General features: G+C 72.2%; 46 protein-coding genes (1 of these 46 running past the window's edge). 26 read left to right on the top strand and 20 right to left on the bottom strand.

Features of this window, described 5'->3' with window-relative positions; genetic code table 11:
- Window positions 1–16: 16 nt before the first annotated feature.
- Window positions 17–703, bottom strand: a complete 687-nt coding sequence (locus FL583_RS29300) for an HAD family hydrolase (RefSeq protein WP_142708084.1) — start codon at window positions 701–703, stop codon at window positions 17–19.
- Window positions 704–753: 50 nt separating this feature from the next.
- Complete coding sequence (locus FL583_RS29295; protein WP_142708083.1) at window positions 754–1,938, bottom strand: MFS transporter; 1,185 nt, start codon at window positions 1,936–1,938, stop codon at window positions 754–756.
- 179 nt (window positions 1,939–2,117) lie between these two features.
- Between FL583_RS29295 and FL583_RS29290 the strand changes: the two genes are divergently transcribed.
- Entirely contained in the window at window positions 2,118–2,801 is a 684-nt protein-coding gene (locus FL583_RS29290; protein ID WP_205752551.1) for a hypothetical protein, read from the top strand.
- A 73-nt stretch (window positions 2,802–2,874) separates the two neighbouring features.
- Here the strand turns inward: FL583_RS29290 and FL583_RS29285 are convergent, their stop codons facing one another.
- Complete coding sequence (locus tag FL583_RS29285) at window positions 2,875–3,573, bottom strand: VIT1/CCC1 transporter family protein (RefSeq protein ID WP_142708081.1); 699 nt, start codon at window positions 3,571–3,573, stop codon at window positions 2,875–2,877.
- 38 nt (window positions 3,574–3,611) lie between these two features.
- Between FL583_RS29285 and FL583_RS29280 the strand changes: the two genes are divergently transcribed.
- On the top strand, window positions 3,612–4,430 hold the full coding sequence (locus FL583_RS29280) for a YaaA family protein (protein ID WP_142708080.1): 819 nt from the start codon (window positions 3,612–3,614) through the stop codon (window positions 4,428–4,430).
- Window positions 4,431–4,805: 375 nt separating this feature from the next.
- Here FL583_RS29280 and map read toward each other — a convergent pair whose 3' ends face one another.
- From map to FL583_RS42730, 6 genes are all read right to left on the bottom strand, one after another.
- Complete coding sequence (gene map, locus FL583_RS29275; RefSeq protein ID WP_142708079.1) at window positions 4,806–5,657, bottom strand: type I methionyl aminopeptidase; 852 nt, start codon at window positions 5,655–5,657, stop codon at window positions 4,806–4,808.
- A 68-nt stretch (window positions 5,658–5,725) separates the two neighbouring features.
- A complete protein-coding gene (locus tag FL583_RS29270) occupies window positions 5,726–6,568 on the bottom strand; it encodes a sirohydrochlorin chelatase (RefSeq protein ID WP_142708078.1) in 843 nt (280 codons plus the stop codon).
- Window positions 6,565–7,821 (bottom strand): sulfate adenylyltransferase subunit 1, encoded by a 1,257-nt coding sequence (locus FL583_RS29265; protein WP_142708077.1) that lies wholly within the window; start codon window positions 7,819–7,821, stop codon window positions 6,565–6,567. The genes FL583_RS29270 and FL583_RS29265 overlap by 4 nt, the downstream gene beginning before the upstream one ends.
- Window position 7,822: 1 nt before the next feature.
- Window positions 7,823–8,761: a sulfate adenylyltransferase subunit CysD gene (gene cysD, locus FL583_RS29260; protein ID WP_240746847.1), complete on the bottom strand. Its 939-nt coding sequence runs from the start codon at window positions 8,759–8,761 to the stop codon at window positions 7,823–7,825.
- Window positions 8,758–9,378 carry an adenylyl-sulfate kinase gene (cysC, locus tag FL583_RS29255; RefSeq protein WP_142708076.1) on the bottom strand — a complete coding sequence of 207 codons (621 nt, stop codon included), beginning with the start codon at window positions 9,376–9,378 and terminating at the stop codon, window positions 8,758–8,760. The genes cysD and cysC overlap by 4 nt, the downstream gene beginning before the upstream one ends.
- Before the next feature lie 181 nt (window positions 9,379–9,559).
- Window positions 9,560–9,655, bottom strand: coding sequence for a putative leader peptide (locus FL583_RS42730; RefSeq protein WP_338081136.1), 96 nt, complete (start codon window positions 9,653–9,655; stop codon window positions 9,560–9,562).
- Between the two features lie 113 nt (window positions 9,656–9,768).
- Between FL583_RS42730 and FL583_RS43130 the strand changes: the two genes are divergently transcribed.
- The 5 genes from FL583_RS43130 to FL583_RS29240 all read left to right on the top strand — a co-directional run bounded on the left by FL583_RS43130 (window position 9,769) and on the right by FL583_RS29240 (window position 14,118).
- Window positions 9,769–9,861, top strand: a complete 93-nt coding sequence (locus FL583_RS43130; protein WP_420843214.1) for a putative leader peptide — start codon at window positions 9,769–9,771, stop codon at window positions 9,859–9,861.
- Window positions 9,862–9,955: 94 nt separating this feature from the next.
- Window positions 9,956–11,608, top strand: coding sequence for a nitrite/sulfite reductase (locus tag FL583_RS29250; protein ID WP_142708075.1), 1,653 nt, complete (start codon window positions 9,956–9,958; stop codon window positions 11,606–11,608).
- On the top strand, window positions 11,605–11,775 hold the full coding sequence (locus FL583_RS40420; protein WP_170323925.1) for a hypothetical protein: 171 nt from the start codon (window positions 11,605–11,607) through the stop codon (window positions 11,773–11,775). The genes FL583_RS29250 and FL583_RS40420 overlap by 4 nt, the downstream gene beginning before the upstream one ends.
- Window positions 11,772–12,476 carry a phosphoadenylyl-sulfate reductase gene (locus FL583_RS29245; RefSeq protein ID WP_142708074.1) on the top strand — a complete coding sequence of 235 codons (705 nt, stop codon included), beginning with the start codon at window positions 11,772–11,774 and terminating at the stop codon, window positions 12,474–12,476. The genes FL583_RS40420 and FL583_RS29245 overlap by 4 nt, the downstream gene beginning before the upstream one ends.
- A 52-nt stretch (window positions 12,477–12,528) precedes the next feature.
- The gene (locus FL583_RS29240; RefSeq protein ID WP_142708073.1) at window positions 12,529–14,118 is read left to right on the top strand and encodes a S1C family serine protease; all 1,590 of its coding nucleotides are present in this window, start codon (window positions 12,529–12,531) and stop codon (window positions 14,116–14,118) included.
- A 160-nt stretch (window positions 14,119–14,278) separates the two neighbouring features.
- Here FL583_RS29240 and FL583_RS29235 read toward each other — a convergent pair whose 3' ends face one another.
- Window positions 14,279–15,697: an acyltransferase family protein gene (locus FL583_RS29235; RefSeq protein WP_142708072.1), complete on the bottom strand. Its 1,419-nt coding sequence runs from the start codon at window positions 15,695–15,697 to the stop codon at window positions 14,279–14,281.
- A 70-nt stretch (window positions 15,698–15,767) separates the two neighbouring features.
- Between FL583_RS29235 and FL583_RS29230 the strand changes: the two genes are divergently transcribed.
- From FL583_RS29230 to FL583_RS29205, 6 genes are read left to right on the top strand one after another with little or no spacing between them, the layout of a single operon-like run.
- Window positions 15,768–16,244 (top strand): YbaK/EbsC family protein, encoded by a 477-nt coding sequence (locus FL583_RS29230; protein ID WP_142708071.1) that lies wholly within the window; start codon window positions 15,768–15,770, stop codon window positions 16,242–16,244.
- A gap of 43 nt (window positions 16,245–16,287) precedes the next feature.
- Entirely contained in the window at window positions 16,288–17,028 is a 741-nt protein-coding gene (locus tag FL583_RS29225; protein WP_142708070.1) for a DUF3291 domain-containing protein, read from the top strand.
- A gap of 5 nt (window positions 17,029–17,033) precedes the next feature.
- Window positions 17,034–17,579, top strand: coding sequence for a GNAT family N-acetyltransferase (locus FL583_RS29220; RefSeq protein ID WP_142708069.1), 546 nt, complete (start codon window positions 17,034–17,036; stop codon window positions 17,577–17,579).
- Window positions 17,576–18,361, top strand: coding sequence for a carotenoid biosynthesis protein (locus tag FL583_RS29215; protein ID WP_142708068.1), 786 nt, complete (start codon window positions 17,576–17,578; stop codon window positions 18,359–18,361). The genes FL583_RS29220 and FL583_RS29215 overlap by 4 nt, the downstream gene beginning before the upstream one ends.
- Window positions 18,358–19,524, top strand: coding sequence for a glycosyltransferase family 2 protein (locus FL583_RS29210; RefSeq protein WP_142708067.1), 1,167 nt, complete (start codon window positions 18,358–18,360; stop codon window positions 19,522–19,524). Before FL583_RS29215 ends, FL583_RS29210 begins: the two co-directional genes overlap by 4 nt.
- Window positions 19,517–20,995 carry a phytoene desaturase family protein gene (locus tag FL583_RS29205; protein ID WP_142708066.1) on the top strand — a complete coding sequence of 493 codons (1,479 nt, stop codon included), beginning with the start codon at window positions 19,517–19,519 and terminating at the stop codon, window positions 20,993–20,995. The genes FL583_RS29210 and FL583_RS29205 overlap by 8 nt, the downstream gene beginning before the upstream one ends.
- A 55-nt stretch (window positions 20,996–21,050) precedes the next feature.
- Here the strand turns inward: FL583_RS29205 and metF are convergent, their stop codons facing one another.
- Window positions 21,051–21,962, bottom strand: a complete 912-nt coding sequence (gene metF, locus FL583_RS29200; protein ID WP_142708065.1) for a methylenetetrahydrofolate reductase [NAD(P)H] — start codon at window positions 21,960–21,962, stop codon at window positions 21,051–21,053.
- A 61-nt stretch (window positions 21,963–22,023) separates the two neighbouring features.
- Here metF and FL583_RS29195 point away from each other — a divergent pair, with 61 nt between their 5' ends.
- The 5 genes from FL583_RS29195 (at window position 22,024) to FL583_RS29175 (ending at window position 28,622) form a co-directional block, all read left to right on the top strand.
- On the top strand, window positions 22,024–23,091 hold the full coding sequence (locus FL583_RS29195) for a polyprenyl synthetase family protein (RefSeq protein ID WP_142708064.1): 1,068 nt from the start codon (window positions 22,024–22,026) through the stop codon (window positions 23,089–23,091).
- An 88-nt stretch (window positions 23,092–23,179) separates the two neighbouring features.
- Window positions 23,180–24,655 carry a hypothetical protein gene (locus FL583_RS29190; protein ID WP_205752548.1) on the top strand — a complete coding sequence of 492 codons (1,476 nt, stop codon included), beginning with the start codon at window positions 23,180–23,182 and terminating at the stop codon, window positions 24,653–24,655.
- A gap of 44 nt (window positions 24,656–24,699) precedes the next feature.
- Window positions 24,700–26,178, top strand: a complete 1,479-nt coding sequence (gene crtI, locus FL583_RS29185) for a phytoene desaturase family protein (protein ID WP_142708063.1) — start codon at window positions 24,700–24,702, stop codon at window positions 26,176–26,178.
- A gap of 22 nt (window positions 26,179–26,200) precedes the next feature.
- Window positions 26,201–27,718, top strand: a complete 1,518-nt coding sequence (mptB, locus tag FL583_RS29180; RefSeq protein WP_142708062.1) for a polyprenol phosphomannose-dependent alpha 1,6 mannosyltransferase MptB — start codon at window positions 26,201–26,203, stop codon at window positions 27,716–27,718.
- The gene (locus FL583_RS29175) at window positions 27,705–28,622 is read left to right on the top strand and encodes a phytoene/squalene synthase family protein (RefSeq protein ID WP_142708061.1); all 918 of its coding nucleotides are present in this window, start codon (window positions 27,705–27,707) and stop codon (window positions 28,620–28,622) included. Before mptB ends, FL583_RS29175 begins: the two co-directional genes overlap by 14 nt.
- Here FL583_RS29175 and FL583_RS29170 read toward each other — a convergent pair.
- From FL583_RS29170 to FL583_RS29160, 3 genes are read right to left on the bottom strand one after another with little or no spacing between them, the layout of a single operon-like run.
- Window positions 28,555–28,893 carry a lycopene cyclase domain-containing protein gene (locus FL583_RS29170; RefSeq protein WP_142708060.1) on the bottom strand — a complete coding sequence of 113 codons (339 nt, stop codon included), beginning with the start codon at window positions 28,891–28,893 and terminating at the stop codon, window positions 28,555–28,557. The two genes, FL583_RS29175 and FL583_RS29170, sit on opposite strands and share 68 nt — an antisense overlap.
- Window positions 28,890–29,207, bottom strand: coding sequence for a lycopene cyclase domain-containing protein (locus FL583_RS29165; protein WP_142708059.1), 318 nt, complete (start codon window positions 29,205–29,207; stop codon window positions 28,890–28,892). Before FL583_RS29165 ends, FL583_RS29170 begins: the two co-directional genes overlap by 4 nt.
- Window positions 29,208–29,585: an Rv2175c family DNA-binding protein gene (locus FL583_RS29160; protein ID WP_240746846.1), complete on the bottom strand. Its 378-nt coding sequence runs from the start codon at window positions 29,583–29,585 to the stop codon at window positions 29,208–29,210.
- A 141-nt stretch (window positions 29,586–29,726) separates the two neighbouring features.
- Here FL583_RS29160 and pknB point away from each other — a divergent pair, with 141 nt between their 5' ends.
- From pknB to FL583_RS29130, 6 genes are all read left to right on the top strand, one after another.
- Window positions 29,727–31,721 (top strand): Stk1 family PASTA domain-containing Ser/Thr kinase, encoded by a 1,995-nt coding sequence (gene pknB / locus FL583_RS29155; RefSeq protein WP_170323923.1) that lies wholly within the window; start codon window positions 29,727–29,729, stop codon window positions 31,719–31,721.
- A 26-nt stretch (window positions 31,722–31,747) separates the two neighbouring features.
- Entirely contained in the window at window positions 31,748–32,560 is an 813-nt protein-coding gene (locus tag FL583_RS29150) for a deoxyribonuclease IV (protein ID WP_142708057.1), read from the top strand.
- Window positions 32,561–32,777: 217 nt separating this feature from the next.
- Complete coding sequence (aroF, locus tag FL583_RS29145) at window positions 32,778–33,806, top strand: 3-deoxy-7-phosphoheptulonate synthase (RefSeq protein WP_142708056.1); 1,029 nt, start codon at window positions 32,778–32,780, stop codon at window positions 33,804–33,806.
- Between the two features lie 148 nt (window positions 33,807–33,954).
- Entirely contained in the window at window positions 33,955–34,137 is a 183-nt protein-coding gene (locus FL583_RS29140) for a (2Fe-2S)-binding protein (protein ID WP_142708055.1), read from the top strand.
- A 128-nt stretch (window positions 34,138–34,265) separates the two neighbouring features.
- Window positions 34,266–34,754, top strand: a complete 489-nt coding sequence (gene bfr, locus FL583_RS29135; RefSeq protein ID WP_142708054.1) for a bacterioferritin — start codon at window positions 34,266–34,268, stop codon at window positions 34,752–34,754.
- Between the two features lie 90 nt (window positions 34,755–34,844).
- Window positions 34,845–35,882, top strand: a complete 1,038-nt coding sequence (locus tag FL583_RS29130) for a GDSL-type esterase/lipase family protein (protein ID WP_142708053.1) — start codon at window positions 34,845–34,847, stop codon at window positions 35,880–35,882.
- Here the strand turns inward: FL583_RS29130 and FL583_RS29125 are convergent.
- From FL583_RS29125 to FL583_RS29115, 3 genes are all read right to left on the bottom strand, one after another.
- On the bottom strand, window positions 35,864–37,156 hold the full coding sequence (locus FL583_RS29125; protein ID WP_142708052.1) for a hypothetical protein: 1,293 nt from the start codon (window positions 37,154–37,156) through the stop codon (window positions 35,864–35,866). The two genes, FL583_RS29130 and FL583_RS29125, sit on opposite strands and share 19 nt — an antisense overlap.
- A 54-nt stretch (window positions 37,157–37,210) precedes the next feature.
- The gene (locus FL583_RS29120) at window positions 37,211–38,191 is read right to left on the bottom strand and encodes a threonine aldolase family protein (RefSeq protein WP_420843216.1); all 981 of its coding nucleotides are present in this window, start codon (window positions 38,189–38,191) and stop codon (window positions 37,211–37,213) included.
- Window positions 38,192–38,295: 104 nt separating this feature from the next.
- Window positions 38,296–39,756, bottom strand: a complete 1,461-nt coding sequence (locus FL583_RS29115; protein ID WP_142708051.1) for a class II 3-deoxy-7-phosphoheptulonate synthase — start codon at window positions 39,754–39,756, stop codon at window positions 38,296–38,298.
- On the opposite strand from FL583_RS29115, the gene FL583_RS29110 reads away from it, so the two are divergent.
- Complete coding sequence (locus FL583_RS29110) at window positions 39,746–40,135, top strand: phage holin family protein (RefSeq protein ID WP_142708050.1); 390 nt, start codon at window positions 39,746–39,748, stop codon at window positions 40,133–40,135. The two genes, FL583_RS29115 and FL583_RS29110, sit on opposite strands and share 11 nt — an antisense overlap.
- Window positions 40,136–40,137: 2 nt before the next feature.
- Here FL583_RS29110 and FL583_RS29105 read toward each other — a convergent pair whose 3' ends face one another.
- Window positions 40,138–41,163: a 6-phosphofructokinase gene (locus FL583_RS29105; RefSeq protein WP_142708049.1), complete on the bottom strand. Its 1,026-nt coding sequence runs from the start codon at window positions 41,161–41,163 to the stop codon at window positions 40,138–40,140.
- A 63-nt stretch (window positions 41,164–41,226) separates the two neighbouring features.
- Window positions 41,227–41,763, bottom strand: a complete 537-nt coding sequence (locus FL583_RS29100) for a polyadenylate-specific 3'-exoribonuclease AS (protein ID WP_142708048.1) — start codon at window positions 41,761–41,763, stop codon at window positions 41,227–41,229.
- Between the two features lie 335 nt (window positions 41,764–42,098).
- Between FL583_RS29100 and FL583_RS29095 the strand changes: the two genes are divergently transcribed.
- Complete coding sequence (locus tag FL583_RS29095; protein WP_142708047.1) at window positions 42,099–43,049, top strand: glucosyl-3-phosphoglycerate synthase; 951 nt, start codon at window positions 42,099–42,101, stop codon at window positions 43,047–43,049.
- A gap of 953 nt (window positions 43,050–44,002) precedes the next feature.
- On the opposite strand, the gene uvrA is transcribed toward FL583_RS29095, so the two are convergent.
- On the bottom strand, window positions 44,003–45,085 hold the end of the coding sequence (uvrA, locus tag FL583_RS29090; protein ID WP_142708046.1) for an excinuclease ABC subunit UvrA. It continues 1,863 nt past the right edge of the window; only the last 1,083 of its 2,946 coding nucleotides appear in the window; its start codon lies off the right edge, out of view; the stop codon is at window positions 44,003–44,005.

The following is a 45,085-nucleotide window of genomic DNA, read 5'->3' as shown; positions in this document are numbered from 1 at the left end:
CGGCTGACGCCGGCAACTACCTCCACCCATCGACCACCCCCACCAACTCCGACAACCGCTGAATCACCGCATCCGGCTCCCCGACCGTGTGCCCCACCTGATGCGCCGGTACCGCGCTGTGCGGCACATGCACCGCCCGCATCCCCACCGCCTGCGCCCCGTAAATGTCGTCGAACAACCGATCCCCCACATACACGCACTCCGACGCGTCCTCCACGCCCACCGCCCCCATCGCGGCCCGGAACGCCTCCGGGTGCGGCTTGGTCCACGGAATCTCGCTCGTGTACACCGCCCCGTCGAACAGCTCCAGCACGCCGTCCCGGGCCAGGATCCGCTCGTGGTGCTCCCGGCTCCAGAGCGTGTTCGACAGCAGCCCGACCCGGATCCCCCGCTCGCGCAGCGCCCCGAGCATCTCCGGCGCCTCGGGGTCGGTGTACGTGTGCGGCTCCCAGTGCCGCTCGTGCGCGGCCAGGAGCTCGGCCGTGAGCGCGATGCCCGCGGTCGCACAGATCTCGGCCATCGTGGCCGACAGATGCTCGTCACGCGACCGCACCCAGGCCGCGTTCTCGGCCGCCAGCAACGCGTCGACGAGCTCCTCCGACACCCCGCACTCGTTACCGACCAGCAGCCACAGCTCCCGCGCGTCGATCGTGTGCCACGGCGTGAGCGTGCCGCCCCAGTCGAACAGAACCGCCTTCACCATGCGCCCAGCCTCGCACGCCCCACCGACACAATTTCCTCGAGCGCCGGGCCCTACCGGCCGCTCACCCGCAACCGCCGCTCAGCCCCGAAAGCCGCCCCCAACACCAACACCCCACCCACCAAATACCCCGCCCCGTCCGACCCGGCCGCCACCGCGATCCCGCTCAGCACCAACACCCCCACACCCTCCAGGAACACGTTCGAAGCGATCATCGTCGCCTCGATCTGCCCCATCCGCCCCACCGGCGCCAGCCGCGCAAACGTCGCCTGGGCCCCCACCGTCCACCCGGTAGCCGCCCCGATCACCACGTTCGCCCCGGCCAACAACAACGGATGCCCCCCGCAGAACAACACCACCGCCCCACCCACGAGCCCGAACCCCAGCACCGCCGCCGTCCGGGTCTGGTTCAACGGCCGCTCCAGGAACCGCAGCCGCCCCACCACCGCCGCGAACACGGCTCCCCCGAGAGCGGACGACGCCATCACCACCGGGATCCACCCCGGCGGCGCGTTCGTCGCCACGGTCTCCGGCAACACGCTGCAGATCAACGTCGCCCAGGTCAGTAACGCGAGCACGCGCAGCGTCGGCTGCTGCCAGATCAGCACGAAGCCGGCGCCGGGAGGCAGGCGGTCGCGCCGCGATCGGGCCGACAGGCCCGGCAGGGTGCCCAGCATCGCCGCCGCGACCAGGAACGACACCAGGTCGGCCAGCAACGCGACCCGCGGCCCCAGCGCCACGGTCAGCCCGGACCCGACCGCGATACCCCCGACCTGCGCGAGCAGGTTGATCAGCGCCGCCACCCCGAAGTACGGCAACTGGATCGCCGGTTCCACCGCCTCCGCCACCACCGCGGTCGTGAGCGCGGCGTACGCCGCCCGGATCGCGCCCAGGATCGCCGACGCGGCCAGCGCCGTCGCCGCGGCCGGGTACAGCGCGGGCAGCGCCAGCGCGCACGCCCCCGCCAACGCCAGCGCGACGAGCGTCGGCCGGCGCGGTAGTACGTCGAGCCATCCACCGAGGAGCGTCGCGACCAGGATCGCGGGCAGGGCCCGCGCCGTGTAAACGGCGGCCGCGCCCAGCAGCGAGCCGGTCTGCTGATACCCGAGCAGCAGCAGCGCGGCCAGCCCGACGAAGTCTCCGACCTCCGAGACCGCCTTGACCGCGACCAGCCGACCGGCGATCGGATGCCGGAGAACCGTTCGGTAACCCGCGCGCACCTCGGTGGTGGACTCCACGCCGGCCTTCCGGTTGTGCGGAAAGGGTCACCTTCGTCCCCATATATTGGGGACAATCGGTCGGAAACTCAAGCGGAACCCGAAACAGGCTCACTTTTCGCGCGCAGGGCGATACTCCAGGACACCGGAGAGTAGCGGTCCGCGAGACGGCCCCGCGACGGGCACGGCAGGATGTGCGCGTGACCGATCCCGCAGGCCTCGCGACCGACCTCGCCCGCCGGATCCGCCGTCGCTGGCGCGCCGAGGTTCAGGCGATCGGCGCGACCGGCTCGCTCGCCCACGCCGACGACCGCGAAGGCACCGACCTCGAGCTGATCGTCGCGACCTACCGGCCCGGCACCGGACCGGCCCCGATGCGTCGGCGGGTCGACGGCCACCTGGTCTCGATCGAGGTCGCCGCCTCCCCCGACCTGCTCGCCCGGGCCCGGCAACTCACCACGCTCTGGCCGCTGCGCGCCGACCGGTTCCTGCACCTCCGTCCGCTCGACGAAGACAGCGACTGGCTCCCGAGCGTCCGCGACGCCCACCTGGCCCGCCTCACCGACGCGACCCCGCGCGAGTTCAGCGAGCTGGCCCGTGACGCCTGGTGCACGGCCGACTCGCTGCTCGCCCGCGCGGTGCAGGCCGGTCAGTGGCACGACGAGGACAGCGCGCTGCTCCTGCTGGCCGAGGCCCGGATCGCGGCCGCGGTCACCGACGGCCTGCTCACCCGCACGTACTTCCGCAACAGCGCCGATGCGGCCCGCCGGACCGGCGTCGTCGGCCTCGACCTCGTCGAGCTCCGCGACCGCGTCCGCCTCCAGGCGGCCGAGCTGGAGAAACGCGGCCGTCCGGTCGACGTCCCCCTCGCCGAACTTCTTTAGCTACGCCGCCCGGCGAACCACCGCGCGCAGACCGCGCGTACATCAGTGGCGCGCGACGCGCGCCTCACGTCCCTCAGGCGATGGCCGCGCCGATCAGGTAGGTGATTCCGGCCGCGGCCAGTCCCAGCACGAGTTGGCGCGCCCCGCCGAGCCACCAGCGACCCTTCGTCGCCCAGGTCGCCAGCGCCCCGGCCGTGAACAGCCCGGCGCCGCCGATCGCCAGCGCGAGCCAGAGCTCGTCCGACCCGAACAGGAACGAGAGCAGCGGGATCAGCGCGCCGATCGCGAAGCACACGAACGACGACGCGGCGGCCGTCCACGGCGAGGGCTTCTCCTCCGGGATGACGCCCAGTTCGGTCAGCGCGTGCAGCCGCAACTGCAGGTCGGGATCGGCGGCCGCCTCGTCGGCGATGCGCTGGGACGTCTCCCGCGACAGCCCGGCCCGGTGCAGCGACGCGACCAGCTCACGCTGCTCGATCTCGGCGTGCGCGCGCAGTTCCCGCCGTTCCTTGCGGACTTCGGCGTCGAGCTGTTCGTTCGAAGTGCGCACCGACGTGTACTCGCCGATCGCCATCGACACCGCGCCGGCCACCAGCCCGGCCACCCCGGTCAGCACGATCGCCTGCCGGTCGACGCCGCCCCCGCCGACGCCCGCGATCAGCGAAATATTCGTCACCAGGCCGTCCATCGCGCCGAACACCGCGGCGCGCAACCAGCCGCCGGTGACGTCGCCGTGGTGCGGCACCAGCAGGAGTTCGTCCTCGTCGTCCATCAGTAAGGCCTCCTCACCACACCGGTTAGTCTCGCCGCATGCCGAACGCCGTCCGGGAGAAGGCTCCCCTCACCCTGCTGCTGCCTCCCTCGGAGACGAAGCGGCCGGGCGGCGACGGTCCGGCGCTGGAGCCCGACACGCTCGCGTTCCCGGAGTTGCTCCCGGTGCGGCAGAAGCTGCTGGCCGCGGTGCGCGACCTGTCCGGCGGGTCCCCCGAGGTCGCCCTCCGGGCGCTGGGCCTCTCCGCCGGCCAGCGTGACCAGCTCGAGCTCAATGCGTCCCTGGACTCAAGCCCGACCAGCCCGGCGCTGTTCCGCTACACCGGTGTGCTCTACGACGCGTTCGACCCGTCCGCCCTCACCCCGGCCATGCGCAAGCGGGCCGCCAGCCGAGTGGTGATCGCGTCGGCCCTCTTCGGCGCCGTGCGCGGCAGCGACCCGATTCCGGCGTACCGTCTGTCGGCCGACGCCCGGCTGCCCGGCCTCGGCACGCTGGCGGCCCTGTGGAAGCCCGTGCTGGGGCCTGTTCTGGCGTCGCTGCCGGGCCTGGTCGTCGACCTGCGCTCGGGCGCCTACGCGCAACTGGCCCCGGTGCCCGACGCGGTGACCGTGCGGGTGCTGTACGTGGCTCCGGATGGCTCCCGCTCGGTGGTGAGCCATTTCAACAAGCACGCCAAGGGCCTGCTGGCTCGGGCCTTGGCCACTACCGGTGCGAATGTGACCACGCCCGCCCAGGTCGTGCGGGTGGCCGCCAAGGCGGGCCTGATCGCCGAGCGCAACGGCCCCCGAGGCGTAGACGTTCTGCTCTACGAACCCCCGGCCGGCACCCCGGCCGCCGCCCGAGCCGCCCGCACCTAGCCGTCGCCGACCGGGGCCGTCCCCGGCCTCGACCGCCACCCGGAATCGCTGCGCCGAGCGGCGGCCCAACGAAAGTGTTACTTCCGCGCCGAGCCAGAGGAGCCGCGTCCGAGTGCTGGTGGCTAGCACGGTGGCGGTCGCAGCGCCGATCACGGTGACAGTTACGGCCCGGCTGCCCCCGTCCGCGTCGCGGTGGCGGTCGCGGTGTTGGGCGTGGAGCGGCCGTGCCGGCGGGTGCGGGCCGGGCCGCGTCTGCCCGGCCCGGTGGCGCGGGAGACGCTGCCCAGTTCCGGCCGGTCCTCGAGGCCAGGAGCGCCGCCGGCCGAGCGATCGGAACTCGGCCGAGGGGGCGGCCCGGAGGGGCCGAGCAACTCGTCAGGGCAGGGTCAGGATCTCGGCGCCATCGTCAGTGACCACCAACGTGTGCTCGAACTGAGCAGTCCACCGGCGATCCTTCGTCAGAACCGTCCAACGATCAGGCCACATGTCCCACTTGTACGTACCCAGCGTGATCATCGGCTCGATCGTGAACGTCATCCCGGGCACGATCAGAACATCCAGGTCCGGATCGTCGAAGTGAGGCACGTGCAGGCCCGAATGGAACGCCTGGTGAATACCGTGCCCGGTGAAATCACGCACCACGCCGTAGCCGAACCGCCTGGCGTAGGACTCGATCACCCGTCCCACGACGTTGAGCTGGCGCCCCGGCTTCACCGCATTGATCGCCCGCCGGGTCGCCTCTTCGGTCCGCGACACCAGCAGCCGGGCCTCTTCCGAGACGTCACCGGCCAGGAACGTCGCGTTGCAGTCGCCGTGCACCCCGCCGATGAACGCGGTGACGTCGATGTTGACGATGTCGCCGTCCTCGATCACCGTGCTGTCCGGGATCCCGTGGCAGATGACCTCGTTCAGCGAGGTGCAGCACGACTTCGGGAAGTTCCGGTAGCCGAGCGTCGACGGGTACGCGTCGTGCTCGACGATGAACTCGTGGACGACGCGGTCGATCTCGTCGGTCGTCACGCCCGGCTCGACGTGCTTGCCGCCCCACTGCAGCGCCTGGGCCGCGATCCGTCCGGCGACCCGCATCTTCTCGATCGTCTCGGGCGACGACACGTCCGAGCCGGTCCACGGTCGCGGCGCGGGCTTCCCGACGTACTCCGGGCGCGGGATCGACGCCGGGACCTCACGCACGGGGGATTGCCGGCCGGGGACCAGGGGTGCTCGCATACTCCCCAGGTTAGGACAGGCCGCACGGCCACGGAGTCGGCCCGGCAACACCGCCTGCGTCGGCCCGATTACACAGAATCAGCCGGGTGCGCGTGCGGCTTCTGCACCTGCCCGACCTTCGACTCCCGGCCCGGCCACGGCGCCCGGTACTGACAGGTGTCGCAGTTCATCAGCACGCTGCCGCCCACCGCCTCGGTGTACCGCTCCAGCACCAGCCGGGCCACCGCGTCGTGCGCGCCCAGCACCTCGGCGGCCCGGGCTCCGGCGGCCACCGCGTCCCGCTGCACGCCGGACGGCAGCCGGCCCGGCGCCAAGAAGTACGGCACGACCAGCACGTCGTCGTGGCCCAGGCGGTGCAGCCGGTCGACGGCGTCGGCCACCGACGGCGTGGTGGCGCCGGCGTATGCGACCTCGACCGGCGCTCCCCCGCCCCGGTACTCCCAGAACAGACGGGCCACCCGCCAGATCTCGGCGTTGGCATCGGGGTCGGCGGCCCCGGCCGCGGCCAGGACCAGCGCGGTGTCCGGGCCCGCGGACGCGGCCCGGTCGGCCAGCGCCGAGAGCAGCAACGGGTCCGGCCCCAGCGGCCGCCCGTAGCTGACGTCGAACCCGGGCTGCGAATCGCGCACGATCCGCACCGTCCCGGCGATGTCCCCCTTGCTGTGCGACGCCGCGGTCAGGAGCAACGGCAACGTCGCCACCGGCACGCCCCGCGAAGCCCACGAGACGAGAGCGCCCCGCACCGACGGCGACTCGTGGTCCACGAACGCCAACTCGACCCGGAGCGCGGGCGCCAGCTCGCGGACCCGGTCCATCAGCGCGCGCAGGACGGCGATACCCGGCGCGTACGACGTCCCGTGCGCCACCGCCAGCAGCACCGGGTCGTGTCGAACCAACGGCAGCGCCGTCATACCGCCGCCGGCTGCTCGACCATTCCGGCCGCCACGGTGGCGCCGCTCGACTCGTCGATCAGCAGGAACGAGCCGGTGCCCCGCGACATCGCGTACGGGTCGACGGCGACCGGCTCGGCCAGCTTGAGCGTCACGTCGCCGATGTCGTTGAGGCCCAGCGCGTCGGTGTCTTCCCGCTTGAGCGTCGTGACGTCGAGCCGGTCGGCGACCGCTCCGACGATCGCCCGCACCTCGCGGGTGCCGGCCCGCAGCCGGAACCGGTCGCCGGCCCGGATCTGCCGCTCGGCGAGCACGCACACCCGCCCGGTGAGCTGGCGAACCGGCGACGGCGCGTCCGCGGCCGCCGCCAGCAGGTCGCCCCGGGACACGTCGACGTCGTCGGCCAGCCGCACCGACACCGATCGTCCGGTGGACGCCTCGGAGAGCGACCCGTCGTGCGTATCGATCCCGGCCACCGTCGAGACCCGCCCGGACGGCAGCACGACGACCTCGTCGCCCACCCGCAGCGTGCCGGCCGCGACCCGGCCCGCGTAGGCCCGATAGTCGGGGTGCTCGGCCGACCGGGGCCGGATCACCAGCTGGACCGGCAGCCGGGCCCCCACCGCACCGCCGCGCGGCGGCACCGGCACGGTCTCCAGGTGGTCGAGCAGCGTCTGCCCCGCGTACCAGCTCAGGTGAGACGACGGCTCGACCACGTTGTCACCGTGCAGCGCCGACACCGGGATCGCGGTCACCGACCGGATCCCCAATTCGGAAGCGAGCACGTCGAAGTCCGCGACGATCCGGTCGTAGACCTCCTCGGAGAAGTCGACGAGGTCCATCTTGTTGACGGCCAGCACGACGTGCCCGACGCCGAGCAGCGCGGCCACCGCGGCGTGCCGGTGCGACTGCTCGACCAGCCCGTGCCGGGCGTCGACGAGCACGACCGCGACGTCGGCGGTCGACGCCCCGGTCACCATGTTGCGGGTGTACTGGACGTGCCCGGGGGTGTCGGCCAGCACGAAGGTCCGACGGGGCGTGGCGAAGTAGCGGTAGGCCACGTCGATCGTGATGCCCTGCTCGCGCTCGGCCCGCAGGCCGTCGGTGAGCAGCGCCAGGTCGGCCGCGTCGAGGCCACGGCGCTTGGACGCCGCCTCGACCGCGTCGAACTGGTCGGCGAACACGTTCTTGGAGTCGTGGAGCAGGCGTCCGATCAGCGTGCTCTTGCCGTCGTCCACCGATCCCGCGGTGGCGACTCGCAACAGATCGGACATGTCAGAAGTATCCCTCGCGCTTGCGGTCTTCCATGGCGGCCTCGCTGGCCCGGTCGTCGGCCCGGGTGGCGCCCCGCTCGGTGAGCCGGCTGGTCGCTGTCTCGGCGATCACGTCCTCGACCGTCGCCGCGGTCGAGCGCACCGCACCGGTGCAGGTCGCGTCGCCGACCGTCCGGTACCGGACGGTCTCCACCCGGACGTCCTCGGAAGCCCGCGGCGGCGTGAACGGCGTGACCGCGAGCACCATGCCGTCCCGGTCGAACACCTCGCGCTCGTGCGCGTAGTAGATGCTCGGCACCTCGATGCCGTCCCGGGCGATGTACCGCCAGATGTCGAGCTCGGTCCAGTTCGACAGCGGGAAGATCCGGACGTGCTCGCCCGGCGCGATCCGGCCGTTGTACAGGTCCCAGAGCTCCGGACGCTGGTTGCGCGGGTCCCACTGGCCGAACTCGTCGCGGATCGAGAACACCCGCTCCTTGGCCCGGGCCTTCTCCTCGTCCCGCCGGGCGCCGCCCAGCACCGCGTCGAACTTGTGGTCGGTGATCGCGTCCAGCAGCGGGACGGTCTGCAGCGGGTTGCGCGTCTGCCCCGGACGCTCGGTCACCCGGCCGCGGTCGATCGCGTCCTGCACCGAGGCGACGACGAGGTCGAGGCCCAGCTCGGCCGCCCGCCGGTCGCGGAACTCGATGACCTCGGGAAAATTGTGGCCGGTGTCGACGTGCATCACCGGGAACGGGATCTTGCCCGGCGAGAACGCCTTCTCGGCCAGCCGGAGCATGACGATCGAGTCCTTGCCGCCCGAGAACAGCAGCACCGGCCGCTCGAAGCTGCCGACCACCTCACGCAGGATGTGGATCGACTCGTCCTCGAGCGCGGTGAGCGCCGCGTCCCGGGCGTCGTCCAGATGCTGCCGGGAGAGGTCGGGAGAAAGGATGGTCACAGCAGGCCCCTTTCGGACAACGCGGCCAGCACCGCGTCCACGGACGCATCGAGGGCGGAGGATTCGGTGCGGAGGACGAGATCGGGCGAGGTGGGCGCCTCGTAGACGTCGTCGACTCCGGTGAGACCCGAGATCTCACCGGCGCGCTGTCGCGCGTAGAGGCCCTTCACGTCCCGGTCCGCGCAGACTTCGACCGGGGTCGCGACGTGCACTTCGAGGTACGACGTGCCGCTCGCCTCGTGCCGGGCGCGGACGGCGTCCCGGGCGGCGGCGTAGGGCGAGATGACGGCGGCGAGCACCACGACGCCGTTACGGGCGAGCAGTTCGGCCACCCAACCGATCCGGGCGACGTTGGTGTCGCGGTCGGCCCGGCTGAAACCGAGCCCGGCCGAGAGGTGCTCGCGCACCGCGTCCCCATCGAGCACCTCGACGCGGTGGCCGGCGGCGCGGAGCCGCTCGCCGACCGCGATCGCGGTCGTGGTCTTACCCGCGCTCGGGAGACCGGTGAACCAGACGGTCACACCCGCTGTGGGATCCGCCACAGTCGGAGTGGCGACAGTCGCACTCTCCGTATTTCCGGCGGGCCCGCCGGGGGTTTCAGTCGATGCGGTCGGCATCGCGCGCTTCTCCTGACCTCGGGAGGGAGCCAGCGGACATTCATCTATGTATGGGACATAGGTATTGTCTCGTCCGAAGCTCCAGGACGGGGGCACGGCGACTTCGCAGGACGAAAGACCTGCCAGATCGTCGTGCCGGGGAAAGCCGTCTAGCGCGAGACGGAAATGCCGGAGCCCGCGCTCAGCCGAGGAGACACGCTGCGCTGGAGACGCGCAGGAAGTCGACGTGCCGACGCGTGGTCAGCAGCGCCGAAGCGGGGCGGGAACGGCCGGTCATGGTTGCCGATGATGACACAGCAAAACAGCGCAGCCAACCGGTAACCGAATGCCTACTATTCCAGTAGGTGAGCATCGATTCCCAACATCTGGCTACTGTCGGATCCCTGTGCGATGCTTCAACACGTGACGACGCGAGGCACCCTCCTGGTCGCCCGCCTGCATGTCGACCTGCAGCGGGTGATCAGCGCAGCCTGTCCTAGCTGACGGTTTCGCTGCCCCTCGTCCGTCTCCCGACCGCTTTCTCCCCTGCGCCACCGCTGTGAGCGCCGCGGTCCGACTCTTGTGAGGAACTCACCCAATGCCTGGTCGTCCGCGTGGGCAGGGCCAGTGGGCTCTCGGTTACCGCGAGCCGCTGAACAAGAACGAGCAGTTCAAGAAGGACGCCGACGGCCTCACGGTCCGGGAGCGCATCGAGACGATCTACGCCCACCGGGGCTTCGACTCGATCGACCCGCAGGATCTGCGCGGCCGTATGCGCTGGTACGGCCTCTACACCCAGCGCGCGCCCGGCATCCCCGGCGGCAAGACCGCCGTGCTGGAGCCGGAGGAGCTCGACGACCGCTACTTCATGCTGCGCGTCCGCATCGACGGCGGCCGGCTCACGTCGGAGCAGCTCCGGGTCATCGCCGGCATCGCGACCGAGTTCGGCCGCGACGTCGCCGACGTCACCGACCGGCAGAACATCCAGCTGCACTGGATCGCGATCGAAGACGTGCCGGAGATCTGGCGCCGCCTCGAGGGCGTCGGGCTCTCCACCACCGAGGCCTGCGGTGACACGCCCCGCGTCATCCTCGGCTGCCCGCTGGCCGGCGAGCTCGAGACCGAGGTCCTCGACGCGACCGAGGCGCTGCACGACGTGGTCGACCGGTACATCGGCGACACCGCGTTCTCGAACCTCCCGCGCAAGTTCAAGAGCTCGATCTCCGGCTGCGCCGAGCATTGCACCAACCACGAGATCAACGACGTCGCCTTCGTCGGCGTCGTCGGTCCCGACGGCGAGCCCGGCTTCGACCTCTGGGTCGGCGGTGGCTTGTCCACCAACCCCCGGTTCGCCGAGCGCCTCGGCGTCTTCATCCGTCCCGACCAGGTGGACGCCGCCTGGGTCGGCGTCGTGAGCATCTTCCGGGACTACGGGTACCGGCGGTCGCGCAACCACGCGCGGCTCAAGTTCCTGCTGGCCGATTGGGGTCCGGAGAAGTTCCGCGAGGTGCTCGAGACCGAGTACCTGCACGAGAAGCTGCCCGACGGCCCCGCCCCGGCCAAGCCGATCCAGGACCAGCGCGATCACATCGGCCTCACGCCGATGCGCAACGGCAAGCTCGCGGTCGGTTTCGCGCCGCGGGCCGGGCGGCTCTCCGGCACGATTCTCACCGCGGTCGCCGACCTCTCCGACCGGCTCGGCGACGGGCGCATCGCGACCACCGCCCAGCAGAAGCTCGTGCTGCTCGGCGTCGACCGCGCTGACGTCGGCGAGCTGACCGACGAGCTCGCGGCTCACGACCTGCAGGTCAACCCGAGCGCGTTCCGGCGCGGCACGATGGCCTGCACCGGGCTCGAGTTCTGCAAGCTGGCGATCGTCGAGACCAAAGCCCGGGCCGACGTGCTCTACCGCGAGCTGGAGAAGCGCCTGCCCGACTTCGACGAGCCGATCACGATCAACGTGAACGGCTGTCCGAACTCGTGCGCCCGGTTCCAGACCGCCGACATCGGGTTCAAGGGCTCGATGGTCCGCGACGACGACGGCAACACGGTCGAGGGCTTCCAGGTGCACCTGGGCGGTCACTTCGGCGCCGAGCCCGCGTTCGGCCGCAAGTTCCGCGGCCTGAAGGTCACCGCCGACGGCATGCCCGACTACATCGAGCGGATCCTGCGCGGCTACCTCGAGCGCCGGGAGCCCGAGGAGCGCTTCGCCGGCTACGTGGCCCGGGCCGAGGAAGCCTGGCTCCAGTGAGCGGACGCGCCGCCCCGTTCTACTGCCCCTACTGCGGCGAAGAAGACATCCGGCCCGACGGCGAGCACCACGGCCAGTGGCGCTGTGGTGCCTGCCTGCGGGTCTGGACGCTGAAGTACGTCGGCCTGAGCCGTCCCACCGAGTTAGACCAGGAGGTGACGCGGTGACTCTCGAGGCGACTGATGTCAGGTCGTTGCAGGCGTTCGCGGACGCCGCTGCGGCTTCGTTGGAAGGTGCCCATCCGATCGAGGTTCTCCGCTGGGCCGGGGACACGTTCGGCGATCGGCTCTGCCTCACGTCGTCCATGGGCGACGCCGTCCTCGCGACGCTCGCGGCCGAGGCCGTGCCCGGTATCGACGTCGTGTTCCTCGACACGGGTTACCACTTCGGCGAGACGCTCCAGACGCGCGACCGGGTCGCCGCCGAGCTCGACGTCACGGTCGTGACCGTGAAGCCGGAGCTGACCGTCGCCCAGCAGAACATCCAGTACGGGCAGAGCCTGTACTCGCGGGATTCCGACCTGTGCTGCGCGATGCGCAAGGTCGAGCCGCTCGACCGGGGCCTGGCGCCGTACGACGCCTGGGCGTCCGGGCTGCGCCGGGACGAGTCGTACGCCCGCAGGCACACGCCGGTCGTGGGCGTCGACAAGCGCCGGAACAAGATCAAGGTGAACCCGCTGGCCTGCTGGACCCAGGCCGACGTCGACCGGTTCGTCGCGGAGCGCGACGTCATCGTGAACCCGTTGGTCGACCGCGGGTTCGCGTCGATCGGGTGCGCGCCGTGCACGCGGCCGGTCGCGGCCGGGGAAGACCAACGGGCCGGACGCTGGTCGGGCACCGAGAAGACGGAGTGTGGCATTCACCTGTGACGCTCAGCATCGGCACAGGGAGTTCACAGTTTCGCGGGTGACCGTATGAGACATGGACGAATCGCACCGCTCTTCCGCACCCAGCACCGGCGGTGACCAGGCCGGCGCCCCGCTGACGCCTCCCTCGGACACGCAGCACACCCCCGGGAGCCCGCGCCCCTCAGACGCGTCCTCTCCCTGGGCGGCCCCCGCCGCCTCCACCCCCTCGACCCCGGCCCCGCAGGCGCCCTCCGGCGTGGGCCACTTCACCCCCTCGACCGCGCCGCGCGACACGGCGTCGTTCCCGGCCGCCCCCCAGCCGGCCGCCGCGCAGCCGGGCGCCGCGCAGCCGGGCGCGCCCCAGCCGGGCGTCCCGCAGCAGGCCGCGCCGCAGTCGGCGCCGCCGTACCCGGCGGGCGCACACCAGACCGGCGCGCATCAGCCGGGCGGGCACGCGCCGCAGCAGACCGGGCCGTTCCCGGCCTGGACCCACGGCGGGGCCGCCCACGCGAGCGAGGGTGCATACGCGACCTCTCCGCTCGGCACGCTCGCGCCGCCGCGGGAGCGCCGGCGCGGCCCGGTCGCGCTGGCGATCGCCGGGGGCGCGGTCGTTCTCGCCCTGCTCGCCGGAGGCACCGGCGCGGCCGTCGGCGTCGCGGTCAGTGACCACGGCGGCGGCACCGGCGTGACGATCAACCAGCAGTCGGGCACCGCCGCGACGAACACGAGCCAGGCCGGCACGGTCGAGGCCGCCGCCACGACCGCGCTCAAGAGCGTCGTCACGATCCAGGTCGCGGCGAGCTCCGGGTCCGGCACCGGCTCCGGCGTCGTGCTCGACAGCAGCGGGCACATCGTCACGAACAACCACGTCGTCGAGGACGCCGCCAACGGCGGGACGATCACGGTCGTCCTCTCGAACGGCCAGACCCGCTCCGCGACGATCGTCGGCCGCGACCCGTCCTCGGACATCGCGGTGATCAAGGTCAGCAACACCAGCGGCCTCACGCCGGCGACGTTCGCGAAGTCCTCCACGGTGAAGACCGGCCAGACCGTCATCGCGATCGGCGCGCCGCTCGGCCTGTCGAACACGGTCACCGAGGGCATCGTCAGCGCGCTCAACCGCCCGGTCCGCACCGGCTCCTCCTCCGACCAGAACACGGTCATCGACGCGGTCCAGACCGACGCGGCGATCAACCCGGGCAACTCCGGCGGCGCGCTCGTCGACCTGTCCGGCCGGGTGATCGGCATCAACTCGGCGATCGCGACGGTCTCCAGCTCGTCGGGCTTCGGCGGCCAGCAGGAGTCGCAGTCCGGCAACATCGGCGTCGGCTTCGCGATCCCGGCCGACACCGCGCTCAACGTCGCCAAGCAGCTGATCCAGGACGGGACGGCCGAGCACGCCACGCTCGGCGTCAGCGCGCAGGACACCCAGGCCGGCACCGGTGCCCAGATCGCCCAGGTGACGAGCGGCTCGGCGGCCGACAAGGCGGGCCTCAAGGCCGGCGACGTCGTCACCGCGATCGGCGACCGCCGGGTCACCGACACCGACGGCCTGGTCGCCGCGGTCCGGTCGCACAGCCCGGGTGAGTCGGTGAAGGTCACGTACACCCGCGGCGGCCAGAGCGCCACCGCCACCGCCACCCTGAACAGCAGCTCCACCTGAGCCCGGCGCGCGCACTGCCGCCACTCCACTGGCGAGCGCGCGCCTGCGGCCCCCTCCCCCGGGTGGCCGCGAGCCTGGCCGGCCCCTCCCGTGTCCGACCAGGCCCCGAACCGCCGCACCTCCTCCCACCGAGGTGCGGCGGTTCCGCGTCAAAACGGGGCTACGACGGCTCAGGGTAGGCCCGATTCGTCGCGGCCCTTACCGGCCCGCGGCCCGCGGCCCGCACCAGCGCCCAGCCCGCCCCGAGCGCCACCAGCCCGACCCACGCGGTCACCGGCACCACCACGAGGTGCGCCACCCGCTCGGCCAGCAACCCGTTCAGCCCGGTCACCGCCACGACGAGCATCCCGAACGTAGCCAGCGCCACCCCGACCCCAGCCCCCACCCCGTCGAGCGCCCCGCCCCGACGATGCCGGCCCGAGGCCCCGGCCGCCCCGACCCCGGTCGGGGCCGCGGCCGCCGCCGCGGCCGGGCGCGGGGACGGGCGCTCGAAGCGACGAGCCGCCAGCACCAGTGGAACCAGCACCACAACCAGCGCCCCCACCCACAGCGGACGGGAAGCCCACCACCCCGCCCCACCCGGCGCCGGCAGCGGCAACCCGGCCACCGCCACCCCGGCCACCACGAACAACGCGGTCAGGTGCCACAGGAACACGGTCATCACGACCCCGTTCGCCCCCACCACCGCGGTCCACACCCGGGGCCGCTCGAGCCACCGCGACACCGGCCCACGCACCAGCGCCACCACCCCGAACAGCCACGCCCCGTGCGCGACCAGAGCCAACGTCGGCGGGTTCATGTTCGACACCGGCGCCCCGGGCAGCCCCACCATCGACAGCGGGTACCACCCCGAGACGACGGTCAGCAGCACGACCGCAGCCAGCCCGCCGCCCGCGAGCCAGCACCCCACCCGCCGGGTGAGGCGCCCGTCCGAGTACACGAACCCCATCTGATGCGCGGCCAGCCACACCAGCGCGACGTTCACCGCCCCGACCGCGGGCACGTCACCCAGCAGCCGCACCGCGTCGACGACCCCCGCCGCGGCCACCAGCCCCACCGGCACCCACACCCCCCACCGCCGGTGCGCCGCGTACATCAGCGGCGCCAGCCCGACCACCCCCAGGTACACGCCGAGGAACCACAGCGGCTGCACGATCGTCCGGGTCGCGATCTGCAGCAGCTCCGAGCCGGACTGCCACCCGGCCACCTCGGTCACCGCGGCGATCGCGACCCAGACCCCGAGGAACACCGCGGTCGGCGCCAGCAGCCGCCGCAGGCGCCCGGCGACGAACTCGGCGTACGTCCGCCGCCCCGAGCGCAGGGCGGCCGCGTGCGCCGCCCCGCCGACCAGGAAGAACAGCGGCATGACCTGGAACACCCAGGTCAGGAGCTGGGCCGCGGGCAGGTCCGCGAGCACGTTCCCGACCTGCAACCGGCCGGACGAGACCGACAGCGTCAGCATCAGCCAGTGCCCGAGCACGACGACGCCGATCGAGAACACCCGCAGCAGGTCGATGTACCGGTCACGGGTGGCCGGGGTCGCGGCGGCGAGCCGCGAAGCGGAGAGGGTAGCGGTCATGGAACTCACGGTCCCGCCCCGGCACGCAAATGAAGAGAGCACTAGTACTCACGATGTGCTCAGATAGCGCATGACCTCGACCGAGCACCCCAATGTCGCCGCCGTGAACGACGTCCTGGCCGCCTTCGGCTCGCAGAACCGGGTCCAGATCCTCCCGGCCGAGGCGCGGACCGCGGCGGCGGCCGCCGAGGCGCTCGGTGTCACCGTCGGGCAGATCGCGAACTCGCTGGTCTTCGACGCCGACGGCGTCCCGCTGCTGGTCCTCGCGTCAGGCGCGCACCGCGTCGACACGGCGATGGTCGCGTCGCTGTGCGAGGTCGCCAGCGTCCGCCGGGCCACGCCCGACTTCGTCCGGGACGCAACCGGCCAGGCGATCGGCGGGGTCGCCCCGGTCGGTCACCCGGTCCGGCTCCGGACGCTGGTCGACGTCGCCCTGGCCCGGTACGAGACGGTCTGGGCGGCCGGCGGCATCCCGCACGCGGTGTTCCCGACCACCTACGACGAGCTCCTCCGCATCACCGGCGGCGTCGCGGCCGAGGTGGCCTGAGCCTAGTTCTGCCGTTGACGGCGGTCACCTCTAGGGTGAACACATGCCAGCTGCACCGGAGTCCGGGTCGGGAGCCCCGAGCACTCCGGTGACCGTGACCGTTCATGTCTGGCGGGTTTCCGGCCGCCGCATTCCGGCCGCGCTCACCCGGATGGCCACCGACCGCGCCCGCCTGTCGAAGGTGCGCGGGCTGCGGTTCGCCCGGCTGCTCGGCACCGGCCACGGCACCACGTTCGCGATCCGCGACGCCGACCTGCACCGCTGGGCGCTGCTCGCGTCCTGGGCCGACGTCGAGGCCGCAGAAACGTTCGAGAACGCTCCCACCGTCCGCGGCTGGGACCGCCTGGCCGAGGAGCGGTTCCGGCTGGAGCTGACCCCGCTGGCCTCCCACGGCCGCTGGGCCCGCCGACAGCCGTTCGGCAACCCGACCCCCCAACGGTGGGACGGTCCGGTCGCGTCGCTCACCCGGGCCCGCATTTCGGCCCGGAAGGCGGCCACGTTCTGGCGCGCGGTGCCGCCGGTGGCGTCCGCATTGCAGGAGTACCGGAACGACGGCGGCCTGCTGGCCGCCTTCGGCGTCGGCGAGGCCCCGGCCGGGTGGCAGGGGACGCTGAGCGTCTGGCGAACGGCGGAGGAGCTTCGTGCGTTCGCCTACCAGGGAGCCGCGCACAGCGCGGCGATCCGCAGAACGAAGGAGACCGGGTGGTACGCCGAGGAACTCTTCGCCCGTTTCGGCGTGGTGCGGGCGGACGGCTCGCTGGACGGCAGAGATCCGCTGAGGTGACTCCTTTGACACCGATCCGTTGGAACTCCCGCGATGTGGTCAACCACCTCGACGAGGTGCTCGGCGTGTACGGCTCGGCGATGAACTACTCGCCCGGGCTGGTCGAGGGGCGCCGGGGCATCCTGGTCGCCCACACCCGCCGGCCGGAGTTCCGCGCCGTCGGCACGTTCGACGCCGAGGGCCGGGTCGTCGGGTTCGGGTACGGCTACCGGGGCGAGCCGGGCCAGTGGTGGCACGAGCACGTCCGGTCGCGGTTGGACCCGGCCGGCTACCGGGCCTGGCTGTCGGACTGCTTCGAGGTCGTCGAGTTGCACGTGTCGCCCACGGTGCAGGGCCAGGGCATCGGCGAGCAGCAGATCCGCCTGCTGCTCGACGGCGTGACCCGGCGCACCACCGCGCTCTCCACTCCGGAGGGTGGCGAGTCGCGGGCCTGGAAGCTCTACCGCCGGCTCGGGTTCCTCGACGTGCTGCGTGACGTGGTGTTCCCCGGTGACGACCGGCCGTTCGCGGTGCTCGGCCGGGGGCTTCCCCTCGACGACCCGACGTCCTGATCGTGAAGCGCGTGCCGGCCGGGCTGGTCGGTCTGACCATTCTGGCGCAGATCGTCTATCCGCTGGTGGGCGGTGACGCGCGGAACGGGGTCACGGTCGCGACCGTCGTGCTCGGGTTCGCGGCGTCGGTGGCGCACGCGGGTCTCACCCGTGGGTGGCGCACGGCCGCGGTGCTCGTGCTGGTCACGTCGGGGGGTGGGTTGCTGGTCGAGGCGGTCGGGACCGCGACCGGCTTCCCGTTCGGGGAGTACGCCTACGCGGGCACGCTCGGGCCCAAGGCGTTCGGGGTTCCGTGGGTGATTCCGCTGGCCTGGACCATGATGGCCTGGCCGGCCTGGCTCGTCGCCGGGCGGTTGGCCGGTGGGTGGGCGCGGGTTCTCGTCGCGGGCTGGGCGCTCGCCTCCTGGGACGTGTTCCTCGACCCGCAGATGGTCGACGCCGGTCACTGGTCTTGGGCGTCCGGTGGTGCGGGTCTGCCGGGCGTGCCCGGGATCCCGGTCACCAACTACCTGGGATGGTTGCTGGTCGCGGTGGTGATGGCCGCCGCTCTGCGGCTGTTCCGCCTTGATGCGGACGCCCGCCCGCGGGCCGATGCGCCGATGCTGACGTTCTATCTGTGGACGTATGCGTCGTCGGTGCTCGCGCAGGCGGCGTTCTTCGGACTGCCCGCGTCGGCCGCCTGGGGCGCGCTGGCGATGGGGGCCGTGGCCGTGCCGCTGGCCGTGACGCTGTACCGCAGCGGCCGCTTCGCCCGCCCGGCACCCCTGGCCGGTGCGCGATGATTCGGGTCCCGGGCCGCGCCGCCTCGGGCCGCGCCACCTCGGGGCAGCAAGCGCTGCGGCGGCTCGTGCGGGATCCGGTCGTGTGGGCGTCGGTTGGGGCGGCGGCGCTCACGGTGCACAGCGTCGTCAACGCTCGGTTGCTGCGGCGGGCGCCCGGCGCCCCGGCCGAGACGCGGGCCCGGGTCTCCGTCCTGCTTCCGCTGCGGGACGAGGAGAACCGGGTCGGGCCGTGTCTGCGGGCACTGCTCGCTCTGCGGAGCGTCCCCCCGTACGAAGTGGTGGTGCTCGACGACGGGAGCACCGACCGGACCGCGGAGCGGGTCAAGGAGATCGCCGACGGCGATCCGCGGGTCCGGGTCCTGACCGGCGCGCCGCTCCCCCCGGGGTGGCTGGGGAAGCCGCACGCCTGCGCGCAGCTGGCCGCGGCGGCCGCGCCCGGATCCGAGGTCCTGGTCTTCGTGGACGCGGACGTCGTCCTCGCGCCGGACGCGCTGACCGCCGCCCTGGCGATGCTGGACGACCTCGATCTCGTCTCGCCCTACCCCCGGCAGGTGGCCGAGACCCCGGCCGAGCGGCTGATCCAGCCGCTGCTGCAGTGGTCGTGGCTGACGACGCTGCCGCTGGGCCTGGCCGAGCGCTCGCCGAAACCGTCGCTGACCGCGGCCAACGGGCAGTTCCTGGTGGTCCGGCGGGAGGCCTACGAGAAGGCGGGTGGCCACGGGGCGGTCCGCGGCGACGTGCTCGAGGACATCGCGCTGCTGCGGGCGATCAAGCGCGTCGGCGGCCGCGGAGTGGTCACCGACGGCTCGACGATCGCCGAGTGCCGGATGTACGAGTCGTGGCCGGAGCTGCGCGACGGGTACTCGAAGTCACTGTGGGCGGCCTTCGGAGGAGCTCCCGGCGCCGCCGCGACCGTGGCCGCGCTCGGGTTCCTGTACGTCCTGCCCGCGGCCGCCGCCCTGCGCGGTAGCCGGATCGGCGCGCTCGGCTACGCGGCCGGGGTGGCCGGCCGGGTCGTCGCGGCCCGGGCCAGCGGCGGTCGCGCCTGGCCGGACGCGCTCGCCCACCCGGTTTCGATCGGCGCATTCGGGTACCTGGTGGCACGGTCGGTGGTGCTGCGCCGTCGAGGCGCGCTGCGGTGGAAGGGACGGACCGTTGGCTGAGGTCGTCGTCGTGGGGGCGGGCGTCGGCGGGCTCGCCGCGGCGGCGCGGCTGGCGGCAGCCGGGCACCGGGTCACGGTCTGCGAACGCGCGCCCGAGGTCGGGGGGAAGCTCGGCCTGCTGACCCGCGACGGCTTCCGGTTCGACACCGGCCCGAGCCTGGTGACGCTGCCGCAGGTGTTCGCGGACTTCTTCCGGGAGACCGGCGACCCGCTCGAGAAGGTGCTCGACCTGGTGCCGCTCGACCCGATCGCCCGCTACCGCTTCGGCGACGGCTCCCGACTGGACTCCTGCGCCGACCCGTTCGAGTTCCGGCGCCGGATCGACGACGCGTTCGGCGGCGGCGCGGGCAGCGACTGGGCCCAGTTCTGGCAGCGGGCCGAGAAGATCTGGGACGCGACCTACGAGCCGTTCCTCACCTCGACGCTGGCCGGGCCGCGCACCCTGGCCCGCTACGCGACCCGGCTGAACGACCTGGCCACGATCGCGCCGGGCCGGTCGCTGCGCGGGCTGGCCCGCACCTACCTGCGCGATCCCCGGCTGCAGCAGTTCGTCGAGCGCTACGCGACCTACACCGGCTCGGACCCGCGGAAGGCCCCGGCCGCGTTGGCCTCGGTGCCGTACGCCGAGCTGGCGTTCGGCGGCTGGTACATCGCCGGCGGGCTGCGCCGGCTGGCCGACGCCCTGCTCGCCCGGTGCGTCGAGCACCACGTGACGATCCGGACGAGCACCGAGGTCACCCGCATCACCGCGAACGCCCGCGGGGTCACCGGCGTCCTGCTCGCCGACGGCGGACGCCTGCCCGCCGACGTCGTCGTGGCGAACGCGGATGCGGCGCACGTCTACCGGGACCTGATCGCGGTGCCGTCGGCGCTGCGGTCGTTGCACCAGACCACGCCGTCGCTGTCGGGGTTCGTGCTGCTCCTCGGCCTGCGGGGCCGGACGCCCGGGCTGGCCCACCACACCGTGCTGTTCCCGCCGGGCCGCTACGACGAGGAGTTCGACCACGTCTTCGGCGACCCGGGGCGTCCGGTGCCGGACCCGACGCTGTACCTGTCGGTACCCGACGACCCGGACGTCCGCCCGGACGGCCACGAAGCGGTGTTCCTGCTCGTGAACGCGGCCCGCCAGGGCACCGGGAGGGGCGCCGTCGACTGGCGGACCCCGGGGTTGGCTCCGCGGTACGCCGACCAGCTCCTGGAGCGGCTGGCGGAACGCGGTTACGACGTGCGCGATCGCATCCTGTTCCGGGAGATCGTCACGCCGGCCGACCTCGAGGCCAAGACGCACGCGATCGGCGGCGCGATCTACGGCACGTCCAGCAACGGGCCCCGGGCCGCGTTCCTCCGCCCGGCCAACCGCTCGATCGTGCCGGGGTTGTTCCTGGTGGGCGGCTCGTCCCACCCGGGCGGCGGCCTCCCCTTGGTCACGCTGAGCGCCCAGATCGTGGCCGCCCTGGTCGGTCCCGCGTAGATTGTCGACTTTCCGGGGTTCTGGGGGCCGTCCAGACCCCGGAAAGCCGAGAAACTCAGCGGACGGCGACCTGGGCCGGGGCCAGGTTCGCCCAGACCTCGCGCGTCGAGGCCGAGCGGTTCAGCGTGATGAAGTGGATGCCGGGCGCGCCCTCGGCCAGCAGGCGGGCCGAAAGCGTCGTCGCCACCTCGACGCCGATCTCCCGGACCGCGTTCTGGTCGTCGGCCACCGCGCGCAGCCGGTCGGCCAGGTCCGACGGGAACGCGGCCCCGGACAGGATCGCCATCCGCTCGATCTGCGACACGTTCGTCACCGGCATCACGCCGGGGACGATCGGAACGTCGCACCCGGCCGCCGCGACCGCGTCACGCAGCCGGGCCCAGTCCTGCCAGTCGAAGAAGAACTGGGTGATCGCGAAGTCGGCCCCGGCCCGGCACTTGTCGACGAAGAACCGCACGTCGGACTCGAGGTCGGGCGAGCGCGGGTGCTTCTCCGGGAACGCGGCCACGCCGACGCAGAAGTCACCCGAATTCCGCACCAGCGAAACCAGCTCGGAGGCGTACGAGTAACCCTCCGGATGGGCGATCCAGTCGGCCTGCGGGTCACCCGGCGGGTCGCCGCGCAGCACCAGCACGTCGTGCACGCCGGCCGCCGCGTAGTGCCCGATCACGTTGCGCAGCTCGGCCACCGAGTGGTTCACCGCGGTGAGGTGGGCCATCGGCAGCAGCGTCGTCTCGGTGGCGATCCGCTCGGTGATGCCGACCGTGCGGTCCCGGCTCGACCCGCCGGCGCCGTAGGTGATCGAGACGAACGAGGGCTGCAGCGCCTCCAGCTCGCGGATCGCCTGCCAGAGCTGTTTCTCGCCCGCGTCGGTCTTCGGCGGGAAGAACTCGAACGAGTACGTCGGCGCGTCGTCCCGGACGAGGTCACCCACGGAGGTCCGCCGAACGGAAACACCGGTTGCCATGTGACCACAGTAGTCGACCGACCAGATACCTTGACAGAAACCCGTCAAAGAAGGAGACCGCGTGGCCGCCACCCCGCTCGACCGGGATGACCTGCGGGCGCGCGTGAGCGCGGCCCTCCGCGCCCACCTGCACCGCCGTCGCGGCCGCCTCGCGCTGGTCGGTCCCGAGCTCGGCCCGGTGGCCGACGCGCTGGCCGACTTCCTCGACGGCGGCAAGCGCCTGCGGCCCGCGTTCGCCTACTGGGGCTACCGCGCGGCCGGTGGCCACGGTTCGGACGCGCTGGTCCGCGCGGTCGGGGCGCTGGAACTCGTGCAGGCCTGCGCGCTGATTCACGACGACGTGATGGACGGCTCCGACACCCGGCGGGGCAAACCGGCCGTGCACCGGCACTTCGAGGCCCTGCACCGGGCCGAGAAGTACACCGGCAGCGCCGAGCGGTTCGGCACCGCGGCCGCGATCCTGCTCGGCGACGTCTGCCTGATCTGGGCCGACGAGATGCTCGACCGGTCGGGGATGCCGGCCGACGCGCTCGAACGTGCCCGACCGATCTGGGACGAGATGCGCACCGAGATCATGGCCGGGCAGTACCTCGACGTGCTGGCCCAGGCGCAGGGCGGCCACTCGGTCGACCGGGCGGTCCGGGTCGTGCGGTACAAGGCGGCGAAGTACACGGTCGAGCGTCCGCTGCACCTCGGGGCCGCGCTGGCCGGGGCCGGGCCGGACCTGCTCGACTCGCTCAGCCGGTACGGGCTGCCGATCGGCGAGGCGTTCCAGCTCCGGGACGACGTCCTCGGGGTGTTCGGCGACCCGGCCGAGACCGGAAAACCGGCCGGCGACGACCTCCGCGAGGGCAAGCGCACGCTGCTGCTGGCCTACGCGGCCGAACGCGCCACGACGGCCCAGCACGAGCTGCTCGACCGTCACCTCGGCGACCCCGACCTGGCCGACGAGGGCGTCGACGCGCTGCGCGGCGTCCTCGTCGAAACCGGGGCGCTGGCCCGCACCGAGGAGCGGATCACGTCGCTGACCCAGCGTGCGCTGGACGCGCTGCGGGCCGCCCCGGTCGACGCCGAAGCCGCCGAGGCGCTCGCCGAGCTCGCCGCCGCGGCCACCGCCCGCCGAGCCTGACGGGCCGGCCGAACCCGACGGGCCGGACGCATCGCGATCGGGCCTCGATCCGGCGTGTCGCCGCGGATTGCAACCGTGACGGTGCGCAATGAGCGCAGGTCGCGCCGGTACCCCGGCGCACACGAGCGCACTCGGGGGCGGCACGGTGGCAGGTCAGCGAATCAGCCGGCGGGGCGTACTGATGGGGAGCGCCGCACTGTTCGGCGCCACGAGCATCGCGGGCATCGGGCTGAGCGCCGCCCCCGCGGTCGCGCAGATCCAGCGTCACCCGGCGGTGCGGGCCGGATACCGGTTCCTCAACGCGGCGATGGACGTCCACTACCCCGCCTACGGGACGTTGCGCCTGCCCCAGTCGTACTCGGACGAGATCGGCCTCTACGGCACCGCGTACCTCTACGACGCCGCGGTCGCCGCGCTGGCCTACCTGGCCGAGGGCTCACCGGCGTCGGTCGAGCGGGCCCGCATCATCGGCGAGTCGCTCCGGTACGCCCAGGACCATGATCCGGCCTACCGCGACGGCCGGCTGCGCCAGTCGTACACGGTCGGCCCGTACGCCCGGAACGGCGTCGTCCAGGCCAACGGGTTCGTCCAGCCGGACGGCCTGGTGAACGCCGGCAACGTCTTCGACCACAGCGCGAGCTACACCGGCGACCAGGCCTGGGCCGGGCTCGCGCTGCTGGCGCTGGCCCGCCGGGGCCTCAACCCGGCCTTCCTGACCGCCGCGGTCCGGCTCGGCAACTGGGTGGCCGCCACCTGCGGCACGAACCAGGCCCTGGGCGGCTACCGGGCCGGCGTCGACCGCGCCGGGACGACGCTGACCCGCACCGACACGTCCCACAACGCGGTCCTGGCCGCGTTCTTCGGCCAGCTCGCGACGCTGACCGGCGACGAGATCTGGTTGGACCGGCGCACCAAGGCGGCCGCGTTCGTGCACCGGATGTGGCAGGCCGACGGCGGCTTCTACGCGTCCGGCTCGGACGACGGGATCGTCGTCGGCCGGTTCCCGGTCACGACCGCGAGCCAGACGTCGGCCGTGCTCGGCCTGGCCGGCAGCCCACGCGCGGCGAACACCGCCGCCCTGGACTACGTGATCGCCGAGCTCACGGTCACCGACACGGCCGAGCGGGTGAACAGCGCGCTGCCGGTGGGGGTCACGGTCACCGGCGTGACCTGCTCCGACCGCAGCCGACTCGTCGACCCGACCGTCCCCGTCGAACCGGGACTGCCGACGCCGGACCCGGACGCGGTCTGGCTGGAGGGCACCGCGCAGCTTGCGGCCGCGCTGCTGGAGCGGGCGAAGCCCGGCGACCTGGACGCCGCGACCGCGCGGCTGAACACGCTGGCCGAGGCCCAGGCCACCCTCGGCACCGACGAGAAGGCCGGCGACAAGCCGCTGGCCGACGGCGAGGGCCTGGTCGCGGCGACCAGCCCGCTGCACACCGGACTCGGCGACACCGGCTACTACCCGTACCGCCACGTCGGCACGACGGCCTGGTACCTGCTGGCCGTGACCGGCACGAATCCGCTGGCCATCGGGGGCCCGGCGGGCTGGGAACGGCGGTAACGCCTCGACGTGCCGACCGGGTCGGGGTGCCCTACGGTTCAACCGTGCGCACTGTCACCGGCCCCACTGAACACGTCGTCGTCGTCGGAGCCGGCCTCGCCGGCCTCTCGTGCGCTCTCAGACTGCTCGGCGCCGGACGGCAGGTGACGATCGTCGAGCGCGAGTCCGTGCCGGGCGGCCGGGCCGGGCGGCTGACCGTCGACGGCTACCAGTTCGACACCGGCCCGACCGTGCTCACGATGCCGAACCTCATCGAGGACGCGTTCGGCGCGGTCGGCGAGCGGATGAGCGACTGGCTGACGCTCGAGCCGGTCAGCCCGCTCTACCGCGCGTTCTACCCGGACGGCTCGCAGCTCGACGTCCACCCCGACGCCGAACGCATGGCGGAAGAGATCAGTGAGGTCTGCGGCCCGCGCGAGGCCGACGGCTACCGCAAGTTCGTCGATTTCGTCTCCGAGCTGTACCGCCTGGAGATGGACGAGTTCATCGACCGGAACCTGGACTCGCCGCTCGATCTGGTGGGCCCCGGCATCGCCCGGCTGCTCGCGCTGGGCGGGTTCCGGCGGCTCGCGCCCAAGGTCGGCCAGTACCTCAAGGACCCGCGCACCCAGCGCATCTTCAGTTTCCAGGCGATGTACGCGGGCGTCTCGCCGTTTCAGGCGCTGGCGATCTACGCGGTGATCGCGTACATGGACTCGGTCGCCGGCGTGTTCTTCCCCAAGGGCGGCATCCACGCGGTGCCGACCGCGCTGGCCGGCGCGGCCGAGAAGCACGGCGCCCGGATCCGGTACGGCACGACCGTCACCCAGGTCGAGACGAAGAACGGCCGCGCGGTCGGCGTCCGCACGAGTGACGGGGACCACATCGCGGCGGACGTCGTCGTCCTCAATCCGGACCTGCCGGTCGCCTACCGCGACCTGCTGCCCTCCTCCGCCGCGCCGCGGCGGATCAAGAACCTCCGCTACTCGCCGTCGTGCTTCCTGCTGCACGCCGGGTCCACCGCCCGGTACACCAAGACCGCCCACCACAACATCCACTTCGGACGGGCCTGGAAGCGGACGTTCACCGAGCTGATCGACCGCCAGGAACTGATGAGCGACCCGTCGCTGCTGGTGTGCAACCCGACGCTCTCGGATCCGTCGCTGGCCCCGGCCGGGAAGCAGACCTACTACGTGCTGGCGCCGACCCCGCACACGGGCGCGCCGATCGACTGGTCGGTGGTCGGCCCGCGCTACCGGGACGAGCTCGTCGCGGTGCTGGAGGCGCGGGGTTACGTCGGGTTCGGCGACGGGATCGAGGTCGAGCGCACGGTGACGCCGGCCGACTGGCAGGCGACCGGGCTGGCGATGGGCGCTCCGTTCGCGGCCGCCCACACGTTCTTCCAGACCGGGCCGTTCCGCCCGTCGAACCTGGCGCCGGGCCTCGACAACGTCGTGTTCACCGGATCCGGCACCCAGCCGGGCGTCGGGGTGCCGATGGTGCTGGTCTCCGGGCGGCTGGCGGCTGAACGCATCACCGGCTGACATGGCTGAGACCATGGTCGCCGTGACGACCGCTGTTCGGGTGACCAACGCCCGGTGGACGGGTTTCGCCGGTTCGGTGCTGATCGCGGTCGGCGGGCTGGGCGCCGGTGTGCTGCCCCGCCCCGATCCCCTGTGGGACGCCCCGGTGCTGCGCGATCTGCGTCACGGGATCGGGCCGGCGGTGTGCATCACGCTGGCCGCGATCGGCATGACGCTGCTGGTCTACGCGTGGTGGCGGCTGCGGACGGAGTCCTCGGCCGGGTCCGTGACCGGCACGGCCGCGCTGTGGGCGCTGCCGCTGCTGTTCGGGCCGCCGATGTTCAGCCGCGACCTCTACTCCTACGCCGCTCAGGGCCTGGTGCTCGCGCGGGGCTTCGACCCGTACCGGATCGGTCCGGCCGAGATCCCGTCCGGGCTCGGCGCCGACTGGGTGTCGTCGGTCTCGTCCACCTGGGTCAGTACGCCGGCGCCGTACGGGCCGCTGTACCTGTACCTGGCCAGCTGGGTCGCCGGCGCGGCCGGCGACAACCTCGTCGTCGCGCTGCTGGGCTTGCGTTTCCTGGCCGTGCTCGGCCTGGTCGTGCTGGCGGTGATCGTCCCGCGGATGGCCGCCGCGTACGGGGCCTCGCCGAGCCGCGCGCAGTGGTTGCTGATCGCGAACCCGCTGGTGCTGGCCCAGTTGGTGGCGGGCGGGCACAACGAGGCGCTGATGCTGCCGTTCCTGGCCGGTGCGCTCTGGGTGGCCGCCCCGGCGGCCCGGCGCGGGCCGGACGCGGCCGGGGGCGGGCCGGACGCGCCCCGGCGGGGGCTGTACGCGGTCGGGGCGGCGGCCGGGGGGCTGATCGGGCTGGCCGCCGCGGTGAAGGTCTCGGCCGTCGTCGCGCTGCCGTTCGTCGTCGTGCTGGTGGCCGCGAACCGGCCGGTCGGGCCCGGACGGCTGGGCTGGTGGAACCGGGTCGTGCGCGTGGGTGCGGTGGCCGGTGCGGCCGCGGTGGCCGCGTTCGGGCTGGTGAGCGCGCTGGCCGGGCTCGGGCTGGGCTGGGTGCACGGGCTGGCCGTCACCAGCGGCGTCTCGGTGCAGTGGACGTCGATCCCGACCGGCTGGGGCATGTTCCTGACCTGGTTCACGTCGGCGCCCGACCGCACGGTGCTGGGCCCGGCCCGGACGCTCGGCACCGTCGTCATGCTGGTGATCCTGGTCGTGCTCTGGTGGCGCGTGCGGACCGCGCCGGCCCGGGCGGTACTGGGAGCGTGCGCGGCCGCGCTGTTCGTGCTCGCGATCTTCGGGGCGTCGTTCCACCCCTGGTACCTGCTCTGGGCGCTGGTTCCGCTGGCCGCCGCGGACGAGGACCGGTTCGCGACCGTGCTCGTCGTGATCAGCGGCGTGCTCAGCTTCTTCGTCCTGCCCGACGGCTACAACCTGGCCCGGGCCACGCACGTGCCGGGCACGATCTTCGACCTCGTTCTCACCGGGGCCGCCGTGGCCTACGGCATCCGGTTCCTGCGCCGCAGAAGGGTTACCACCGATGAGCTCGCGTGAACTGGACGCCGCCGGCATCACGGATCCGGAGTTGCGGGCGTCCTACGCCGAGTGCCGCCGGCTGCTGGCCGAACACGGCAAGACCTATCACCTGGCCACGCTGCTGCTCCCGCCGGCGAAGCGGCCGTACGTCCAGGCGCTGTACGGGTTCGCCCGATACGCCGACGAGATCGTCGACGACCTCAGCTCGACGCTGTCGGACGCCGAGAAGGCCGCCGAGCTGGACGCGTTCTCGGCGTCCGTCCTGGCCGACCTGAAGCGGGGCGAGTCGGACCACCCGATCACCCGGGCGCTGGTCGACACCGTCAGGCGCTGGGACGTCGACGTCACCTACATCGAGGCGTTCAACGCGTCGATGCGGATGGACCTGACCGTCACCGAGTACGCGACCTACGACGACCTGATGACGTACGTGTACGGGTCGGCCGCGGTGATCGGGCTGGAGATGGTGCCGATCCTCGAGCACCCCGGGGTCCCGCGGGCGGTCGTCGAGCCGTACGCGCACGACCTCGGCGTCGCGTTCCAGCTCGCGAACTTCATCCGGGACGTCGGCGAGGACCTTCGGCGGGGCCGGATCTACCTGCCGATGGAGGACCTGGCGCTGTTCGGCGTCGACCGGGAGCACCTGGAGCGGGGGGTCGTCGACGGGCCGATCCGGCGGCTGCTGGCCTACGAGGTGGCCCGGTGCCGGGAGATCTACCGGGCCGCCTGGCCGGGCTTCCGGCTGCTCGCGCCGGAGAGCCAGGAGTGCATGAAGACCGCGTTCCTGCTCTACGGCGGCATCCTCGACGCCGTCGAGCAGGCCGACTACCAGGTGCTCGACCGTCGGGTCGCGGTCAGTAACTTTCGTCGCGCGCGCGTGGCGCTGCCTGCTCTCGTGCGGGCCGTACGCGCCCGAGCCTGACCCAGGTGGACACCGCGAAGAGCACGAGCGCGAACCCGAACAGCAGGTCCTCGACCGGCGCGTAGACGATCCGCAGGCCGATGATGTCGTCCGGGTTGTACCGGACGATCCCCCGGCCGGTGAGAAAGCCGTTCGTCATCAGCTGGAAGAACACGACGATCGCGTAGGAGACCCACCAGACCCGGCGGGTGACCAGCCGGGTCCGGTAGACGAACAGGTCGATGGCCAGCGCCACCAGCACGCCGAGCACCGCCGCCTGGGTGTAGGTCATTCGGCTCTCCAGCCGGTGACCTTGCGCACGGCCTCGAACGCGAGGATCGCCGCGACCGGCACCACGAGGAAGAACAGCAGTTCCTCCAGCGGCAGCGGCCCCAACTCGATGCCCAGCATCTGGTGGGGGTCGAACGTCCAGTGCCCGGCCCGGATCGCGAGCACGTCCCAGACGACGAAGATCACCGCGGCCGGGGTGAGCGCGAGCAACAGGCGTTTCCACCGTCGATACACCTGGACCCGGAGGAACACCTCGAGCCAGCCCGAACCGATCACGATGAACACGAGCACGGCCAGATAGCTGAAATGCCGCACTCAGAAGCCCAGGGCCTGCGCGCGGCGCTTGATCTCGGTCGGCCGTTCGCGCAGGGCCGCTGCCGCCGACCCTTCCGGCAGCGTCGAATCCGGCGTGTAGAGCCAGGTCAGCGCTTCCTCGGAGTCGTAGCCCGCGTCCTTGAGCACGGTGAGGACGCCGGCCAGGTGCCGGGCCAGGTTGGACTTCTGCCCGGCCTCCGACCGCAGGTCGGGCACCAGGTCGGCCGGGAGTTTCAGGACGCCGTCCCGGCGCACGGCCAGCAGCGCGCCGCTCTTCACCAGCTGGTGCACGCGGGTCAGCCGGACGTCGAGCCGTTCCGCGGCCTCGGGGACGGTCAGCCAGGCGTCGGGGCCGACCTCAGTTTTGCTGTCTTCCACGCACCAACGATCCCACGAGATCTCAGTTCGGGAACGAACGCGGTCCCCCGCGAACCCTTTTGGGCCCAGATGCGTGTGCCGAAGCATGGATCTCCGCGGGGTCGCCTGTCTCGTTGACTCTCTCTCCGTACACTGATGCCCGTGGACAGGACGCTGGCCGACCCCCTGGTGGGTTCCGTGCTCGAAGGCCGCTACCGAATTCGGGGGCGGATCGCGCGCGGTGGCATGGCGACCGTGTACGACGCGATGGACGAACGTCTGGAACGGACCGTCGCGGTCAAGGTCATGCACCCCGGCTACGCGGCCGACCCCGCTTTCGTGCACCGCTTCATCCAGGAGGCGCGCTCGGCCGCCGCGCTGAGCCACCCGCACGTCGTCGCGGTCTACGACCAGGGCGTGCACGAGGGGCTCGCGTTCCTGGTGATGGAGCAGGTCCAGGGCCGCACGCTGCGCGAGGTCCTGGTCCAGCGCGGGCGGCTGCCCGCCGCCGAGGCGCTGGCGATCATCGACCCGGTGCTCGACGCGCTGGCCGCCGCCCACCGGCACGGCATGGTCCACCGGGACGTCAAGCCCGAGAACGTGCTGATCGGCAACGACGGCCGCTCGGTCAAGGTCGCCGACTTCGGTCTGGCCCGCGCCGTGGCCGCGGTCGGCCCGACGTCGACCCGCGGTGTGGTCATGGGCACGGTGGCGTACGTCTCACCCGAGCAGATCACCTACGGCCAGGCCAGCACCCGCAGCGACGTGTACTCGGCCGGGATCATGCTGTTCGAGATGCTCACCGGCAACGTGCCGTACGGCGGCGACTCGTCGGTGAACATCGCCTTCCAGCACGTCCACGCCGACGTCCCGCCGCCGTCGTCGCGCGCGCCGCTGGTGCCGCCGTCGCTCGACGAGCTGACGGTCCGGGCGACCCGGCGCGACCCGAACGCCCGCCCGGCCGACGCCGGCGCGTTCCTCGACGAGCTGCGCGTCGTCCGCGACGAGCTCGAGGGTCGCACGACCCGCAGCGTGTCCGGCGGCGGCCTGCTGCCGACCTCGGCCGTGCCCCAGAGCGGCCCGCCGACCAGTACGTTCACCGCCTCCGCGGCGGTGCCGGTGCCGCAAGCACCGGGCCAGCACACCCAGGTCGTGCCGCGCCACGGTGACGTGCGGGGCACCGCGATGATGCCCGGCGGCATCCTGCCGCCGCCTCCCGGCGGTGGTCACCGCGCCGGTCCCACCCTGCCGGGCCCACTCGGCCGGTTGACGTCGCAGCAGCGCAATCTCGCGATCATCGCCGCGGTCGTCGTGCTGGCGCTGATCGCGGCCGGCACCGGCTGGTACCTCGGCGTCGGCCGGTACACCGAGACACCCCAGATGCTCGAGCTCAGCTCGACCGACGCGACCGCCCAGGCCAAGACGGCCGGGCTGGAGATCAACGTCGTCCAGGACTTCGACGACAAGGCGCTGCTCGGCCGGGTCTTCAAGCAGTCGCCGGAGCCCGGTGGCCGGATCCGCAAGGGCGGCACGGTCACGATCACGATCTCCAAGGGTCCGGACGTCGTCCCGATCCCGACGAGCCTCAAGGGCAAGGGGCGCACCGAGGTCGAGCAGAAACTGAAGGCGCTGGGCTTCACCGTGCCCGCGCCCAAGTTCGAGTTCAACGACGACATCGACGCGAACAAGCTGATCTCGACGTCGCCGCCGCTGGGCAACAAGGCCAAGCGGGGCAGCTCGGTCACGATCGTGATCAGCCAGGGCAAGGGCATCTCGCTGCCGAACCTGGTCGACAAGTCCCGCGAGGAGGCCGAGCAGATCATCGACGGTCTCGGGCTCCAGAAGGACGTCACGATCGACCCGACGAACACCGATCCGGCCAAGGCGGGCAAGGTCCTGAAGCAGGATCCGGCGCCCGGCCAGGTCACCGGCGACGTCACGGTGAAGCTCACGGTCGCCCAGGGCCAGTCGCAAGTGGAGATCCCAGACGTCAGCGGGCAGCAGTTCGACGAGGCCAAGCAGCAGCTGGAAGAGGCCGGACTCCGGGTCAAGCGCCGCGGCGGCCGCGATGACGACGACGCCCGGGTGCTGTTCCAGTTCCCGTCGCCGGGCAACCTGGTCGCCGCCGGCACCGAGGTGACGCTGTTCACCGGCTAGGCGCCCACGTCCCGGCGTCCGGCGGGCTGGCGAAGCGGGCGATTACCTACGCGGAGCGGATCGGGGCGAACACCGTGCAGGTGTTCGTCTCGAACCCGCGGGGCTGGGCGCTGGCTCCGGGCGTGCCCGCGCAGGACGAGAAGTTCGCGGCCTGGGCGTCGCGTTCCGGCGTCCAGGTGTTCATCCACGCCACCTTCCTGGTGAACCTCGGCTCGGCGGCCGAGGCGACCGTCGAGAAGTCGGTCGCGTCGCTGCGTCACGCGGTCGCTCGCGGACGGGCCATCGGCGCCCGGGGCGTCGTCTTCCACGCGGGGTCGTCGCTGGCCACCGAGCGCCGGGAGCAGGCCTACGGGCAGCTGCGCTCGCACCTGCTGCCGCTGCTGGACGAGCTGACCCCGGAGGACCCGGACCTGCTGGTCGAGCCGACCGCGGGCGGCGGCTTCGCGCTCGCGTCCCGGGTCGAGGACCTGGCCGAGTACTTCGCCGCCGTGGACGCCCACCCGCGCCTGCGCGTCTGTCTGGACACCTGCCACGCGCACGCGGCCGGCCACGACCTGTCCGAGCCGGGCGGGCTGGCCAAGGTGCTCGACACGGTGGTGGATTGCGTCGGGGCCGGGCGGCTCGCGCTGGTGCACGCGAATGATTCGCGGGATCCGGTGGGGTCGCTCCGTGATCGGCACACGACGATCGGGGAGGGCACGATCGGCCTCGAGGGGTTCCGGTCGTTGTTCACGCATCCGGCGGCGGCGGGCGTGCCGATCGTGGTGGAGACGCCGTCCGAGGACGACGGGGCCGGCCACGCCGCCGACATGGCCCGCCTGCGAAGCCTCGCCCCGTAGGCGCGCCCCCCGACCACGGGGTGACGGGGACCCGACAGCTCTCACCCCGTTCCGTCGAGTACGCTTCCCAGCATGCTGCAGCGCAACTTTTGGTATGGCTACCGCCCGGGCGTCCCCCGGCGGCCAGCCGCGCTGCTCTAGCGCCACAGCCGCTCACCCTTCCGACAGCCCCGGGCCCCAGGCCCGGGGCTCGTCGCATTTCTAGGAGAAAATTCGCATGGTCATCGTCATGAGCCCGGACGCCCCCGACACCGCTCTGGAGGCCGTCGTCTCGACGGTCGAGGAGGCGGGCGGGTCCGCGTTCGTCTCCCGTGGAGTCACCCGCACGATCGTCGGCGTGGTCGCCGGGGAACCGGTGCTGGCCTCGCTCGAGGTGGAAGGCCTGCCCGGCGTCGCCGAGGTGGTCCGGATCACGTCGCCCTACAAACTCGTCAGCCGGGAGAACCATTCGCGGACGTCGACCGTCCACGTGCGGGACGTCCCGATCGGACCGGACAGCGTGACGCTGATCGCCGGACCGTGCGCGGTGGAGACGCCGGAGCAGACGCTGGAAGCGGCGCTGATGGCCAAGCGGGCCGGCGCCGCGCTGATGCGCGGCGGCGCGTACAAGCCGCGGACGTCACCGTACGCGTTCCAGGGGCTCGGGGCCGACGGCCTGAAGATCCTGGCCGACGTGCGGGAGGAGACCGGGCTACCGGTCGTCACCGAGATCGTCGACCCGGCCGACATCGACGTGGTGGCCGAGTACGCGGACATGCTCCAGGTCGGCACCCGGAACATGCAGAACTTCGCGCTGCTGCAGGCGGTGGGGTCGGTCGGGAAGCCGGTGCTGCTCAAGCGCGGGCTGACCGCCACCTACGAGGAGTGGCTGATGGCGGCCGAGTACATCGCCCAGCGCGGCAACCTCGACATCGTGCTGTGCGAGCGGGGCGTGCGCTCGTTCGAGTCGGCGATCCGCAACATGCTCGACGTGTCGGCCGTACCGATGGTGCACCAGCTGTCTCACCTGCCGATCCTCATCGACCCGTCGCACGCGGCGGGCCGGCGTGAGCTGGTGGTTCCGCTCGCGCGTGCGGCGATCGGCGTCGGGGCCGAAGGCCTGCTGATCGACGTCCACCCGCACCCGGAGACGGCCAAGTGCGACGGCCCGCAGGCCCTCCACGGAGCCGACCTCGACGAGCTGGCTCACGCCGTCACGACGCTCCCTCCCGCTCTGGGCAAGACGCTGACCCCGGCACCGAAGTAGACGAAAAAGGACGCCGCCGTAGGGCGGCGTCCTTTTTTGTCAAAAACCCGGGAGCGAAATCCGGCAACGACTTGATTCCCGCCGAAGGATAGGCGAGCCTTACTGAGCCAAGCCTTACCAGGGCGCCGGGACTCGGAGGGGTGAACCCATGTACGTCTGCATCTGCACGCGGGTTCGCGAGTCCGAGATCCGGACGGCGATCAGCGCCGGCGCGTGCGACGAGTTCGACGTCGCCGACGCCTGCGGGGCGGGCACCGGATGCGGCTCCTGCGTCGAGCGGATCCGCGGTCTCCTCCAAGCCAGCGAGGTGTCGTTAGCGCAAGCTTCCTGAGGCCAGGCATACCTTCCGATCGCAGCCCAGGAGGGCCCTGCGGTCGGCGAGTCGTGTGCGCCGAATGGAATACGGCCGCTAATCGGAGTTAGGGTGAATCCTCCCCAGCCAAACGGAGGATGTTCGGAATGCAAGGCGACGCGAGGGTCCTCGAGTTCCTCAACGACCAGCTCACCGGCGAGCTGACCGCGATCAACCAGTACTTCCTGCACGCCAAGATGCAGGAGAACTGGGGCTACACCACGCTCGCGGCGCACACCAGGCACGAGTCGATCGACGAGATGAAGCACGCCGAACGTCTCACCGACCGGATCCTGTTCCTGGAGGGTCTGCCCAACTACCAGAAGCTGTTCTCGCTGCGGATCGGCGAGAACGTGCCGGAGATGTTCCGCTGCGACATGCAGGTCGAGCAGGAGGCGGTGACCCGGCTCCGCGAGGGCATCGCGTACATGCGCTCGATCGGCGACGTGACGTCGGCGAACATCTTCGAGGACATCCTCCAGGACGAAGAGCAGCACATCGACTACCTCGAGACGCAGCTCGACCTGATCGAGAAGCTGGGCGAGCCGCTGTACCTGTCGCGGCTGGCGAAGCACCCGGGCTCCGACGACGACTGAGCCTCGGCCGTACGACAAGGCGCCCTTCGGGGCGCCTTCGTCATTTCGTGACTCATCGTTCTGAGCCGATTACTGTGCGATGCTTTTCCCATGACGGTCTGGCGTCGGTGCAGCGTCGTTGTTCTGGTGCTCCTGAGCACGGTGCTGCTCGCCGACCCCGGGGACGCCGCGGCGCGGCGACCGGCGGTGGTCGGGATGGGCGACAGTTTCGTCTCGGGCGAGGGCGCCGGCCGCTACGACCCGGCCACGAACCGGCGGGGCAACTTCTGCCACCGCTCCCGGTACGCCGCGATCCAGCGGACGTCGCTGCCCGGCGTCGGCAACCCGGCCCGGGTGAACCTGGCCTGCGCCGGGGCCACGACGAACGACGTCCGCCTGGGCGGGCAGCGCCGGTACGGGGAGGCGCCGCAGGCCGAGGCGCTGCGCACGGTCGCCCGCCGGTACGACGTCCGGCTGATCGTGCTGACGGTCGGCGTCAACGACATCGGGTACGCCAACCTCGCCTACGACTGCGTCCTGGCCTACCTGAAGCTCGCTCCGCGCTGCCAGAACGCCTGGACGCCCCGGATCCGCCAGCGGTTGCGGGCCGCCGCCCCGCGGATCACCCAGGACGTCCGGGACGTGCAGCGGGTGATGCGCGAGGCCGGATACGGCCGGGACGACTACACGCTCGTGCTCCAGTCGTACGCGTCGCCGGTGACCGGCGACCTGCGCTACGGCACAGCGAGCCGGGGCGCGTTCGGCTGCCCGGTCCGCGACGACGACGGGAACTGGGCCAAGAACTGGGTGGCCGGGCAGTTCACGGCCACCTACGCCCGGATCGCCGCGAACACCGGAGCGCGGTTCCTCGACCTGGCCCCGGCCCTGCGCGGGCGTGAGGCCTGCGCGGAGGGCATCAGCCGGTTCCAGGAGTGGTCCCGCGGGCTCAGCGTCGATCTGGCCGGGATCAGGCACGGGCTCGGCATGAACCTGCTGCAGCAGTCCGCGCACCCGAACGCCCGCGGCCACGCCGAGTTCGCCCGCTGCCTGAGCACGTTCCTGGCCCGTGGCGACCGGTCGGCCAAGTGCGCGCGTCAGCCCGACGGCAACCTCGCCCCGGTCGGTACCGCTCAGCGCGCGCGGTACTGAGCCGCGTGCCGGTGCCGGGCCGCGGCCTTCCGCTCGGCCACGGCGGCTGCCTCCTTCTCGGCCAGGCGCGCCCGGCGGCGCTCCAGCGTCGCGCGGGCGTCGACCCGGAGGCCGTCGACGCCGTGCCACCGGACGAGGTCCGCGGTCGCCGCGCCCGGACCGAGGTCCGGCGCCCCGCCGGTCTCCCCCGACATCCCCTCCAGGACGCGGTCGAACGCGTCCGCGACCACCGACGCCACCGGGTCGGCCGCGGTCCACACCAGGTAGGCGTGGCGCATCGCCGGTTCCCCGGCCCGGACGCCCTCGATCAGCGCGGTGTAGCGGACGATGCGCACCGGCTCGGTGCCGGCCTTTCCCGGCTCGGCGGCCAGCGCCTCGATCTCCTCGAGTGAGGCCCGGCTGAGCCGGGCGGCGTCGCCGTCCCGGACCGCGGCCGGGAGGCCGTCGGCGAGGTCCTGCCAGCGGTCGCGGTCGGCGAGCAGGCGAGCCACCAGCCGACTGAGGTCCTCGCCGGCCGGGGCGCTCCAGAACGTGATGTCCCGCCAGGAGTGCGCCTCGGCGAACCGCTTCTCGATCGCGGCCACGTACTGCCCGGACAGCGAACGCCCGGTCGCTCCCCCGGCCGGTGGCCAGGCCGGCGCCTCCATCACGGCCCGCCGGAGCAGGAGCATCGGCAGCCCGTCGGCGGTCGCGGCGCCCGGCAGCCAGAACACGTCCACGTACACGACCAGGCGATCCGGGCTGGACTTGAGCTGGGTGCGCCACCGCGCCACACGCTTGCGTCCGCGCTCCTGGGCGGCCCGGCGTCGCTCGTAGCGGTCGAGCTCGTCCCGCGTCGAGGTCGGTGGACCGGAGTCGTCGCCGCCGGCCGGGCGGTAGAACGCGCTCGTCGTGACCGGCGCGTCGACCAGGTCCCGCGGCCACCGGGTGAGCACGGACACGACCGTCTCGAGCCGGTCGACGTGGTCCCGGAGGTCGGTCACCTCGCGCTGCGCGCTCTCGACCGCCCGCACCCGCCGGGCGAGCTCCTGCAGGTCCGCGCCGGTCCGCGCCTGTCCGTCGCCGACCGCGCCGATCCGCTCCGCCGCCGTCCCTTCCGACTGCACGATCATTCGGACGACGGTGAGCAGGGCGATCACCAGGAGACCGGCCAGGAGCACCAGCGCGACGGCGAACCCGGCGATCCAGCCGACGATCAGGACGACGAGCGCGGAGCCGCCGACCGAGACCGCGAACAGGCGTGGCTCGGTGGCGACCTGACGTAATGCGAGCATGACACATCGTGGCCTCGCGTCCCCGGATAAGTAAGGGTCCGTTCGGCGGGTGCGTCAGCGGCGAATTATCGACCCGAGCACCTCGATCGCCCGGTCGAGACCCTCGTCGTCCACGTCGAGATGGGTCATCGCACGGACGGTGGACGGGCCGAACACGCCCACCAGCACGCCCTGGTCGGCCGCGGCCCGGACCACCGCGAACGGGTCGGGCACGGTCAGCAGCACGAGGTTGGTCTGCGGCGCCGGGGCGCCGAGGGCCTCGGCGAGCCGGGCCGCCCGCGCGTGGTCGTCGGCCAGGCGGGGCAGGTGGTGCTCCAGCGCGTAGAGCCCGGCCGCGGCCAGGATGCCGGCCTGCCGCATCCCGCCGCCGAGCTGCTGCCGGCGCGCCCGGGCCCGTTCGATGCGCTCCGCGGTCGAGACGACGAGCGACCCGACCGGCGCACCGAGGCCCTTCGACAGGCACACCGAGAGCGTGTCGAACACCGCCCCGTACTCGGCGAACGACACCCCCGAGGCCACCGACGCGTTCCAGATCCGCGCGCCGTCGCAATGCAGCTTCGGTCCGACGTCCGCCAACGCCTGGAGGGAAGCCAGGGGCAGGACGGCGCCACCGCCGCGGTTGTGGGTGTTCTCGACCGCGATCGCGGACGTCGGCAGTGCGTGATACCCGGGCCGGCGCACCTGGGCGAGCCAGGCGTCGACGTCGAGCGCTCCGGCCGGAGAGCCGACGACCGTGCGGGTGCTGATGCCGCCGACGGCGGCCGCCGCCCCACCTTCGTAGGTGACGATGTGCGCGTCGGCGTCGCACAGCAGCTCGTCGCCCGGCTCGAGGAGCGAGGACAGCGCGAGCTGATTCGCCATCGTGCCGGAGGGCACGAACAGGGCCTTCTCGTGCCCGAACATCTCCGCGACGGTCGTTTCCAGGGCGGCGACGGTCGGGTCCTCGCCGTACACCTCGTCGCCGACCTCGGCCTCGGCGATCGCCTTCCGCATCCCGTCGGTCGGACGCGTGACCGTATCGGACCGGAGGTCGATCGGGCGCCCGGTGGACCGGAGGTCGAGCGGGCGCTCGGTGGACCGGAGGTCGACCGGGCGCTCGGTGGACCGGAGGTCGAGCGGGCGCCCGGGGGTGGCTGTGCTCACCCGCGCAGCATCTCGGCGATCAGGAACGCCAGCTCGAGCGACTGCTGGCTGTTCAGCCGGGGGTCGCAGGCCGTCTCGTACCGGCTGGCCAGGTCCGCGTCGAGCAGGTCCTGGGCGCCACCGAGGCACTCGGTGACGTCTTCCCCGGTCAGCTCGACGTGGATGCCGCCCGGGTGGGTGCCGAGCGCGCGGTGGACCTCGAAGAAGCCGAGCACCTCGTCGACGATGCGGTCGAAGTGCCGGGTCTTGTAGCCGTTGGACGCCTCGTGCGTGTTGCCGTGCATCGGGTCGCACTCCCAGACGACCAGGTGCCCGGTCGCGCGGAGCTTCTCGACCAGCGGCGGCAGCGCGTCGCGGACCTTGTGGTTGCCCATCCGGGAGATCAGCGTCAGGCGGCCCGGGATGCGTTCGGGGTCGAGCCGCTCGGCCAGCTCGACGACGTACTCGGGCGACGTCGTCGGCCCGAGCTTGACCCCGATCGGGTTGGCGATGCGGGACACGAAGTCGAGGTGGGCGCCGTCGGCCTGCCGGGTGCGCTCGCCGATCCAGATCATGTGCGCGGACAGGTCGTAGGCGATGCCCCGCTCGTCGCGCCGGGTGAGCGGGCGCTCGTAGTCGAGGATCAGCGCCTCGTGTGACGCGTAGATGTCGGTCGTACGCAGCGCGACGTCGTCGACGCCGGCGGCCCGCATGAACTTCAGCGCGCGGTCGATCTCGGCCGCGATCGCCTCGTACCGCTCACCGGCCGGCGAGTCGCGGACGAACTCCTTGTTCCAGTCGTGCACCGCGTTGAGGTCGGCCATGCCGCCGCGGCGGGAGAACGCCCGCAGCATGTTCATCGCCGCGGCCGCGTTGGCGTAGGCCCGGACCATCCGCTCCGGGTCGGGGATGCGCAGCTGCGGGTCGGGCGTGAACGCGTTGACCATGTCACCGCGGTACGACGGCAGGCCGAGCGAGTCGATGTCGGACGAGCGGGGCTTCGCGTACTGCCCGGCGACCCGGCCGATCTTGACGACCGGCATCGACGCGCCGTAGGTAAGGACGACCGCCATCTGGAGCAGGACGCGGGTCAGCGCGCGCAGGTGCGGCTCGGTGTTGTCGTCGAACGTCTCGGCGCAGTCTCCGCCGCGGAGCACGAACGCCTCGCCCCTGGCCACCTCGGCGAGCTTGTCGCGCAGCAGGTCGACCTCGTAGGGGGCGACGATGGGCGGGACGGTCGACAGCGTCTTGCCGACCTCGGCGAGCTTCTCGCGGTTCGGCCAGGTGGGTTGCTGTGCAGCCGGCAGGGAGCGCCAGATATCCAGGTCGTCAACGACGGTGTCGGTCACGGGTCCAGGGTAGTTGGCTTTCTTCCCGGGCTGCGGTCCCCCGTGGGGACGGTGTGGATAAGTGCTAGCACTGTGGCGAACGCCACCGCGGTGGACCGCGTCTGCCAGGATCGGGGCCGTGAAGCTCATCCTGACGGTGCTCGTCACCGCGGTGGCGCTGCTGGCGTCGACGTACGTCGTCGACGGCATCGACGTCACCGAGACCACGTGGCCGGCGAAAGTCGGCACCCTGTTGGTGGTCGCCGCGATCTTCGGTGTGGTCAACGCGATCGTGAAGCCGATCGTGAAGGTGATCGGCTGCGGGGTCTACGTGCTGACGCTCGGGCTGTTCGGCCTGATCGTCAACGCGCTGCTGTTCCTGCTGGTCGGCTGGTTCGCCGAGCAGTTCGGGCTGGGGTTCGAGGTCGACGGTTTCTGGGCCGGTTTCTGGGGCGCCATCGTCGTCTGGGTGGTGTCTTTCGTCCTCAACCTGGCCCTCGACCTGGCCGGCCGCGACTCAGACGACTGACCTCAGCCGAAGAACACCTCGGCTTCCGCGTAGCGGGAGAGCGGGACGGTCTTGAGTTCGCGGGTGGCTTCCTCGATCGGGACGCGGACGATGTCCGTGCCCTGGAGGGCCACCATCCGCCCCCAGTCCCGCTCGTGCGCGGCGTCGATCGCGTGCAGGCCGAACCGGGTGGCCAGCACGCGGTCGAACGGCGTCGGCGAGCCACCGCGCTGCACGTGCCCGAGCACGACCGCCCGCGACTCCTTGCCGGTGCGCTCCTCGATCCGCTCGGCCAGCCACTGCCCGATACCCCCGAGCCGGACGTGCCCGAACGCGTCGAGGTCGCCGCTCTTGAGCACCTCGGCGCCCTCCTTCGGAGTGGCGCCCTCGGCCACCACCAGGATCGGCGCGTACTGCGTGGCGAACCGGCTCTCGACGTGCTTGATGACGTCGTCCAGGTCGAACGGCATCTCGGGCACCAGGATGACGTTGGCCCCGCCGGCCAGCCCGGAGTGCAGCGCGATCCAGCCCGCGTGCCGCCCCATCACCTCGACGACCAGCGCCCGGTGGTGCGACTCGGCGGTCGTGTGCAGCCGGTCGATCGCCTCGACGGCCACGGTCACCGCGGTGTCGAAGCCGAACGTGTAGTCGGTCGCCCCGAGGTCGTTGTCGATCGTCTTCGGCACCCCGATGACCGGGATCCCCTCGTCGGTGAGCTTCTTGGCGACGCCCAGCGTGTCTTCGCCGCCGATCGCGATCAGCGCCTCGACGCCGAGCTTCTCGAGGTTCTCCCGGATCCGGTCGACCCCGTTTTCCACCTTGTAAGGGTTGGTCCGCGAGGAGCCGAGGATCGTCCCGCCACGGGGCAGGATGCCGCGGACCTGAGCTATGCCGAGAGGGCGCGCGTCGCCCTCGACCGGTCCCCGCCAGCCGTCCCGGAAACCGGAGAACTCGTGTCCGTAGACGCTCACGCCCTTGCGGACGATCGCGCGGATGACGGCGTTGAGACCCGGGCAGTCACCACCGCCGGTAAGCACGCCGATGTGCATGGTGCGGTCCTTTCGTGGGCGCAAGAGCGGACGCAGTAGCCGCCTCAGCGCACACGGTAATGCTCATCTCGTCCCGGCGCTGACACCTTCTGTGCTGGCACGTCGGCTCTTCTCCATCGCCTGCCAGCGGGCCAGGTTGTGGCGCGCGTCGGCCAGCGCGTCGTGCTGATCGGCGCCGGCCGGGGGCAGGTCCGGCTTGCCCAGATCGTCCCAACGCTGGCGCAGGTCCTTGCTGAACCGCGGAATCGGTCGGGGCAGCGCCGGCATCGGCCCCCACAGCTGGCAGATCGCCACGTGGTCGTAAGCGGCGTACCAGGCCCAGAGTTCGATCGACCCGCGGCTGGTGACCCCGGCCGTGAGGAACTCCAGGAGTTCCTTGCGAATTCGCTCTCTCGACATCCAGGCCCGATCGGCCGGGCCGGGCAACTTGTCGAGGACGTTCTTACGCACCCAGGGGATCGCTTTGGTGTCGTCGAATTCGGTGGAAACGGCGTAAAACTCGTTCCCGTCTTCGTCGACCGCTCCGATCGAGACCAGGTCGATGGTGTGCCCATCCTCGATGAACTCGGTGTCGTAGAAGATTCGGCGGAGCGGAGCCATCACTCCATTCTGCCGTGTGCGCGCAGACGTGGCACATCGGCACCGAGCGTCTCGGCTGAGGACACGCTGTGTCGAGAAAATCCGATATGCAATGGCTCGCTCGGTTAAACGATGCTTGATCGACACAGGTTGACGCACACTGGAATGGGTAGAGCCAGTCTGCCGATCCGGGGGCTGGACGCTCTGCCCCATCCAAACCGGTCACCGCAGGTCACTTGAGTGACCAAAGGACGAAACGCACAAGAAACCATTGTCCGACAGCGTGGTTGTTCTCACCCGTCACACTGAGCTGGCCATCCACGACCTGGCTCGGTCCTGACCGGAAGGGGTCGCCGATGAGAGCCGACACCCGTGCTTGGTTCTCCCGCCGGACCTCCACCGCTGGTGATTGGCCCGTCGAGGCCCTTGCCGACCGCAAGGGCTCGACGAGCGTCGCCGTGGTGCTGCCGGCGCTCAACGAAGAGGAGACAGTCGGCACGATCGTCGAACGCATCGTGAGTCTGGCTAGTACCTCAGGCCTGATCGACGACATCGTTGTCGTCGACTCGGGCTCGACCGATCGAACCGCTGAACGAGCGGCCGCCGCAGGAGCCCGCGTGGCGCATCGGGACGAGATCGTGCCCGACCTGCCCAGCCGCCCCGGCAAGGGCGAAGTGCTCTGGCGCTCGCTCCACGCGACGACCGCGGACATCGTCGTCTACGTCGACGCGGACCTGACCGACTTCCGTCCGCACTACGTCACCGGGCTGCTCGGGCCGATCCTCAGCGATCCGACCGTGCAACTCGTGAAAGCCTTCTACGACCGGCCGCTGGCCGGAGTCTCCCCGGTCGGCGGTGGTCGGGTGACCGAACTCACCGCCCGGCCGCTGCTCAACGCGTTCCTGCCCGAGTTGGCCGGTGTCGTCCAGCCGTTGGCCGGGGAGTACGCCGCGAGGCGCTCCCTGCTCGAACGCCTGCCGTTCGCCCCGGGGTACGGGGTCGAGACCGGCTTGCTCATCGACACGGTGCTCGCGCACGGCATCGACGCCGTGGCCCAGGTCGACCTGGGTGAACGCGGGCACGGCCACCAGGACACCGCCGCATTGGGGCGGATGGCGGCCACGATCATCCAGACGTTGACCGCCCGGATCGGCCCGAGCCGGCCGGAGGGGCACGATCTGGTCCAGTTCAGCCGGGTCGAGGGTGAAGTTGTGCCGGTGACCTGGGACATTCCGTGGGAGGAGCGACCGCCGATGATCACTCTCCCGTCGTACCAGGCCCGACGCACGTCGTCCGCGCCGGCCTGACCTGCCCGACACAATTGGCCGCCCCGCCGAGCGGGGCGGCCAGTTGCGTGAAGGAGCGCCCACAGCCGCCACAGATCGACGACGAGCCTCCACGCCGCGACGGCGGCCCAAGGAAGCCCAGCGCGAGAGGCGGAGTGCGGTGGGGTCGGGCGCAGTTGGCACGGAGTCGAGAGCGCGGATCATCGTCGGATTCCCGCTGCATGCCCCAGGTCTTCCCGCGGTTTGCCGAGAAGTCGGGGTCATCCAGGGCCTGTGAAGGCCAGAAAGCCGCCAAACTGCGCGCAGGGACGTGCAGACGCGCGGAAATCGGACCGCCCCGGTAGCAACTTCTGGCGCGTGCCCGGCGCGGTCTTGCGCCTGCCCTCTGCGGTACTCGGACGACTTGCGCGACCTGACCGAATCCTGCTGGTCAGATGTATGCGACCCGACCGGCACAGTCAGCTACCCGATCGAGGTCGACTCGCAAGTCGGTGCCTACGGGCGGACAGGTCGCAGCGTAGCCAGTGGCTCAGCGGCTGGGTCGGGCCCAAGGTGCGAGCCCACCGAGAGGGTTGGGCCGGCGCCGGAGGCCGCAGCCGGAGCCGGGCCGGAGCCGTAGCGGCGCCGAGGCTGGGCCGGAGGCAGAGGCGGAGCCAGAGGCAGAACCGAAGCCGGAGGCTGGAAGCCGAGCCGAGGCCGGTGATGAGCCGACGAGGCCAGGGCCGGAGCCGGGCCGACCGGGCCAGCGGTGGGGCCGGGCCGGCTGTGGAGCCGGGCCGGGGGTGGAGCCGGGCCGGCGGCGGGGCCGGGCCGGCGGCCGCCCCGGCAGGCGGCCGCCCCAGGCGAAAGGCCGGACGGGACCGGGCCGGACCAGACCGGGCCTCTGCCAGAGCCGCCGGCCCGGCCGCGCCGCTGGCCCGGCTCCGCCCCCGGCCCGCCCGGGGGACCCCGCCGGCCGCCCGGACCGCCTAGCCTCAGCCGACCGGCGCCGGCTTCCGGGCCTTCGGGGCCCGCTGCGCCGGCCGCCGCGCACCCGCGGCCCTCAGCGCAGCCTGCCCAGCCCCCTCGCCCCGCAACAACGGCTCCAAGAAGCGCCCCGTGTGGCTCGCCTCCACGGTCACGACCTCCTCCGGCGTGCCCTCGGCCACCACCTGACCGCCCTTGTTGCCGCCCTCCGGACCCATGTCGATGATCCAGTCGGCGGTCTTGATCACGTCGAGGTTGTGCTCGATGACGATCACCGTGTTGCCCTGGTCGACCAGCTTCTCGAGCACGCCCAGCAGCTTCCGGATGTCTTCGAAGTGCAGGCCCGTGGTGGGCTCGTCGAGGACGTAGACCGTGCGGCCGGTCGAGCGCTTCTGCAGCTCGGTCGCCAGCTTGACCCGCTGCGCCTCGCCGCCGGAGAGGGTCGGCGCCGGCTGGCCCAGGCGGACGTAGCCGAGTCCGACGTCGACCAGCGTCGAGAGGTAGCGGCGGATCGCGGTGATCGGCGCGAAGAACTCGGCCGCCTCCTCGATCGGCATCTCCAGGACCTCGGCGATCGACTTGCCCTTGTAGTGGACGTCGAGCGTCTCGCGGTTGTAGCGGGCGCCCTTGCAGACCTCGCACGGGACGTAGACGTCGGGCAGGAAGTTCATCTCGATCTTGATCGTGCCGTCACCGGTGCACGCCTCGCAGCGCCCGCCCTTGACGTTGAACGAGAACCGGCCCGGGCCGTAGCCGCGCACCTTGGCCTCGGTGGTCTCGGCGAACAACTTGCGGATCCGGTCGAACACGCCGGTGTACGTCGCCGGGTTCGAGCGCGGGGTGCGGCCGATCGGCGACTGGTCGACGCCGACGACCTTGTCTACCTGGTCGAGCCCGGTGACGCGCTGGTGCCGCCCCGGCACCATCCGGGCGCCGTTGAGGGTGTTCGCCAGCACCGTGTAGAGGATGTCGTTGACCAGCGAGGACTTGCCGGAGCCGGAGACGCCGGTGACCGCGGTCAGCGTGCCCAGCGGGAACGCCACGTCGAGCCCGCGCAGGTTGTGCTCGCGCGCGCCCTTCACGACCAGCTT

This window comes from Cryptosporangium phraense (assembly GCF_006912135.1).
In the GTDB taxonomy this organism is placed as follows: Bacteria; Actinomycetota; Actinomycetes; order Mycobacteriales; family Cryptosporangiaceae; genus Cryptosporangium; species Cryptosporangium phraense.
This window is presented reverse-complemented; position numbering and strand designations above follow the sequence as displayed.

Bases quoted from the DNA above. Each gene is read 5' to 3' on its own strand.
- FL583_RS29300 (WP_142708084.1), bottom strand. From the start codon at position 703: ATGGTGAAGGCGGTTCTGTTCGACTGGGGCGGCACGCTCACGCCGTGG.
- FL583_RS29285 (WP_142708081.1), bottom strand. From the start codon at position 3,573: ATGGACGACGAGGACGAACTCCTGCTGGTGCCGCACCACGGCGACGTC.
- FL583_RS29280 (WP_142708080.1), top strand. From the start codon at position 3,612: ATGCCGAACGCCGTCCGGGAGAAGGCTCCCCTCACCCTGCTGCTGCCT.
- map (WP_142708079.1), bottom strand. From the start codon at position 5,657: ATGCGAGCACCCCTGGTCCCCGGCCGGCAATCCCCCGTGCGTGAGGTC.
- FL583_RS29270 (WP_142708078.1), bottom strand. From the start codon at position 6,568: ATGACGGCGCTGCCGTTGGTTCGACACGACCCGGTGCTGCTGGCGGTG.
- FL583_RS29265 (WP_142708077.1), bottom strand. From the start codon at position 7,821: ATGTCCGATCTGTTGCGAGTCGCCACCGCGGGATCGGTGGACGACGGC.
- cysC (WP_142708076.1), bottom strand. From the start codon at position 9,378: ATGCCGACCGCATCGACTGAAACCCCCGGCGGGCCCGCCGGAAATACG.
- FL583_RS42730 (WP_338081136.1), bottom strand. From the start codon at position 9,655: ATGACCGGCCGTTCCCGCCCCGCTTCGGCGCTGCTGACCACGCGTCGG.
- FL583_RS43130 (WP_420843214.1), top strand. From the start codon at position 9,769: ATGCTTCAACACGTGACGACGCGAGGCACCCTCCTGGTCGCCCGCCTG.
- FL583_RS29250 (WP_142708075.1), top strand. From the start codon at position 9,956: ATGCCTGGTCGTCCGCGTGGGCAGGGCCAGTGGGCTCTCGGTTACCGC.
- FL583_RS29240 (WP_142708073.1), top strand. From the start codon at position 12,529: ATGGACGAATCGCACCGCTCTTCCGCACCCAGCACCGGCGGTGACCAG.
- FL583_RS29235 (WP_142708072.1), bottom strand. From the start codon at position 15,697: ATGACCGCTACCCTCTCCGCTTCGCGGCTCGCCGCCGCGACCCCGGCC.
- FL583_RS29230 (WP_142708071.1), top strand. From the start codon at position 15,768: ATGACCTCGACCGAGCACCCCAATGTCGCCGCCGTGAACGACGTCCTG.
- FL583_RS29225 (WP_142708070.1), top strand. From the start codon at position 16,288: ATGCCAGCTGCACCGGAGTCCGGGTCGGGAGCCCCGAGCACTCCGGTG.
- FL583_RS29210 (WP_142708067.1), top strand. From the start codon at position 18,358: ATGATTCGGGTCCCGGGCCGCGCCGCCTCGGGCCGCGCCACCTCGGGG.
- metF (WP_142708065.1), bottom strand. From the start codon at position 21,962: ATGGCAACCGGTGTTTCCGTTCGGCGGACCTCCGTGGGTGACCTCGTC.
- FL583_RS29190 (WP_205752548.1), top strand. From the start codon at position 23,180: ATGAGCGCAGGTCGCGCCGGTACCCCGGCGCACACGAGCGCACTCGGG.
- FL583_RS29175 (WP_142708061.1), top strand. From the start codon at position 27,705: ATGAGCTCGCGTGAACTGGACGCCGCCGGCATCACGGATCCGGAGTTG.
- FL583_RS29170 (WP_142708060.1), bottom strand. From the start codon at position 28,893: ATGACCTACACCCAGGCGGCGGTGCTCGGCGTGCTGGTGGCGCTGGCC.
- aroF (WP_142708056.1), top strand. From the start codon at position 32,778: ATGGTCATCGTCATGAGCCCGGACGCCCCCGACACCGCTCTGGAGGCC.
- FL583_RS29140 (WP_142708055.1), top strand. From the start codon at position 33,955: ATGTACGTCTGCATCTGCACGCGGGTTCGCGAGTCCGAGATCCGGACG.
- bfr (WP_142708054.1), top strand. From the start codon at position 34,266: ATGCAAGGCGACGCGAGGGTCCTCGAGTTCCTCAACGACCAGCTCACC.
- FL583_RS29130 (WP_142708053.1), top strand. From the start codon at position 34,845: ATGACGGTCTGGCGTCGGTGCAGCGTCGTTGTTCTGGTGCTCCTGAGC.
- FL583_RS29125 (WP_142708052.1), bottom strand. From the start codon at position 37,156: ATGCTCGCATTACGTCAGGTCGCCACCGAGCCACGCCTGTTCGCGGTC.
- FL583_RS29115 (WP_142708051.1), bottom strand. From the start codon at position 39,756: ATGAGCTTCACGGCCCCGATCCTGGCAGACGCGGTCCACCGCGGTGGC.
- FL583_RS29105 (WP_142708049.1), bottom strand. From the start codon at position 41,163: ATGCACATCGGCGTGCTTACCGGCGGTGGTGACTGCCCGGGTCTCAAC.
- FL583_RS29100 (WP_142708048.1), bottom strand. From the start codon at position 41,763: ATGGCTCCGCTCCGCCGAATCTTCTACGACACCGAGTTCATCGAGGAT.
- FL583_RS29095 (WP_142708047.1), top strand. From the start codon at position 42,099: ATGAGAGCCGACACCCGTGCTTGGTTCTCCCGCCGGACCTCCACCGCT.